43 protein-coding genes, 2 tRNA genes and 1 pseudogene (1 of these 46 running past the window's edge) are annotated in these 57,671 nt (G+C 35.5%); 22 read left to right on the top strand and 24 right to left on the bottom strand.

Features of this window, described 5'->3' with window-relative positions; genetic code table 11:
- Positions 1 to 2,007, top strand: partial view of a T9SS type B sorting domain-containing protein gene (locus EKL97_RS10930; protein ID WP_126568864.1) — the 3' portion only. The gene continues 7,845 nt to the left of window position 1, outside the view; the window shows 2,007 of its 9,852 coding nt (coding positions 7,846–9,852); its start codon lies beyond the left edge, outside the window; its stop codon occupies positions 2,005 to 2,007.
- Between the two features lie 45 nt (positions 2,008 to 2,052).
- Positions 2,053 to 3,012, top strand: coding sequence for a type IX secretion system membrane protein PorP/SprF (locus EKL97_RS10925; RefSeq protein ID WP_126568863.1), 960 nt, complete (start codon positions 2,053 to 2,055; stop codon positions 3,010 to 3,012).
- A gap of 575 nt (positions 3,013 to 3,587) precedes the next feature.
- Here the strand turns inward: EKL97_RS10925 and EKL97_RS10920 are convergent.
- Positions 3,588 to 3,660 (bottom strand) — tRNA-Met (locus EKL97_RS10920).
- A 34-nt stretch (positions 3,661 to 3,694) separates the two neighbouring features.
- Positions 3,695 to 3,767 (bottom strand) — tRNA-Met (locus tag EKL97_RS10915).
- 118 nt (positions 3,768 to 3,885) lie between these two features.
- Here EKL97_RS10915 and era point away from each other — a divergent pair.
- Together era and der are read left to right on the top strand one after the other, a co-directional pair.
- The gene (era, locus tag EKL97_RS10910; protein ID WP_126452863.1) at positions 3,886 to 4,767 is read left to right on the top strand and encodes a GTPase Era; all 882 of its coding nucleotides are present in this window, start codon (positions 3,886 to 3,888) and stop codon (positions 4,765 to 4,767) included.
- A 272-nt stretch (positions 4,768 to 5,039) separates the two neighbouring features.
- Positions 5,040 to 6,350 carry a ribosome biogenesis GTPase Der gene (der, locus tag EKL97_RS10905; protein ID WP_126461959.1) on the top strand — a complete coding sequence of 437 codons (1,311 nt, stop codon included), beginning with the start codon at positions 5,040 to 5,042 and terminating at the stop codon, positions 6,348 to 6,350.
- Positions 6,351 to 6,472: 122 nt separating this feature from the next.
- On the opposite strand, the gene EKL97_RS10900 is transcribed toward der, so the two are convergent.
- Together EKL97_RS10900 and EKL97_RS10895 are read right to left on the bottom strand one after the other, a co-directional pair.
- Positions 6,473 to 6,637 carry a hypothetical protein gene (locus EKL97_RS10900; protein WP_233579294.1) on the bottom strand — a complete coding sequence of 55 codons (165 nt, stop codon included), beginning with the start codon at positions 6,635 to 6,637 and terminating at the stop codon, positions 6,473 to 6,475.
- Between the two features lie 112 nt (positions 6,638 to 6,749).
- Positions 6,750 to 7,502 (bottom strand): DUF2490 domain-containing protein, encoded by a 753-nt coding sequence (locus tag EKL97_RS10895; protein WP_126461962.1) that lies wholly within the window; start codon positions 7,500 to 7,502, stop codon positions 6,750 to 6,752.
- Positions 7,503 to 8,129: 627 nt separating this feature from the next.
- On the opposite strand from EKL97_RS10895, the gene EKL97_RS10890 reads away from it, so the two are divergent.
- Positions 8,130 to 10,952, top strand: coding sequence for a T9SS-dependent M36 family metallopeptidase (locus EKL97_RS10890; RefSeq protein WP_126568862.1), 2,823 nt, complete (start codon positions 8,130 to 8,132; stop codon positions 10,950 to 10,952).
- Between the two features lie 258 nt (positions 10,953 to 11,210).
- Here EKL97_RS10890 and EKL97_RS10885 read toward each other — a convergent pair whose 3' ends face one another.
- The 7 genes from EKL97_RS10885 to EKL97_RS10855 form a co-directional block, all read right to left on the bottom strand.
- Positions 11,211 to 13,754 carry a TonB-dependent receptor gene (locus EKL97_RS10885; RefSeq protein WP_126568861.1) on the bottom strand — a complete coding sequence of 848 codons (2,544 nt, stop codon included), beginning with the start codon at positions 13,752 to 13,754 and terminating at the stop codon, positions 11,211 to 11,213.
- A gap of 242 nt (positions 13,755 to 13,996) precedes the next feature.
- A complete protein-coding gene (locus EKL97_RS10880; RefSeq protein WP_126455363.1) occupies positions 13,997 to 14,410 on the bottom strand; it encodes an RrF2 family transcriptional regulator in 414 nt (137 codons plus the stop codon).
- A 187-nt stretch (positions 14,411 to 14,597) separates the two neighbouring features.
- A complete protein-coding gene (locus EKL97_RS10875) occupies positions 14,598 to 15,392 on the bottom strand; it encodes a TPM domain-containing protein (RefSeq protein ID WP_126556120.1) in 795 nt (264 codons plus the stop codon).
- Positions 15,392 to 15,829: a TPM domain-containing protein gene (locus tag EKL97_RS10870; protein WP_126455359.1), complete on the bottom strand. Its 438-nt coding sequence runs from the start codon at positions 15,827 to 15,829 to the stop codon at positions 15,392 to 15,394. Before EKL97_RS10870 ends, EKL97_RS10875 begins: the two co-directional genes overlap by 1 nt.
- Before the next feature lie 151 nt (positions 15,830 to 15,980).
- Positions 15,981 to 16,568: a LemA family protein gene (locus tag EKL97_RS10865; RefSeq protein ID WP_126568860.1), complete on the bottom strand. Its 588-nt coding sequence runs from the start codon at positions 16,566 to 16,568 to the stop codon at positions 15,981 to 15,983.
- A 69-nt stretch (positions 16,569 to 16,637) separates the two neighbouring features.
- Entirely contained in the window at positions 16,638 to 16,970 is a 333-nt protein-coding gene (locus EKL97_RS10860; RefSeq protein WP_126461977.1) for a MerR family transcriptional regulator, read from the bottom strand.
- A 76-nt stretch (positions 16,971 to 17,046) separates the two neighbouring features.
- Positions 17,047 to 18,024: a M23 family metallopeptidase gene (locus EKL97_RS10855; RefSeq protein ID WP_126461980.1), complete on the bottom strand. Its 978-nt coding sequence runs from the start codon at positions 18,022 to 18,024 to the stop codon at positions 17,047 to 17,049.
- A gap of 338 nt (positions 18,025 to 18,362) precedes the next feature.
- On the opposite strand from EKL97_RS10855, the gene alaS reads away from it, so the two are divergent.
- The 4 genes and pseudogenes from alaS (at position 18,363) to EKL97_RS10835 (ending at position 23,076) form a co-directional block, all read left to right on the top strand.
- A complete protein-coding gene (gene alaS / locus EKL97_RS10850) occupies positions 18,363 to 21,056 on the top strand; it encodes an alanine--tRNA ligase (protein ID WP_126568859.1) in 2,694 nt (897 codons plus the stop codon).
- A gap of 90 nt (positions 21,057 to 21,146) precedes the next feature.
- A pseudogene (locus tag EKL97_RS10845) lies at positions 21,147 to 21,476 on the top strand (GxxExxY protein).
- 26 nt (positions 21,477 to 21,502) lie between these two features.
- On the top strand, positions 21,503 to 22,453 hold the full coding sequence (locus EKL97_RS10840; protein ID WP_126461986.1) for a GSCFA domain-containing protein: 951 nt from the start codon (positions 21,503 to 21,505) through the stop codon (positions 22,451 to 22,453).
- Between the two features lie 2 nt (positions 22,454 to 22,455).
- Entirely contained in the window at positions 22,456 to 23,076 is a 621-nt protein-coding gene (locus EKL97_RS10835; protein WP_126455347.1) for a DUF4230 domain-containing protein, read from the top strand.
- A 104-nt stretch (positions 23,077 to 23,180) separates the two neighbouring features.
- Here the strand turns inward: EKL97_RS10835 and EKL97_RS10830 are convergent, their stop codons facing one another.
- The 7 genes from EKL97_RS10830 to EKL97_RS10800 all read right to left on the bottom strand — a co-directional run bounded on the left by EKL97_RS10830 (position 23,181) and on the right by EKL97_RS10800 (position 30,397).
- Entirely contained in the window at positions 23,181 to 24,938 is a 1,758-nt protein-coding gene (locus tag EKL97_RS10830) for an aromatic amino acid hydroxylase (RefSeq protein WP_126563826.1), read from the bottom strand.
- A 373-nt stretch (positions 24,939 to 25,311) separates the two neighbouring features.
- A complete protein-coding gene (locus EKL97_RS10825; RefSeq protein WP_126563827.1) occupies positions 25,312 to 25,809 on the bottom strand; it encodes a hypothetical protein in 498 nt (165 codons plus the stop codon).
- Between the two features lie 99 nt (positions 25,810 to 25,908).
- Complete coding sequence (locus EKL97_RS10820; RefSeq protein ID WP_233588576.1) at positions 25,909 to 27,069, bottom strand: esterase-like activity of phytase family protein; 1,161 nt, start codon at positions 27,067 to 27,069, stop codon at positions 25,909 to 25,911.
- A 36-nt stretch (positions 27,070 to 27,105) separates the two neighbouring features.
- Complete coding sequence (locus tag EKL97_RS10815) at positions 27,106 to 27,507, bottom strand: group III truncated hemoglobin (RefSeq protein ID WP_126562216.1); 402 nt, start codon at positions 27,505 to 27,507, stop codon at positions 27,106 to 27,108.
- A gap of 60 nt (positions 27,508 to 27,567) precedes the next feature.
- Positions 27,568 to 28,104: a DUF4136 domain-containing protein gene (locus EKL97_RS10810; protein ID WP_126568858.1), complete on the bottom strand. Its 537-nt coding sequence runs from the start codon at positions 28,102 to 28,104 to the stop codon at positions 27,568 to 27,570.
- A gap of 50 nt (positions 28,105 to 28,154) precedes the next feature.
- Positions 28,155 to 30,191 carry a urocanate hydratase gene (locus EKL97_RS10805; RefSeq protein WP_126568857.1) on the bottom strand — a complete coding sequence of 679 codons (2,037 nt, stop codon included), beginning with the start codon at positions 30,189 to 30,191 and terminating at the stop codon, positions 28,155 to 28,157.
- 17 nt (positions 30,192 to 30,208) lie between these two features.
- Positions 30,209 to 30,397: a DUF5522 domain-containing protein gene (locus tag EKL97_RS10800; RefSeq protein ID WP_126462011.1), complete on the bottom strand. Its 189-nt coding sequence runs from the start codon at positions 30,395 to 30,397 to the stop codon at positions 30,209 to 30,211.
- Between the two features lie 125 nt (positions 30,398 to 30,522).
- Between EKL97_RS10800 and EKL97_RS10795 the strand changes: the two genes are divergently transcribed.
- The 4 genes from EKL97_RS10795 to hemL all read left to right on the top strand — a co-directional run bounded on the left by EKL97_RS10795 (position 30,523) and on the right by hemL (position 34,134).
- A complete protein-coding gene (locus EKL97_RS10795; RefSeq protein ID WP_126568856.1) occupies positions 30,523 to 30,801 on the top strand; it encodes a hypothetical protein in 279 nt (92 codons plus the stop codon).
- A 219-nt stretch (positions 30,802 to 31,020) separates the two neighbouring features.
- Positions 31,021 to 31,917: a 1-aminocyclopropane-1-carboxylate deaminase/D-cysteine desulfhydrase gene (locus EKL97_RS10790; RefSeq protein ID WP_126568876.1), complete on the top strand. Its 897-nt coding sequence runs from the start codon at positions 31,021 to 31,023 to the stop codon at positions 31,915 to 31,917.
- Positions 31,910 to 32,815, top strand: coding sequence for a glucosaminidase domain-containing protein (locus EKL97_RS10785; RefSeq protein WP_126462017.1), 906 nt, complete (start codon positions 31,910 to 31,912; stop codon positions 32,813 to 32,815). The genes EKL97_RS10790 and EKL97_RS10785 overlap by 8 nt, the downstream gene beginning before the upstream one ends.
- 32 nt (positions 32,816 to 32,847) lie before the next feature.
- On the top strand, positions 32,848 to 34,134 hold the full coding sequence (gene hemL, locus EKL97_RS10780) for a glutamate-1-semialdehyde 2,1-aminomutase (RefSeq protein WP_126562220.1): 1,287 nt from the start codon (positions 32,848 to 32,850) through the stop codon (positions 34,132 to 34,134).
- Between the two features lie 192 nt (positions 34,135 to 34,326).
- Here the strand turns inward: hemL and EKL97_RS10775 are convergent, their stop codons facing one another.
- A complete protein-coding gene (locus tag EKL97_RS10775) occupies positions 34,327 to 34,791 on the bottom strand; it encodes a hypothetical protein (protein ID WP_126556142.1) in 465 nt (154 codons plus the stop codon).
- A gap of 511 nt (positions 34,792 to 35,302) precedes the next feature.
- Here EKL97_RS10775 and EKL97_RS10770 point away from each other — a divergent pair.
- Together EKL97_RS10770 and EKL97_RS10765 are read left to right on the top strand one after the other, a co-directional pair.
- On the top strand, positions 35,303 to 36,157 hold the full coding sequence (locus EKL97_RS10770) for a helix-turn-helix transcriptional regulator (protein ID WP_126568855.1): 855 nt from the start codon (positions 35,303 to 35,305) through the stop codon (positions 36,155 to 36,157).
- An 88-nt stretch (positions 36,158 to 36,245) separates the two neighbouring features.
- A complete protein-coding gene (locus EKL97_RS10765; RefSeq protein ID WP_126568854.1) occupies positions 36,246 to 36,797 on the top strand; it encodes a carboxymuconolactone decarboxylase family protein in 552 nt (183 codons plus the stop codon).
- Positions 36,798 to 37,286: 489 nt separating this feature from the next.
- On the opposite strand, the gene EKL97_RS10760 is transcribed toward EKL97_RS10765, so the two are convergent.
- Complete coding sequence (locus EKL97_RS10760) at positions 37,287 to 38,729, bottom strand: IS1182 family transposase (RefSeq protein WP_126568853.1); 1,443 nt, start codon at positions 38,727 to 38,729, stop codon at positions 37,287 to 37,289.
- Positions 38,730 to 38,885: 156 nt separating this feature from the next.
- Positions 38,886 to 40,595, bottom strand: a complete 1,710-nt coding sequence (gene lysS / locus EKL97_RS10755) for a lysine--tRNA ligase (protein ID WP_126555192.1) — start codon at positions 40,593 to 40,595, stop codon at positions 38,886 to 38,888.
- A gap of 270 nt (positions 40,596 to 40,865) precedes the next feature.
- Here lysS and EKL97_RS15875 point away from each other — a divergent pair, with 270 nt between their 5' ends.
- Entirely contained in the window at positions 40,866 to 41,249 is a 384-nt protein-coding gene (locus tag EKL97_RS15875) for a hypothetical protein (protein ID WP_233588575.1), read from the top strand.
- A gap of 671 nt (positions 41,250 to 41,920) precedes the next feature.
- Positions 41,921 to 42,652, top strand: coding sequence for a lipoyl(octanoyl) transferase LipB (gene lipB, locus EKL97_RS10745; protein ID WP_126562224.1), 732 nt, complete (start codon positions 41,921 to 41,923; stop codon positions 42,650 to 42,652).
- Positions 42,653 to 42,677: 25 nt separating this feature from the next.
- Here lipB and EKL97_RS10740 read toward each other — a convergent pair whose 3' ends face one another.
- The 3 genes from EKL97_RS10740 to EKL97_RS10730 form a co-directional block, all read right to left on the bottom strand.
- Positions 42,678 to 43,337, bottom strand: coding sequence for a ribonuclease HII (locus EKL97_RS10740; RefSeq protein WP_126568852.1), 660 nt, complete (start codon positions 43,335 to 43,337; stop codon positions 42,678 to 42,680).
- A 457-nt stretch (positions 43,338 to 43,794) separates the two neighbouring features.
- Positions 43,795 to 45,345: a RagB/SusD family nutrient uptake outer membrane protein gene (locus EKL97_RS10735; RefSeq protein WP_126568851.1), complete on the bottom strand. Its 1,551-nt coding sequence runs from the start codon at positions 45,343 to 45,345 to the stop codon at positions 43,795 to 43,797.
- Positions 45,346 to 45,350: 5 nt separating this feature from the next.
- Entirely contained in the window at positions 45,351 to 48,464 is a 3,114-nt protein-coding gene (locus EKL97_RS10730; protein WP_126568850.1) for a SusC/RagA family TonB-linked outer membrane protein, read from the bottom strand.
- A gap of 672 nt (positions 48,465 to 49,136) precedes the next feature.
- Between EKL97_RS10730 and EKL97_RS10725 the strand changes: the two genes are divergently transcribed.
- From EKL97_RS10725 to EKL97_RS10700, 5 genes are all read left to right on the top strand, one after another.
- Entirely contained in the window at positions 49,137 to 49,436 is a 300-nt protein-coding gene (locus EKL97_RS10725; RefSeq protein WP_126568849.1) for a hypothetical protein, read from the top strand.
- Between the two features lie 516 nt (positions 49,437 to 49,952).
- Positions 49,953 to 50,198: a hypothetical protein gene (locus EKL97_RS10715; protein WP_126568847.1), complete on the top strand. Its 246-nt coding sequence runs from the start codon at positions 49,953 to 49,955 to the stop codon at positions 50,196 to 50,198.
- Between the two features lie 446 nt (positions 50,199 to 50,644).
- Entirely contained in the window at positions 50,645 to 53,674 is a 3,030-nt protein-coding gene (locus EKL97_RS10710) for a SusC/RagA family TonB-linked outer membrane protein (RefSeq protein ID WP_126555184.1), read from the top strand.
- Positions 53,675 to 53,685: 11 nt separating this feature from the next.
- On the top strand, positions 53,686 to 55,125 hold the full coding sequence (locus EKL97_RS10705; RefSeq protein WP_126555181.1) for a RagB/SusD family nutrient uptake outer membrane protein: 1,440 nt from the start codon (positions 53,686 to 53,688) through the stop codon (positions 55,123 to 55,125).
- A gap of 112 nt (positions 55,126 to 55,237) precedes the next feature.
- The gene (locus tag EKL97_RS10700; RefSeq protein WP_126555178.1) at positions 55,238 to 57,103 is read left to right on the top strand and encodes a S8 family serine peptidase; all 1,866 of its coding nucleotides are present in this window, start codon (positions 55,238 to 55,240) and stop codon (positions 57,101 to 57,103) included.
- The last annotated feature ends 568 nt before the right edge of the window (positions 57,104 to 57,671 follow it).

The following is a 57,671-nucleotide window of genomic DNA, read 5'->3' as shown; positions in this document are numbered from 1 at the left end:
TCTGTTCCAACGCCTATCACCGTAACAGCAAGTCCAAATGTTGCTACGGTAAGCTGTAATGAAGATACAAGTGCGGTCATTACGGTAAATACAATAACAGGTGGTTCGGGGAATTATTTATATACTCTGGTTCGAACCGCTCCAGATGGTACGGTTACTAAAAATGGTCCACAGATGTCGGATGTATTTAATAATTTAGGAGCAGGAACTTATCAAGTTTTAGTATCTGATGATTGGTCCTGTTCCGGTTTTTCAAATACAATAGTTATTGCCCAGCCAACGAGAGTAACCACCAATTTAGTGGTAGCGGCAACACAAACCTGTTTGACGCAAACCAGACTTACGTTGAGTGCAAACGGAGGAACTCCTCCATACACTTTTAGTGCCGATGGTATCTCATATGGTGCGAAAACATTCGATCCATCAGTAACATTCCCTGTGGGAGTAGGAACATATCATTATTATGTTAAGGATTCAAATAATTGTGTGGGCTATTTATCTAATGATATCACGATTGATCCATTACCACTTCTAGTCATTAATTTAGACAAGACAAATGCGGTCATTAATTGTGCGGGGGATAATACAGGGGTTATTGTTGCAACAGCCCAGGGAGGTCTGGGGAATTACAGTTATACTTTATTGAATGGATCGGGCGCAATCGTGCAGGAGCCAACCGCTTCCGGTAATTTTACAGGTTTGTTTGCAGGGAATTATCAGATAAAAGTGGATAGTGGGGATTGTGCAACAGTATCCTCAATAATCACCATTACACAACCAGTTGCTCCACTGATTGCACCTTATGCAACCAAAGTGGTAACTTGTAACGGAGCCAATAACGGTATGCTAACCGTAAATGCTTCCGGAGGTACGGGTATTATTAAATATGCCATCTCCCCTAATTTGAACCAGTTTTTTGACACCAATATATTCGATAGGCTGGCACCAGGTAATTACGATGTTATTATTCAGGATGTTTTGGGATGTTATGTAAAAATCAATTTTGATATTACAGAGCCGGCACCAATAGTAGCATCTACCATTCCGGGCACCATACTTCCTGAAATTTGTTTCGGGGATAAAGACGGGGCATTTATGATTGATGTTACCGGAGGGGTTTTACCTTATGGCGTAAGTCTGGACAATCCTAACGGAACATATACCACCGGAACTGCGACACAAACGCAATTCGACTTCATCGGATTGACTGGAGGAACCCATACGGTATATATCCGGGATGCGAACGGCTGTGATATAGACTGGACTGTAGCATTGCCAGAATCGATAAAAATAAATCCAATGGCAGTTGTTGATTACAGTTGTGTGAACAATTCCGCTACTAATACGGTTACAGTAACAGTAGATGCAAGTATTAGAAACCCTGCTGATTTGGATTATTCACTTGATGGCACACCTTATCAGCCCAGCAATGTATTTACAAATGTGGCTCCAGGCGTAAATCATTTTATTGATGTGAGACATACCAATGGATGCATTCAAAGAACGATGAATTTCGATATTGCTCAGATTGATCCATTAGCAATAACTTTAAATGATGGAGGATTAAATGAAATTGTTGCGGTAACTACAGGTGGTGCCGGTGGGAATCAATATACACTTAATGGAGAGTCCTATGGAACGAAGAGTAACTTCATAGTTTACAAATCGGGGGATTATACGGTTGAGGTTACTGACACCAATGGTTGTAGCGCAACTGCAAGCCGTTACTTTGAGTTTATTGACATCGAAATACCTAATGTATTTACACCAAATGGAGATGGCAATAATGACGGGTGGGGTCCAAGTAAAACAATTAATTACCCAGATTTGGTTTTTGATATTTATGATCGGTATGGACGTAAAATCGCCACGTACAAGGAAGGACAATATTGGGATGGTAAATACAACAGTTTAGAATTACCATCAGGAGATTACTGGTATGTTTTAAAACTGCAAAATAGTAAAGATGCTCGTGAATTTGTTGGGCATTTCACCTTGTACAGATAATTATAAAAGCGGTGAACTATGTTCTCTCACAATAAAAGATTTTAAATGAAAAAAACAATAGTATTTCTTTTTCTTTTGGCTGTAACTTCGGGTTACGGCCAGGAGTTAAATTTGCCGGTTTATACGCAATATTTGGCTGACAATCATTTTGTAATATCCCCAACATTCGCTGGAATTGGAGATAATCTTAAGATTAGAGCCAATGGGTTGACGCAATGGGTTGGTATAAAGGATGCCCCGGATAATCAATCCGTGTATGCCGATTTTAGAATTGCGGATCGCTCCGGTGTTGGAATTTTATTGTATAATGATAAAAACGGGAATACCAGACAGACAGGGGCTAAAGTCTCGTTTGCCCATCATCTTATTTTAGACTATTATTCTAAGCAGTATTTGTCTTTTGGGATTTCCTACAACATCAATACTTTTAAGATTGATATTAATGAACTGGATCCTCCCTCTTATGATCCAAGCATTACGGACAACAGATTTAATTCAAATAATAACTTTGACGTCGGCGCATTGTATAGAAACAAAGACTTTTATTTAAGTTTTAATGCCAGTAATATTTTACCCAAGAATATTGATAAGTATAGGGATGTAGAGCCAAGTTTACTTTTGAATTATCAGGTTTATTCCGGATATGTTTTTAAAAGCCCTACCAATAGCAGGGTGGAGTATGAACCTTCTGTTTACTATCAACTATTTGCCAGCGATAAACGTTCCAGTACTGACGTGAATATAAAATACAGGCATTTTAATAAATATGATGATTATTATTGGGCTGGAATATCCTATCGCTTTCTTAATGATCAAGTTTTTAAACCATTAAATGTGGGGCCAATGATGGGTTTTAAGAAGTCTAATTTTTATTTTGGATATTCTTATCAAGTTACTCTTAATCAATTAGCGGTATTTAATACGGGAACTCATGTCGTTACAATTGGGCTTGACTTTCTTGCAGGCATTAGTAACTGTCCTTGCACGCAAAGTCCGGTGCACTAGTTCTAATTAATTATTAAAATGGTACAGAGAAAGTTTTGGGTTAGTAATTTTTCAAAACTTTCAATGTCATTTGATTATGGGGGTATTTTTATGGTTCGAAAAAATTAGATGTATTTACACGAAATATTTTAACATTATTAATTACCAGTAATAAATTAGTATTTGATAGATAATTTATTCTAGTCAATTAAAACTGGATCAGATGATCACTTTAAATTAGAATTGGGCTGTCAATATCTAGGAATTTGCTGTTTTGTAATTTGATGCCGAATTAAAGGAGGTTTCAGATAAAATAGAGTCGACCTCAAATAAATTATCTAACCACAAAAAACATGTAGAAAAAGTAGTTGATAAAGCTAAAAACATTAGTGTTTGCTGGGGTATAGGAGATGTCGAGAACAAAATAAGAATCCAAAATTTAGTATTTCCAGAATGATAATCCATTAGGACAGAAAATATGGAATGTCTAACCAAAAAAGTGAACGGAATTTTTGAGTTAATCTCAGTGTTTGTAGGAGTTACGGAAGGTAGTGAAAATAAAAAAACCCATCAAAATGTTGATAGGTTTCTCTTAGTAGCGGGAACTGGACTCGAACCAGTGACCTTCGGGTTATGAGCCCGACGAGCTGCCTACTGCTCTATCCCGCGATGTGCGTTTGTAATCTCAATACGATTAACTTAGTAGCGGGAACAGGACTCGAACCTGTGACCTTCGGGTTATGAGCCCGACGAGCTGCCTACTGCTCTATCCCGCGTTGTTTCGAGTGCAAATGTACAACCAAATTTAATAAATTCAAACATAAATTTTAAAAAATGTTTTATTTCGTCTATTGACTTGATATGTCTACCTTTGCACAATAAATTATATTAGAAATGTCACATAAAGCAGGTTTTGTAAACATCATAGGAAATCCAAATGTTGGGAAATCAACATTAATGAATGCCTTTGTTGGAGAACGATTGTCCATAATTACTTCAAAAGCACAAACAACACGCCATAGAATTCTTGGAATTGTAAACGGGGAAGATTTTCAATTGATCTTGTCAGATACGCCAGGAATTATAAAGCCTGCCTATGAAATGCAGGCATCTATGATGAATTTTGTGAAGTCTGCTTTTGAAGATGCTGATATCTTGATTTATATGGTCGAAATTGGAGAGCAGGATTTGAAAGATGAAGCTTTCTTTAATAAAATTATTCACGCCACAATCCCGGTTCTGCTTTTATTGAATAAAATTGATACTTCAAACCAAGTGCAGCTAGAAGAGCAAGTTGCTTTTTGGGCAGCGAAAGTTCCAAACGCAGAAATTTTCCCAATATCTGCTTTGCAGAATTTTAATGTGCCGGAAGTTTTTGGACGTATCATTGAGTTATTACCGGAATCACCGGCGTATTACCCGAAAGATCAATTGACAGACAAACCAGAACGTTTCTTTGTGAATGAAACCATCCGGGAGAAAATATTATTGAATTATAGTAAAGAAATTCCATACGCTGTAGAAATTGTTACCGAAGAGTTTTTTGAGGATGAAAATATCATCAGAATCCGTTCTTTGATTATGGTGGAGCGCGAAACTCAAAAAGGAATCATCATCGGACATAAAGGAGCTGCTTTGAAGAAAGTAGGAATGGAAGCTCGTGCCGACTTGGAGAAGTTTTTCGGAAAACAAATCCATATTGAATTGTACGTAAAAGTCAACAAAAACTGGCGTAGCAACGTTAATATGTTGAAACGATTTGGGTATAATCAATAAGTTCAGTGTTCAGTTTATTAGCGCTCAGCTCTAAAAACTTTCCGATAAATAATATTAGAATTCGAAATGCCCTAGCCCAGATGGGAACGGCATCCTTTTATGTTTTTCTTTAAAACATAAAAGATAGAGTGGACAGCTGGAAATAGCTCCTAAAAAGGCATTGAAATTTAGTTTGAAGGCGTGCAGTTAGTGTGCTTTTTTGCTGAATACTCAAAACTGGTCACTACAAACTAAAAAAAGCATACCTTTGCAAAATATTTGAAAATAGGATTATGAATAACATTGTTGCGATAGTAGGAAGACCTAATGTAGGGAAATCAACCCTTTTTAATAGGCTGATACAAAGAAGAGAAGCTATTGTAGATTCTGTTTCGGGAGTGACCCGTGACAGAAACTACGGAAAAAGCGAATGGAACGGAAAAGAGTTTTCTGTAATTGATACCGGCGGATACGTGCGTGGTTCTGATGATGTTTTTGAAGGAGAAATCCGTAAACAAGTCGAACTTGCAATAGATGAGGCTGATGTTATCATTTTTGTGGTAGATGTAGAGGAAGGAATTACTCCAATGGATGATGCCGTTGCACGATTGTTGCGTAAGGTGACAAAACCAGTTTTACTGGCTGTAAACAAGGTAGATAATTCCATGCGTGAGAAAGATGCGATTGAGTTTTACAACCTTGGTTTAGGAGAATATTATACGTTTGCCAGTATTTCAGGAAGTGGAACCGGTGATTTATTAGATGCATTAATTGATGCTTTTCCTATAAAACCAGAGCCTACGCAGGAAGAAGTTGTATTGCCTCGTTTTGCAGTGGTTGGACGTCCTAATGCTGGAAAATCAAGCTTTATCAATGCTTTAATTGGTAAAGACAGGTATATTGTTACAGATATTGCGGGAACAACTCGGGATGCAATTGATACAAAATTTGACCGTTTTGGTTTCGAATTTAACTTAGTGGATACTGCGGGTATTCGTCGTAAAGCCAAAGTGAAGGAAGATTTAGAGTTTTACTCAGTAATGCGTTCGGTTCGTGCGATTGAGCATGCGGATATTTGCATTTTGATTATTGATGCCACGCGTGGATTTGAAGGTCAGGATCAAAGTATATTCTGGTTGGCTGAGAAAAACCGTAAAGGAGTTGTAATATTAGTAAACAAATGGGATTTAGTCGAAAAAGAAACGATGTCAACTCGGGATTATGAAGCTAAAATCAGAGAAGAATTGATGCCATTTACGGATGTGCCTATTCTTTTTGTTTCGGCTTTGACCAAACAGCGTTTGTTAAAAGCATTAGAAGCAACCGTCAAAGTATTTGAAAACAGAAAACAGCATATTGCAACTTCAAAATTCAACGAATTTATGTTGAAAGTGATTGAAGCCTACCCGCCACCGGCAACAAAAGGGAAGTATGTAAAAATTAAATACTGCATGCAGTTGCCAACACCAACACCACAATTTGTATTTTTTGCTAATATGCCACAATATGTAAAAGAACCATACAAACGTTATCTGGAGAATAAAATTAGAGAAAACTGGGACTTTTCAGGCGTTCCAATCGATATTTATATTAGAGAGAAATAAAAAAAATCCCGATTTTATCGGGATTTTTTTTGCATAAAATGGATTTGAGCAATTAACGTTTTTCTTCTTCAAAAGTTTCCGTAGGATGGTCACTGTACCAATATTTGAATGTTTTTATAGTTTTAATCGTCAGCTAGAACGGTGTAAACCATAAATAGGATTAATGGTATACTTACGCAATGTCGGATCATTAAAATTGGCAAAGGAATAGTGGTTTGACATAAACCGGCAAATACAAAAACGTAAATGGTGGTAAACCACACGAGTTTAATTGCGAAATTTTTCATGGCTATATTTTTTAATTAAAGACACATCTTAAATTCTAAATATTTAGTTAATATACTTGTAATCAATACTTAAAATGTAATTATTTAGTATTTTTGTAAAAATATATACGTACTAATAGTTCTTTCGGTTCTTTTTTTGGAGTCTTATTTTATGCAATATACTGAATCGGATAATATTTCTATTGAAATAATCAATTCCGTTGGATCGCTGCTGAAAACTGTTTAAATAGCCCAATTCTAAAGCAATATTCGGATTAAAACCATATTGCAGAGCGATGTAAATTCGGTTTTGGTCAAACGTATTTTTGATGATTTTTTTTCCAAAATTAACCATTACTTCATCAGATAATATTGCTTTGACAAAGTGTTTTTCTTTTTTCCAAAAGGTATAATCCCCTTGAAGTCTATATCTGAACCTCCATGAAAACGAGGTTCCCGGCGATAAAGCAGTCTTGCTAGCGTTATGAATAAAACGTTCTTCTAATTGAAAACGTTGATGGAAAGTTACTTTACCTATGATTTTTTTCCATGTAATGTCCTGTTGCCCTCTATATTCCGGGATTTCAAAATCAAAATTAATTTCAGGAACCTGCGTGTCAACAGAGAAATAAGCAAAACCGACTCCAGTTTCCAGATGATCATTAATTTTATAACGTCCTTGAACACGAATAACATATAAATTTTCAGCAATAGGCTTTACAAAAAGACGATTGTCAAATTCAGAATGCAGAGACCACTTCTCGTTTAACGATAATTGGTTGTAATAGCGTGTCCAAAGAATACTTTGATGATCCACTATTTTGCTGCTTTGTCCTTGGCAGCCCAGTGACACAAATAAAAACAAGATAATTCTAATGGTTTTCACTAAATTTTATTTCAATTAAGGCAAATTTAAACAAAGTCTAGTATTTCTATAGGGGATATTTTATTTTATTTTTTGAAATATTTTAAAACTGGTATGCATTCAAAATAAGGTACTAACAATCTGGTTATAATTAAGTGCGTTAATGTTTTTATAAGTAATTCATCAATACTTTTTTACTTCGTTATAGTGCAGGTAAAACTTATGAAAACTTGGGTGTAGAACCTAGTGGTTTTATGTCATTTGTACTCATTGAGGCCAAGTATATAGCTGTTTAACACTGTTGCATTAGATGTGGATAGCATTTTGTAGTCTTCAAAACAGTATAAATCAGTTTGTTTTTAAAAGAAATAAAACGGATAGGTAAGTTTAGCCTTTAGTTTTAATCGCTAGAATTTTTAATCGCCTAAAATTGCCTTTTATAAACGTGTACAAATATGTTTTTGGCATTGCTGAAAAATATTTTTTTCTTTTATTTTAGTGTAATAAATTGCTATTTACCTGATTTTTTACGTTTAAATATAAATTATTAGTTTTTTATTTCAAATTATACGCTAAAATTTATTAAATCAAATTTCATAATTTACATTCGTTTTAGATTTGAATTAAGTAATTAAAAATCTGCTAATTATGAGAAACCTTTACTCTGTTTTTTTGTTTTGTTATTTTTTAACACTGAGCACCATAGGTCATGGTCAAGATAAAAAAGATATTATAAAAAACTATCTGCTTGTGAATTTTGCAAGTTTAAATTTATCTGCTACAGATGCCAATCAATTTACCATAACCAGTTATGGGACGCTTAAAAACTCGGATTATTTAATTGCGTATCTGCAACAAGAGGTAGGAGGGGTTAAAATTGCAAATACAGCAGCCACAGTGCTTTTAAAAAACAATGTGGTTACTAGTTTTAAGCATACTTTTGTGAAAAATATATACGGAAACATCAGTAGTAGCAATGCTAGTTTGACCGCAGCTCAGTCCGCACGAAAGGCGATCAGTGAGTTAGGATTGAGCAATACTGCCGGAGTTAGTGTAGTGAATTATGCTACTAAATCAGATCTTAAGCCTTCGGAGCTAGAGACAAGCAATTTTGAAGCTCCATTAAATTATTTTAAGAATTCTACCGGTACTTTCGTATTGTCCTATGAGATTATTGTTAAAGATCCAGCCTCGCATTGGTGGCAAACAAAGATCAATGCTTCTAATGGGACACTTTTAGAGAAATCCGATTTAATGATCAGTTGTAATTTTGATATACCTGTTGTAACTGATGAGAAACCTGTGAATCAAAGGAGTCACAAGAATCACAGCCATAGCTATGAAAAAGACAATCTTTTTTTTAATTTTAAAAAAGATAGTAAAAATGTTATTGTACTCGATTCGAAATCTAATGTAGCACTTTCTGCTACGGATGGATCTAAATACAATGCTTTTCCTTTGGGTGTTGAGACTCCCAATCATGGCAGCAGGACTATGATTAATAATCCAGCACGTATCGGTACACAAAAAGCAGGAAGTGCTGTCCCTTCACCGGAAGGCTGGCATGAATTTGGTGGAAAAATAGAATCCAAGACGGTTGGTAATAACGTCCAGTCCTATGAAGATGGGGGCAAGATTAACGGGCCAGCGACCGAAGATTCTTTTGCTGCGCCCAGCAGTATAGGTACGCTGAGTTTTGACTACCCTTTAGATTTAGGCAAGGCTCCGATAGCCTATCAAAAAGCTGCAATTGTCAATTTATTTGTTTGGAACAACTACATGCATGATGTTTCCTATGCCTATGGTTTTGACGAAACGAATGGGAATTTCCAGGAGGGTGATTACGATCGTTTTGCTGGACCTACCAGCGCAACCATTAATGATTGGGATGGAGATGAAGTACAGGCTGAAGCTCAGGACGGTAGTGGGCTTAATAATGCTAATTTTGGTACTTTGATTGATGGATTTGAGCCAACAATGCAAATGTTTTTATGGGGCGCATCTCCTTTTGGGGAGTTTCTTGATGTCATTCCTCCAAGTGCAACTGAACTTCGGAAATCATATGCATCCGTGCGCTTTCCATTTGTAGCTATTCCTAGAGAAGGGGATCCTTCTATTGACAGCAGATTAGTTCTTGTAGAAGATGACGGGACTCCATGGGTTTCAACTAACTCCACTCCCCCCGGTACACCAGCACAGAGTCCTGATCCTAGGGATGGATGTACAGCTTATACAGCTGCTGGTGCGGTTGCAGTTAAAGGTAAAATTGCTGTTATCATCCGTGGTAATTGTCCATTTGTTGATAAAATTACAATAGCGCAGGACAATGGTGCTATTGGTGTCATAATCATTAACAACGCTCCAAACGCTGGTCCAGTAAATGGAGGCGGTGTACCATACAAAACGATTACAATCCCCACAGTAGGTTTGTCTTTTGAGGACGGAAAGATATTACTAGACAAAATGGCAACAGAACCTGTTTTCGGTCGGTTAGTTGACAGAGGTCCTCTTGCTAATTTGATCAATAGAGATGGTGATTTGGATCAAGGAATAATTGCTCATGAATATGGGCATGGAATATCAACACGGTTAGTTGGAGGTCGAAATCGTTTTGATTGTTTATTGAGTCAAGCTTATGAAGAGCAAATGGGAGAAGGTTGGTCTGACTTTTTTGGACTTATAATGACCCAAAAAATAAACGATACCCCCGAACAAAAAAGAGGGATTGGAACCTATGTACAGTTTCAGGGTATCGAAGGGCCTGGTATACGTCCTTCTCCATATTCTACTGATATGTCAATCAATGATTATACTTATGCTGATATTGCAAATCCTGCAATAAGCGTACCTCATGGTGTAGGATTTGTTTGGTCAACTATGATTTGGGATATGTATTGGGCTTTTATCGGTAAGTATGGTTTTGATCCGGATATTTATTATGGTACAGGTGGAAATAATATGGCTATCCAATTAGTAATGGATGGTTTAAAATTAATTACATGTGGTAATGTTGGATTTGTAGAGGGAAGAAATTCAATTATACAGGCTGATGCTGTGCTCTATGGTGGTGCAAATGAATGCTTGATACGTGCGGTATTTGCCCGACGAGGGGTTGGGGCTTTAGCGCAACAAGGAACCTCAGAAAGAAGGAATGATCAGGTGGAAGATTTTACTGTTAACGTTCCTTTAATAGGGGTTTGTGGTAATTTAACCCTTTTGGACAACACAGAAATTTTATTCAGCATTTATCCTAATCCAATGAGTTCTGAGCTGTTTATCAGATCAAATAAAAATGCGGGGAAGGCTGTAGTCTCTATATTTGATATGAACGGAAGACAATTAATAGAGTCTAAAATGGACTTAGGTTTCCAATCTAGGGTAGACACGGGTAATCTGGTTCAAGGGGTTTATATTGTCACTATAAAATTAGAAGATGGTACAAGCTACAGTCAGAAGTTAATTAAAAAATAAGAACCTTCAATGGTTTTTTCAATGAGCCTATGTATATTGAACTGCCCTCAAAAAGTTAGTCGCTTTTTTGGGGCAGTTTTTTTGTATAACAAATGCCGCACAAAAAAACAGAGTATATGCTGCTTTAGAGGACAAAATAGTTCAACATTAAAGGTTTAAAAATGTAAAAGAATTAATACGGTTCGTTTTATTTGCATATCTAGCACAATCAAAACTCAGTTTTACTGGTGCTGTTATGCTTGTTTATATTTAGTGCTACTATAACGAATAACGAAGTGTAATACCATACGTTCTTTGATCGCCTAATACCCCTGCATATTGTCCTGAATTTCCACCCGCCGGTAATAGTTGTTCGTAGTACTCTTTGTCTAAAAGGTTACGTCCCCAGAATTGTACCGACAAACCATCTGTTGCCCGGAAACCTACACGAGCATTAAATAAGGCATAACCCTGAACGACTAAATATTTTGAAGCTGATGGACTAGAAGAGAATTCAGAACGGGCATAAGAATCGATTCCAAAGAATATTTTTCCTGTATTTCCAAAAAATTTGGCATTATCTGAAAGTTCACCTCCTAAAGATCCTGCCCATTTTGAAGCACCAGGTAAAGCAGTTCCGGAAACATCTTTAAAGGATACTGCTGCTCCTGTTTGTTCTAACGGAAGGGGTGCATTTATAAATTTGACATATTTACCGTCTGTATAGGTCGCTGCTCCATTGATGGTTAAATGTTTGTTGATTACAAAACTGGCGTCTAATTCTACCCCTTTTACCTCTACTTTATCTGCATTGGCAAGATAGCCACGGTTTATACCTAATTCAGCGGCCTGTACATTGGTTTGAAAATCTTTGATATCGGTATTAAAGAAGGTAAAATTGAATATTGAGTTTTTAAACGGTGCTGTTTTTACTCCAATTTCATAATGATTTACTTCTTCCGGTTTAATTACTGCAAGTTCAAGAATTGGTTGCCCGGCAAGAGTAGGTAATCCAGCTACGTTTACTCCAACGGGTTTGTAGCTTTTTGCAAAAGTCGCATACACATTAATCTTGTCAGTTGCTTTAAAAGAAACGGTTATATTTCCAGAAAAATTAATATTATTAGTATTAGATAAAAAAGACTGATCCGTATAAACTAATTTTTTCAAGGCAATTAAGGCTGGATCATTCGTTTGAAGTCCTCCATATGTTGTACGGTTGTAAGTAGCGTCTTTTTTGTCAAAATTATAACGTAAACCTGGTAATACATGCAAACGTTCTGTTATTACCCAGTCCAACTGACTAAATACTGCCGCACTGGAAGCTCTAATGCGGGCATCGGTTTTGATCCCATATCCTTCAAATAGGCCAGGTGTCTTCCATAAATTACTGGTAGTACTTTGCGCAAATCGCCATTGTGCATTACCGGATTCTTCTGTACCATCTGTTTGTGATGTTTGGTCAATAAAAAATAAACCTACTACACCGCTTAATTTTGAGGTAAGCTGACCTGCATAGCGTACTTCTTGTGTTATTTGTGTCTGTCTGGTTGGGTTTTGCGATTTGGCTAATACTTGTAATCCTGTAAAATCCCTATCGTTTGATGGATCCCAATTCCAAAAACGCCAAGCTGTTGTTGCCGTAAGTGTCCCATTACCAATTTTTGTATCTATGTTAAGAGATATTCCTCCCATATCTTGTCCTGAACGCCATGGCGTATCGTGATCAATTTTACGGTCAAACGCGTTTAAACTTGGCAATTGATAATTCAAATCAGCAATAATAGCATCAAATTGACGGTAAGCCGCTCTTTCTGTTGGTGCGACACCCGCAACTACCTGAGCATATCCATCTGGACGTTGTATTGTGATATCTGCAGCTAATATGATATTTGTTCTTTCAAAAGGAGTATAAAGTAATTGTCCTCTAATTCCTTGATTGTTTAATGTGTTTGTAGGTTTTTCAGTAACAACATTATGGATTAAACCGTCACGTTGCGTTCCTGAAAATGAGATTCGACCGGCGATTTTTGAACTCAAAGCTCCAGTAACCGAAGCTTTAGCTTGCAAAAAGTTGTAATTTCCGTAGGTTACTTCAAAGGTAGCATCTGATATAAAACTTGGTTTACGTGTAGTAATGTTAAAGGCACCCGAAGTGGTGTTTTTACCAAACAAAGATCCTTGTGGACCACGCAATACCTCAATTTGTTCGACATCGATAAAATCTAAAGTGGTTGCAGCTGGACGTGCATAATAAACGCCATCAACGTAGAAACCAACACCCGGATCGATTCCGTCATTTGTAAGTCCAAAAGGAGAACCTAGGCTTCGAATATTAATTCCCGTATTCCTGGGGTTTGATGAATACAATTGAACGGATGGGACAAGTTCTTTTATGCGATTAACGTTAAAAGCTCCAGATTGTTCTGCCTGTTTTCCCGTTATTACGGAGATTGCAATTGGCACATCTTGTACTTTCTCTATCCGGCGTCTTGAAGAAACGACCACCTCGACCAATACATTTTCTTCAGTAAGATTTATTTGTAATGTAGATATCGGTAAGGAAGTAATTTCTATTTCTGAGGTTTTATATCCCACATATTGAACTAAAAGAGTTAAAGGGAATTTTCCTTTCGAGTCAATCGTAAATTTTCCGCTAGAATCTGTAATTGTGTTAGAATCTGTTTCTTTTAGTACAATATTTGCGGCTTCTAATGGTATGTTTAGGTTTGTTGTAATTACACCTTCAATGTTTTGCGCAAATGATATTGAGAACGTTAAAACGGATAGTATTACAAGGGTATTATTTATATAATTTTTCATTTAAAGTAAGTATATGTAATTAGTAGAATTAAATTTAATTTTTTTTACTAACACATACACATCATTTGAGAGCTCTTTTTTGTAATTATAATTAGTTGATTTTTGCGAGATTTTCTATTCAAAAAAGCAAACTTACTTCGGTACGTTTTCATACTTTTAAATTTGTATTGTTAATGATATATTAAATTCGAGGCAAATATATAATTAATTCTATAAAATTAGTAGAGTTTAAATAATATTTTTTATTTTTTTACCAATGAAGCAATAGTGATGCCTTCCATAGCCTTTAAAGTTTCTTCTCTAATACTAATCAATCCGTGTCTTAGTAGGCATTCCGATTCATTAACGCAATCAGAACAACGTTCGTAAAAATTCAATGAGGCACAAGGTAGCAGGGCAATTGCACCATCAAAAAGCCTGTGAATATCGGCTAAAGTAATGTCATTTTTAGATTTTAAAAGATAATAACCGCCAAATTTCCCTTGTTTGCTCCCTACGAAATGGCCACGCTTTAAATCCAATAGAATCTGTTCCAAAAACTTTTTTGGAATAGAGGCTGCCTCGGCAATTTCGATAGTTCGAGAAATATGGGTTTCTTCTTGTTGCGCTAAAAACAGCAGTGCTTTTAGCGCATATTTGGCTTTATGTGAAAGCATGTAATGTCATTGATTGATTAATTTGGCTACTAATTTGGATTATTGCTATTCTGTAAATAGGTTTCAAAAAAATGAGCTAAATTATTGGTATTTAAAAAGAAATCTACTTTTTTGGGTTGGGTATTAATCACGGTTGTATTTGTTTAATAAACAAGGTTTTAATGCGGAAACACATCCCAGCCCTAAGTTACCAACTACCACTTGATCCGCCACCAGAGAATCCCCCGCCGCCAAAACCGCCACCAAAACCACCTCCAGAAGAGCCTCCTCCGCCAAAACCACCACCGCCTCTGCCACCGGCAAGACTGCTTAAAATAATGACATCGAGTAGACTTGGACCTCCGCCACCGGAATTTCCTGAATTTCCACCCCCTTTATTTCGGGATATTAATACCAGTATCACGATCACAATAACTATAATAGGAAGGATCGGGAATTCTTTTTCTTTTGGTGTTTGTTTGCGAACACCTTTGTATTTGCCTTTAAAAACATCAATTAAGGCATCTGTTCCTTTGTCTAATCCACTGTAATAGGTTCCTTTTTTAAATTCTGGAATGATTATATTCCGGATTATTTCTCCACCAGTTCCTGCGGTAAGCCTGTCTTCTAGACCATAACCAGGGTTTATTGCAATTTTTCTTTCGGTTTTAGAGAGTAAAATAATGACACCATTGTCTTCTTTTGCAGTTCCTCCAATTCCCCAAGTTTGTGCCCACCGGGTAGCTAATTGACTTACATCTTCCCCTTTTAGGCTTTCTATAGTGATCACTACAATTTGAGTTGTGGTAGAATCAGAGTATTTAATCAGTTTTTCTTCTAATTGTGCTTTTTCTGTGGCACTTAAAACCTTGGCATAATCGTAAACAGAGGTTTGTAACGTTGGTTTTTCAGGTATGGTAAATTGCGCAAAACTAACTTGTGTAAATAACAGATAAACAAACAACTTTAGGCAAATTAGGGTATTCTTTTTTTGTAATAGCATTATCCTTTAGATATTTCGTTTGATAATTCATTCGTGTCTCCCTCTTGCCAAGGAAAATAACTTTGTAATTGTTCACCGGCTCTGGTGATTCCGTCAATAAGTCCTTGCTTGAAATTCCCGGTTTTAAACTGAACGACCATTAGATCCCGTGTACAATTCCAAAAGTCATCTTGAACAACATCATTGATGCCTTGGTCTCCACAAATTACAAATTGGTGATCATCAACAGCTAAATATATTAAAACACCATTTTTAAGTTCGGTTTCATCCATTTTAAGTTCATGAAAAACGTCTCTGGCTCGTTCATACGCATCCATGGAAGTTGTTTTTTCTATGTGAACTCTAATCTCACCAGAAGTGTTTTTTTCAGCCATGCGAATAGCTTCAACAATCTCCTGTTCGTTTTCCGGGGTTAATAATTCTGCTACTTTTGACATTAAGATATTTTTGAGTTAAGATTAACGATTTTTGATTTCAGCAATGTTAAATCTGAAGTCAAAAATCATTAATTTTTAAAAGGTTGTTTCTTGAATTTAAATTTGATTTATTCTGACCTATAAAAATATATAAGATCTAATAAATCCAATTTTAGAAGTTTACTTCAACAGGTGCATCCGCTCCTTCAACAGCAGTAAAATATGCTTTGTCTTTGAATCCAAACATTCCTGCAAATAAGCTGTTTGGAAACGTTTTAATGTGTGAATTATAAGGTTTAACTGCTTCGTTAAAACGCGTTCTTGACGTTAAAATTTGATTTTCTGTGCTAGCTAATTCATCTTGTAATTTCAAGAAATTCTGGTTGGCTTTCAGCTCAGGATAGCGCTCTACTGATACTAACAATCGAGACAAAGAACTACTTACACCACTTTGTGCTTTGTTGAATTCAGCTAATTTTTCCGGTGTGATGTTCGTTGGGTCAATAGTAGTTGAGGTAGCTTTGGCACGTGCCTCAATAACAGCAGTCAAGGTACTTCTTTCAAAATCAGCAGCACCTTTTACAGTATTTACTAGATTTCCAATCAGGTCATTTCTTCTTTGGTACGCCGTTTGCACATCTCCCCATGATTGTTCTACTGTTTGGTTCATTGTTACCGCAGTATTATTAATCCCTTTAATCCAGCTGTACATACCAATAATAATAACTCCTACGATAATCCAAGGCAAAAATCTTTTCATCTTTGTTTAATTTAATGTTTGTTGTTTAATTTTAATTGTAAATAGTAGGATCCCTGTTTTGTTTTGGGATTACAATTCGTTTTTAATATTTGTTAATTGTGTGCGTATCGTTTCTAATTTCCTGATTATTTCAAACTTGTCCAAAGCCTTCTTTTGTCCTTCCTTCAAATGGGTTTTAGCCCCTTCCAGCGTAAAACCTCTTTCCTTGACTAAATGATAAATCAATTGCAAATTAGTGATATCCTCGGGTGTAAACATGCGATTGCCCTTGGCATTTTTTTTTGGTTTCAAAATATCAAATTCATTGTCCCAAAAACGTATCAGCGAGGCGTTCACGTCAAATGCTTTGGCTACTTCGCCAATGCTGTAATATCTTTTATCTTTAGAAAGTTCAATGTGCATATTTTTTATTTTAATCTTTTCTGAACACTTCTTTTATAAACTGTTACGACTGAATACTGAACACTTTGTTAAAGCATTAATCTAACGATTGATTCTCTTGATTCGCTAATTGTGCTATAGCAACATACTCTACTGCCGAAATGTTTCCATAATAAAAATTAAGCGGATTTACCACTTTGTTGTCTTTATGAACTTCATAATGCAAGTGCGGTGCTTCAGATCTTCCGGTACTTCCCACATATCCTATGACATCTCCGCGTTTTACACGCTGTCCAGCTCGTATTTTATATTTACTCAAATGCGCGTATAATGTTACGTATCCAAATCCATGCCGAATTACAATATGATTTCCATATCCAGAGGCCCTATTGTCGGCGGTTATTACAATTCCGTCTCCAGTGGCATAAATTGGAGTTCCTGTTTTGGCGGTAAAGTCCATTCCCTCATGCATTTTTCTTACTTTTGTAAACGGATCTGTTCGATAACCAAAACCAGATGCCAGTCGTTTTAAATTTTCATTTCGCACTGGCTGAATGGCAGGAATGGCAGACAAAAAATCACTTTTAGCATCTGCCATTTTCAAAATGACATCCAGTGATTTGGATTGAATGGCGAGTTCCTTACTTAATACATCAATTCTTTTGGTGGTATTCAGTACCAACTGGGAATTGTCATATCCCTCTAGTACTTTATACCTGTTTATTCCCGGTAATCCCGCTTTCCGGACAGAGTCAGGAATTGCTGTTTTATTGAAATATACCCGATACAAATTATTATCTCTGTCTTCAAGAGCCTCAACTACGCTATTTACCTGATCCATTTTTTTATTTAAAATCGCATAATTCAATCTTAAATTTTCAATTTCACGAGCCTGCAACCGATCTTTAGGCGTTTCAAAATAAGGGGTGTTCAATAATACAATAAAACTCAAAAAACCAAATAATATCGAGGCCAGCAAAAACAGAATGATAACACCAAATTTTCTTCTTTTTCGAGTTTTTATTTTCCTATACGCTAAATTTTCAGAATCGTAATAATATTTTACTTTCGACATATTTTAAAATACCCTATTTTTGCACACTGTAAAAGGTTAGACGAACAAATTTAAGAAATGTTTCATTTGTTACACCCTTTTTTCAATAATAAATAAAATAATGTGCCTATTCCAGCTATTTGTTGCAAGTTCTCGTTTATAAATTTTTTTTCTAATGAGCTAGCAGGAGCTTCCTTCGGTCGCTCTGCCACCTCAAGAAAAAATAAATGTATAAATCTCGAAGCTTTTCACTACTATCTGGGGCAAAAGAAATTAAAAGATTTAATGATTAAAAGATTGAAAAATTCAATTCTAACTAATCTTTAAATTTTTGAATCTTTAAATATTTAAATAAAAAAATGAAATCACAAGACGTACGCAAACAATTTCTGGATTTTTTCGCATCAAAGGGACACTTAATCGTTCCATCGGCACCCATAGTTCTCAAGGATGATCCAACACTAATGTTCAACAATTCAGGGATGGCCCAGTTCAAAGAATATTTTCTAGGTAACGGAACTCCAAAAAGCAACAGAATTGCTGATACGCAAAAATGCCTTCGTGTTTCAGGAAAACATAATGATCTGGAAGATGTAGGTTTTGATACCTACCATCACACCATGTTTGAAATGCTGGGAAACTGGTCTTTTGGAGATTATTTCAAGAAAGAAGCTATCAACTGGGCATGGGAACTTTTGACAGAAGTCTATAAAATTCCAAAAGAAAACTTATACGTATCCGTTTTTGAAGGTAATCCAAGTGAAAACGTACCATTCGATCAGGAAGCTTGGGATATTTGGGCGGCATTAATTGACGAAGACCGTATCATTCTTGGAAACAAGAAAGACAATTTCTGGGAAATGGGAGACCAAGGACCTTGCGGGCCGTGTTCAGAAATTCACGTTGACATTCGTTCTGCAGCAGAAAAAGCCTTAGTTTCAGGAAAAAGTTTGGTTAACAATGATCATCCCCAAGTAGTGGAAATCTGGAACAATGTATTCATGGAGTTCAACCGTAAAGCCGATGGTTCTCTGGAAAAATTGCCAGCAAAACACGTTGATACCGGAATGGGATTTGAGCGTTTGTGTATGGCATTACAAGGAAAAACATCCAATTATGATACGGATGTGTTTATGCCACTTATCGAAAAAGTAGAGCAAATTACAGGATTAAAATACACATCAAATTCCGTAGGTACAAGTCGAGACTTGTCCGTACCGAATGCAGATGAGGAAAAAATAAATATCGCTATTCGGGTAGTAGTCGATCACGTTCGTGCGGTTGCTTTTGCTATTGCCGATGGACAATTGCCATCAAACACAGGTGCTGGTTACGTAATTCGTAGAATTTTGCGTCGTGCCATTCGGTACGGATTTACGTTTCTTAATATAAAAGAACCGTTCATCAATCAATTAGTTACTGTTTTAGCGAATCAAATGGGAGAGTTTTTTCCGGAAATCAAATCGCAACAACAATTGGTTACGAATGTAATTCGTGAAGAAGAATCTTCTTTCTTGAGAACATTAGACCAAGGATTGCAATTATTAGAAAATGTGGTTGCCGAAACTAAAGGTTCAACAGTTTCTGGAACAAAAGCGTTTGAATTGTATGATACGTTTGGATTTCCAATTGACTTGACCGCATTAATTCTTAGAGAAAAAGGATTCGAACTGGACGAAGCTGGTTTTAACGCCGCCATGCAAGAACAAAAAAAACGTTCCCGTGCCGCATCAGAAGTTTCTACCGAAGACTGGTTGCTATTAGTTCCAGGAAATGTAGAAACATTCGTAGGCTACGACCAATCAGAAAGTGACGTAAAAATCACTCGCATTCGTAAAGTAGACAGTAAAAAAGATGGTGTTTTATACCAAATCGTTTTAGATAATACCCCTTTCTATCCAGAGGGTGGAGGACAGGTGGGTGATAAAGGAACGTTAGTTTGCTCCGCCAGTTCGCTAACGCTCGGGTCTGCAAATGAAACTATCGAAATCATCGATACGAAAAAAGAAAACAACCTGATTTTACATCTTGCAAAAAAATTACCGGAAAATATAAATGCTGGTTTTGTAGCCAAAGTAAATCAAGATTTGAGAAGTTTGTCTTCCAGAAATCACTCGGCGACACACCTAATGCACCAAGCCTTGAGAAGTATTCTTGGAACACACGTAGAACAAAAAGGTTCGTTAGTAAATCCAAACTACTTGCGTTTTGACTTTTCTCATTTTGCTAAAATGACGGAAACCGAATTGCAGCAAGTGGAAGATTTTGTAAATGCAAGAATTCAAGAGCAATTACCACTAATTGAAAGAAGAAATATTCCTTTTGCGCAAGCAGTTCAAGAAGGAGCGATGGCACTTTTTGGAGAGAAATATGGAGATGAGGTTCGTGCGATTAAATTTGGCGAAAGCATGGAATTATGCGGTGGAATCCACGTGAAAAATACAGCTGAAATCTGGCATTTCAAAATCGTTTCAGAAGGAGCGGTTGCTGCAGGAATTCGTCGTGTAGAAGCGATTACAAGTGATGCGGTAAAAGCACATTTTGCTTCGCATGAAAGCACATTGAATGAAGTAAAAATAGCCTTAAAAAATCCTCAGGATATTCTGAAAGCCGTTCATTCTATGCAAGAAGAAAATGTCAAATTGACTAAGCAAATTGAGTTTTTGGTAAAAGATAAAGTCAAAAATCTTAAAGCGAGTTTAATCGCTGAGATACAGGAAATTAATGGCGTTCAATTCTTGGCAAAACAAGTCGATTTGAATCCGGAGGGAGCAAAAGATTTGGCGTATGAATTAGGAAATTTAGGAAATAACTTATTTCTAGTTTTGGCTACAGTGAATCCCGAAGCTTCGGGAGAAAAACCAATGTTGACCTGTTATATTTCTAAAGAATTAGTTGCGGAGAAAAACCTAAATGCAGGACAAGTGGTTCGTGAATTGGGTAAATTTATCCAAGGTGGAGGCGGAGGACAGCCGTTTTTTGCAACAGCAGGAGGGAAGAATGTCGCAGGAATTCAGCAAGCTTTAGAAAAAGCAATTGAGTTTGTAAAGTAATTATATCGTAATTTTTTTAATATATTAGCGAGAAATAAAAAAATGACTGAAAACGAGATTTCAAAAATTGTTATTGATGTTTGTTAGAAGATGCACACTAAGTTTGGTCCAGGGTTATTAGAATCAGTTTATGAAGTTGTTTTGTTTTATGAGTTAACGAAAAGAGGACTACTAGTTGAAAGTCAAAAACCACTTCCCGTTGTCTGGGATTAAGTAAAATTAGATATTGGATTCAGAACTGACTTAATCATAGAAAATAAAGTTATTTTAGAAATAAAATCAGTTGAACAAATTGCTAATGTTCATCCAATACAACTTTAAACGTATCTGAAAATTACAGGAATGAAATTTGGCTTGTTAATTAATTTCAACGAACCACTAATTAAAACAGGAATTACAAGAATTGTAAATAACCTTTAACCTATGCGGCTTTGCGAGAAATAGATATGAATTTCAGAACCCAAGTTCCCATTCCTAAAAGTAAGTTTCCTATTGATTATACTTCTAAAATCATGTCTTTGGGTTCTTGTTTTGCGGTAAATATGGCGCAGAAACTGGACTATTTTAAATTTCAAAATAGTTGTAATCCATTTGGCATTTTGTTTCATCCTATAGCGATTGAAAAACTAGTTGATTTTGCTGTTTCCGGAAAGCAACTTACAGAAAGCGACATTTTTTTTTACAATGAACGCTGGCATTGTTTTGATGTGCATTCGGATTTGAGCAGTTCTAGTAAAGAGGAATTGTTAGCTTCTTTAAATGCAATACTGATAGCTACAAAACTGCAATTGCAGCATGTTTCCCATATTATTATTACTTACGGAACTTCGTGGGTATATCGAAATATAGAAAGCAATTGTGTTGTGGCTAATTGTCATAAAGTACCGCAAAAGCTGTTTCAGAAAGAATTACTTTCTGTTGAAGAAATAGAAGAAAGTATAGTAAAGACACTGAAATTAATTCATGTTGTAAATCCTAGTTGCACCATTATTTTTACCGTTTCTCCAGTGCGTCACATCAAAGATGGTTTTGTCGAAAATCAATGGAGCAAAGCCAATATAATTAGTGCGCTTCATGGGACTTTTGACTTTCGACTTTCGACTATAAATTACTTTCCCAGCTACGAAATCATGATGGATGAACTTCGGGATTACCGTTTTTATACTGAAGATATGTTGCATCCCAATCCAGTGGCAATCGATTATATTTGGAAACGTTTCAAGGAAACTATAATTTCTGAAACTGCTTTTGCTACAATGGATGAAGTTTCAACTATTCAAAAAAGTCTTTCGCACAAGCCTTTTAATCCGAAATCTGAAAGTCATTTAAAATTTGAGTCTAAAGTCAGAGAAAAAATCACTAAATTGGAATCAGAATATTCATTTATGAAATTTTAATTATGTTAAGAAGAATAGGTATTGCAATAGTAGTTATCGGGGGAATATTTTTATTATTCAAATACTGCGATTTTAAGAAAAACGACGATGAAGATATCCAGTACAACACAAATCTCATTCAGCAACAAATTCTAAATGTTGGAAAATTAGTAGTTACTGAAGGTCATTTCTCCGAAGTGATTACCTATAAAAATCAACAAAAATATTTGTTGGATATGCTTTCTTTTGAGAAAAAAGCATTGGTAATAGTCAATGCTGATGTTACAGTTGCTTATGATTTGCGCCAAATGAAATATGAAATAGATGAAAAAAATAAAACCATCACTATTGTTAGTATTCCAAAAGAAGAAATAAAAATAAGTCCGGATATTCAGTTTTATAACGTAGAACAAAGCAAGCTGAATCCGTTTACGGGAGATGATTATAATAAGATCAATAAATCGGTCAAAGCAAATCTCGCCAAGAAAATAGAAAAGTCTTCACTGAAAACCAATGCTCAAAACCGATTAATCAGCGAATTGTCCAAAATATTAATTTTGAGTAATTCAATGGGCTGGAAATTACAATACGAAGGAAAAGTAATCGAAAGCGAAAAAGATTTTGGACAAAAAATAAAATTATAATAGTTTTTTTGTCAGGTTGAGCGCAGTCGAAACCATTTTTATAGCTGTTTAAGCCTATTGAAAAATCTCGACTGCGCTCGATTTGACAAACCTAAATTGGAAAACTAAGCTTTCTCTTTGTCAAAGATTAAATCCAAACCACCAGTAATCAAATGCGCTACTTCAGGTCTTTTTTGTTTTAATTGATCGAGATAAACCAATATTTCCTGTAATAATTTCATTTCATTTCTTTCTTTTAGCAGCTCTGTGATTTCAACAGCTAATAACCAATCCTTTGGGTGATTGGTTTGTAAATTTTCGAATATAGGCTTCAAGGGAGTTTCTGTATCCCTGGTTTCTCTACTATTTCTAACAGTTTGGTACAAAACCTCTAAGTCATCACGTTCTGCGGTATGCGTCACTTTGATGGTTTTGCTCGAGGGAAGGTGCGAAATCAAATCAAAACTATTCACATCAGCAGGGCCTGAAAAAGCCGAAATCACTTTTTTGCCCACAGCCATATCATAAATGCCCCATTTTGGTTGAAACAAAATCGTTTCTCCGTGTGACACAGTACAGTTTTTAAAGCGAATCAAAATAATTTCGCCTTGTAAGTTTCTGGAGCCGGTTATGATTTCACCTTCAACAGTGATGCCACCTTCAAACTCCAGTTTGACCGTTTTAGATTCCAGTATATCGTAGGCATTCAAATCTTTTGGACTCATGTCTTCAATTGCCAGATTGATTCCTTCTAGCTTCCCAATAGGGCTCCCAAAACCCTCAGGATGTGTCAAAGTTCCATGACCAACCAGTTCTTTTTGGCGAGAAGCTAAAGCCGTTTTTCCGGTGGTTTGTATATAAATAGGCTTGCCTTCGTGTGCAATTACGGTACTAAAAACGCCCGAAATTTGCAAGCCTGTACTCAATTCAATTGTTCCCAGAGCATTTGAGTCTATCAGTTTTTCTATTCCGGATAAACCGCCTGTTCGGAGTGCCATTTTATTCGCAAATTCCTCTAAAACTAGGTTTAAATAAGCAAATGTTGGTGTGACATAAAGTTGCGGTTGCAATTTTGTGATGTCAAAACTCTGGTTTGCTGCTGATAGGTCATACGGAATTTTCTTGACCTCGTTTGTCATGCAGTGCGCACTTTCGCCTATTGAAGATAACAAACCGGCACCATAAATTTTAGGATTTTCTACGGTTCCAATGAGTCCGTATTCGACAGTCCACCAATGCAGGTTTCTAATTTGCGCCATTTCTGATAATTCACCCATATTGTTTTGCAAATCTTCTACCGCTTTTTCGGCAGCATCAATAACAGCTTGGGGAGTTCCCTCAGCTTCTTTTACGATCGAAAGCAGTCGGATGGCTTCATACATTTCATAATCCTTATGTGAAGAGAGCGCTTTACAGCCTATTTCGCCAAAACGGCGTAAATATTCCGCATATTCCGGATTAGCAATAATGGGAGCATGACCTGCACCTTCGTGAATAATATCCGGCGCAGGCGTGTATTCAATATGTTCGAGTTGTCGAATGTCAGATGCAATTACAAGCACATTATAGGCCTGAAATTCCATGAAAGCATTGGGCGGAATAAATCCATCCACCGCAACCGCTGCCCAACCTATTTCAGTCAGAATGCGGTTCATTCCATACATGCTCGGAATGTTGTCAATCTCGATTCCTGTTTTTTTCAATCCTTCCAAGTAGGAACTATGCGCCACTTTTGATAAATAAGCTACATTTTTGCGCATCACATAACGCCAAACCGCTTGATTTATGGGCGTATAATCGCTGTAATCCTGAGGTTTAATGAATTGTTTTAAGTGCTTTGGCAATCGGTCTAATAACGGATTGCTTTCTATAGTTGAGTTCATATCGAAAACCTTGTAGTTCAACTGCAAAAGTACAAATTTCAGGAGCTATTTCCCGCTTTTCATTGCAAGTTTTTGCAAACCCGTTTGTTTTTCTAATGTTCCGGCAGGAGAAATAAAAAGGGGGTATTCCTCTTTTCTCCCTTTCCTTTGGAGAGGGTTGGGGAGAGGAGTCGCTTTTTATAAACAAGAAAAATCAAAACGGCTTTCACAAAAAGCTTTTCATTGCAATCGGGGCTAGGGGAGTTGAGGTTTAATTTGAGATTAGATAATTCAACATAATTTAGTTGCGTTCAGTCATTGCGAGGAACGAAGCAATCTCATCAATACATTACACGTACAAAGTCTGCTCAGTTCGTCACACTCTCGCTTAAGCTTATAAAAATTTTAAAGCTGTCAGTACAACAATAGAAATTGCTATGAAAATCCAGTTTTTTATGGTTGGGCTGTATTTCCGTTTGAATTCTATATTATTTAATGCGAATACAATAGCTATAAAAACAAATGTAATTATTCCTATAATAAATATAGAAATTAAATCTAACTCATTAGGATTGCTTTGGTTTAATCGATAGGAGTTAATTATCAATGTTATTGTAAGCATAATCCAAGTTATAACACTCATCACCCAGCCTTTAGATAGGTTTTTGATTAAAAGTATTGCTGATGAAATAGCAATAAGTGATAGAATTACTAAAGTTATATTTTTTCTGACAGCCATTTGAACAATGCTATGATGGTCTATTAATGGATTTTTCCACAAAAAAGTATAATATTGATTGCAAGTTAAATAGACAAAAAACCATATTAAAATACCGAGGCAAATCTGAATTCCAGATAGTATAATTTCAAACATTCTCCAATTATGTTTCATTGACTTCCGCTAAATTAAACATTGTGCATTCTCATTTTTGTTGGTACTGAATATGTTCTTTGGCGAACTGGATAGAGGATTGATAGCTATTTTTTGGATTTACTTCTTCGCCAACTCAAACACCAAAACCTGCGTTTTTTGTTTATCTGAAAAATTATTATCTGAAATGAAAATAATAGATTGATTACCATTTGCCAATTTTGGACCAAAAGTAAGTCCTTCGATATTATCAATAAAAATTCCCAAATCATCCATGTTAAGTACCAGTTTTTTAGAAGCCAATTCGAATTTTTGATTTTGCAAAGAGCTGTAGTTTTTTATATTAGTTGCTTTTTTTAAATCACACATAAATACTTTAACCGAACAGGCTTGTGTCCCGGTAGAATAGGAGCGTTCCACAACCAGCAATTGGTTTTTACCATAATACTGAATTGCCGAAACGCCATTTACACCAAAAGCACCTTTCGGAACAGGTTCATGAGCAATAGGTTCCAGTTTATAGCCGTATTGAGCGGTGTTCTTTTTTGTTTTGGCATCAAATTGATACAGCCGAATCAAACCGCCTTTGCTAGTATTGGCTTGGTCGTCATCTTCAAATAATGGTTCTTCAATATTGGTATAGACATTTTTATAGTTTTTGTCAAAAGTAATTCCTCCTAAAGTGCCGTTGTTTCGCGGACCTTTTTCCAGTTTCTGCATTTTTAAATTTTCCGGTAAGGTGACATTGCCTAGAAAATCACCTTTTAAATTCATGAAATTTAGAGAAGGATCTTGTAAAATTTCTTTATCTTCTGTTAGCACTCGAGCGCCTTCGCTACTCCAAACCAAAGTGTTCGTTTTTGGATTGAATCGGATGTCTTCCGGGTCTGCTGAAGTAGTTGGCATGGTGTTCCAATTGCCAAACGCTTTCCCAGTTGCATTTTTTAAAGTGGTGACACTTTGGAAATCAATACGTTCAACTTTATTTTCGAGCAAATGAATTTTTGCCGTATAAAATCTTGAATTGTTAAACATGGATCTATCGTCACTGATCAAATAATACAAATCATTCTTGGCATCATAATCGATTCCGGACAATCCGCCCACTTTTGTGTTTTGAAACGTTTCCTCAAAAGGAATTTCAATGGAACTGATTAGTTTTAAACTTGGGGTTGACTTGTTGTCAGCTGTTTGCTTTAAATTGGAACAAGAAAGGAGGAAAGCTTGTAAAACGACAAGTAATAATAAATTGCGCATAAAATAATTTGTTGCTGTTTGCAAAAAGGAACATATTTTGGATTAAACCCACTTTAAAAACTATGAATTGTCCGTTTGACTTTTCTCAAGATTACGGAAGTAGTCAATTTTGTAATTAAACATTTCAGCCATATTTTTTGCCCGAAGTTTAGCTTCGTCGGCTAATGGACCAGAAAATAAGTTGTCAGTTGTTTCAGTGAAAATTTGCATCCAGCGGTCAAAATGTTCTTTGGCAACCGGTAATTGTTTGTGTGGTGGAAATGGACTTCCGGAATAGGAATGCACTTCAAGTAAAATAGTTTGCCAAAAGCGATACATTTTTTCTAAATGTTCCGGCCAGCGATTGCCTATTTTTTCGTTGAATATGGGTCCGATAAATTCGTCTTTTTGAACTTTAGAATAAAAAGTATTCACTAGTAATTTAATATCTTCGAATGTGGAAATGTCGTTAAATTGTGCCATAATTAGGTATAAAAAAAGCCTACGCAAAGGTAGGCTTTTATGTTGAAATGTGATGGTAAACTATTTTACTTTGGGCGGAAATTGTTCAAGAATTTTTGCCACAAATTCATTAATTTGTTTTTCTTTTTCACTTCGGGTTTCGGTCAAATAACCAACTCCTTCGCCTTGCCAAACCAATTCTTTTTTCTTGGCATCAATTAAATCAATATACAATGTCCCTTCCGTTGATGAGGAAACAAAACTGCTGCGGCCTCCCCAAAAGTAAGGATTCCATCCCCAACCCCATCCGTAACCCCAGCCTGCGTTGAACTGATTTACGTCAATGCGTTCTCTTTCTTTAGTTAATATATTAATCAGCAAATCTGGATTTTCACTTTTGGTCATTCCTTTTTTACTTAATTCTCGATCTATGGCATTGAGTATTCTTTTTTTGTCCAATTCTGATATTTCAACTCGATCGATGCCTTTTTTATGAAAAGCGTATGTTTTGTATTGACTAAAGTCCACATTATTATCATAATCAGAATATACTTTTACGGAAGCGCAAGAGGCAAATACTAAAAGTAGAAATGCGAGAAGGAGTTTAATTGCTTTCATGACCTGTTTTTTTTGATTACTAAATGTTTATTAAAGATACGTTCAAATTTTTAAAAATCCAACAAATTGTCAGCGACTATATTAGGGATGGTTACTTTCAATAAAGGTTCCGTTTGCATCGCTCTTTTTATTGCAAATACTGCTCCTTCATTTCTAGCCCAGCTTCTTCTGGAAATTCCGTTGTTGACATCCCAGAAAAGCATTGATGCTAAACGTCTTGACGCTTCCTTTGAACCATCAAGAACCATACCAAATCCACCGTTTATTACCTCTCCCCAGCCCACGCCACCGCCATTGTGAATGGATACCCAAGTGGCGCCACGAAAGCTGTCTCCAATGACGTTTTGTATCGCCATATCGGCGGTAAATCTTGAGCCATCATAAACGTTAGAAGTCTCTCTGTATGGAGAATCGGTGCCGGAAACATCATGGTGATCGCGACCTAAAATTACGGTTTCTATTTCGCCATTGGCAATAGCCTGATTGAAAGCTTCGGCAATATTTACGCGTCCTTCAGCATCTGCATAAAGGATTCGTGCTTGTGAGCCTACAACCAATTTGTTTTCTTGTGCGCCTTTTATCCAATGAATATTGTCTTGTATTTGTTGCTGAATTTCTTCGGGAGCTGTTTTGGACATTTCTTCCAAAACCTGGCAAGCAATTACATCTGTTTTGGCTAAATCTTCTGGTTTTCCCGAAGCACAAACCCATCGGAAAGGGCCAAAACCGTAATCAAAACACATGGGTCCCATGATATCCTGTACATAACTCGGATATCTGAAATCGATGTGATTCTCTGCCATGACATCTGCACCGGCACGGGAAGCTTCCAGTAAGAAAGCATTTCCATAATCAAAGAAATACGTTCCTTTGGCAGTGTGTTTATTGATTGCTGTCGTATGACGTCGTAATGTTTCTTGTACTTTTGTTTTAAATAAATCAGGAGTTGATGCCATCATTTCATTGGCTTCTTCAAAGGAAATGTCAGCAGGATAATAGCCACCTGCCCAAGGATTGTGTAGCGAAGTTTGATCTGATCCTAAATCAATATGGATGTTTTCCTGGTCAAATTTTTCCCAAACCTCAACCACATTTCCAAGATATCCGATGGACACAATTTCATTATTGGCTTGCGCCAAAGCGACTCTTTTTACCAGCACATCAATATTTTCAATCACTTCATTAATCCATCCTTGACTGTGGCGAATATGTGTAATTTTAGGGTTTACTTCGGCACAAACGGTGATACAACCGGCAATATTTCCGGCTTTAGATTGTGCGCCAGACATTCCGCCCAAACCAGAAGTAACAAATAATCCGCCTTTTGGACTGCGTTTTATTTTACGAAAACCATTCAAAACTGTGATAGTTGTTCCGTGTACAATTCCTTGCGGGCCAATATACATGTAACTTCCGGCGGTCATTTGGCCGTATTGAGAAACGCCTAAAGCATTCATTTTTTCCCAATCATCCGGTTTAGAATAATTAGGGATTACCATGCCGTTTGTTACTACAACTCGTGGCGCTTCTTTATGCGAGGGAAATAATCCCATTGGATGCCCGGAATACATCGTCAATGTTTGCTCATCGGTCATTTCTGATAAGTATTGCATCGTCAATAAATACTGTGCCCAGTTTTGGAATACAGCTCCATTGCCGCCATAGGTTATCAATTCGTGCGGATGTTGTGCCACGGCGTAATCCAGATTGTTTTGAATCATCAGCATAATTGCTTTGGCCTGTTCGCTTTTTCCAGGATATTCATTTATTGGACGCGCACGCATTTCATAATCGGGACGAAAGCGATACATATAAATACGGCCGTATATTTCTAATTCTTGTCGAAATTCTTTTATTAGCTCATTATGATGTTTTGGTTCAAAATAACGCAAAGCATTACGAAGGGCTAATTTTTTTTCTTCATTCGAAAGGATTTCTTTACGCTTTGGTGCGTGATTGATGTCTATATCGTATGGTTTTGGTTTTGGTAAAACCGATGGAATTCCTTGTTGTATTTGTTCTTGAAAAAGGGTCCTGGTTTCTGAAATCGGAATTGTGGTAGGAGTTATGTGAGGTGAATTAGTCATAGTAATGTAAGCTTTTATTATTCATAATCTCTTCTTTTCCCCCCTTTGGGGGTTAGCGGGCTTTTATACGGACAATGACGACAGCCACTTTTACAGCAATAACCCCGTTTTAAATGGTGTTTTTCAGTAAAACATTTATAGCCTTCGGGTGTGTAATAGAAATCTTCCCCTTCTATTAATTTATTTTCAGTACTTTGGTCCATCATATTTGGTATTGTGCGATTGCAGGCGTCATTCGATTTCGTTCAATTGCTAAATTGGGATTCAAATGATTGCGCTTTTTCATTAAAAAGCACCATTTTAGTAGTACAAATTTATAATTTTATAGCGAATGTTTCTGATTGTTTCTAAATATTTAATTCCAAAAGGATATCATGGATTAGAGATGAAAAACGATTTCCATGAGTTGTCACTTCCAGCTGGTGTCAATAATACCCAGTTTGAAATTACCTTTAAAAACAATTCCCGTTTAGGAGTTGAAGAGGCAGTGCGTAAAAATTTTGTAACTTATCAAAACAATTCTGCAAAAGATCTAAAAATCAGTAATCTCTTGTTATTGGATCTTGTTGCTTGTGGTTTATATGATGTAGCCGGAAAATTGATTTTTTAAGAAAGAAAATTCGGGAGTTAATACCAGCTATGCGTTTTCTACTGCGGGTCTTCGCGATGGTATTTACATTGTAAAATTAGCTACAAAAGACAAAATAGAGGTGGTCAGAAAATTATAATTAAAAATTAAATCCACTTGAAAAGAATTAATACAAAATGCAATCTATAAAGGTTGTATTTTTTTATATATAAATTTACCTTTGTGTCAAAAGATATTCGTTTGAATCAAAAGATAATTACAGCATTTCCGAACTCTATTTCAGTAACCATCAAACGAGAAGATTTGATTCATCCTTTTGTTTCCGGAAATAAGTTTAGAAAACTGAAATACAATTTGCTTGAAGCCAAAAAAAACGAGCAGACCACATTGCTTACTTTTGGAGGTGCTTTTTCCAATCATATAGCAGCTGTGGCTTATGCGGGAAAAGAAAAAGGATTTAAAACCATCGGGATTATCCGTGGTGAGGAATTAGAAAGTAAAATCTCAGAGAATCCAACATTAATTTTCGCTCAAAATTGTGGAATGCAACTGGAATTTATTTCAAGAGACGCGTATCGGTTAAAAAGTGATGACTCATTTTTGGAGAAATTAAAACAACAATTCGGTCGTTTTTATCTCCTGCCGGAAGGCGGGACTAATGATCTTGCTATCAAGGGATGTGAGGAAATTCTAACTCAGGAAGATGCTCAATTTGATTATATTTGTTGTGCGATAGGAACTGGCGGTACCATTTCCGGCATCATAAACAGTGCTTTGCCGCATCAAAAAGTTTTAGGGTTTCCGGCCTTAAAAGGCGACTTTTTGAAAGAAGAAATTCGTAGTTTTGTACAAAATGAAAACTGGGAGTTCATTACAGACTATCATTTTGGGGGCTACGGAAAAGTTAATGAAGCATTAATCGGGTTTATCAATTCATTTTATAAGCAAAATAAGATTCCTTTAGATCCAATTTACACGGGAAAGATGGTTTTTGGTGTTATAGATCTAATTCAAAAAAACTATTTTCCTGCCCAATCAAAAATTTTACTAATTCATACGGGCGGAATTCAGGGAATTCAGGGAATGAATATGAAACTTCGGAACAAACAATTACCAATAATTGAGATCAATGATTAAGAAAATCCTACTGCTATTTATACTAATAACTTTGGTGAGTTGTAATGCCACTAAACCAATTATTGTTACTACCAAAAAAGCGCCTTCAAAATCAAAAATTGCTACGACGGCTAAAAAGGGATATGAAAAGAAAACCAAAACAGTACGTGCCACCGCAGGAAAATCATCAAGTAAAGAACTGAATAATAGTGAAACGGAAGAGATTGTTTCAACTTCAAAAACAATAGTTACAAATGATGTGATTGTAACCTACGTTTCCATATTCAAAGATATTGCAATGGGCAATATGAGGAATTATGGTATTCCTGCAAGTATTATTTTAGCGCAGGCCATTTTAGAGTCTGGTGCCGGGAAGGGTAATTTGGCTTTAAATGCGAACAATCATTTTGGAATAAAATGCCATGTAGGCTGGACAGGTGAAAGTATCAGGCATGATGACGATGCTGCACAGGAATGTTTTAGAAAATATGACAATCCATCAGAATCATTTAAAGATCACGCTTTATTTTTAACAGGAAGAAGCCGCTATGCTGGATTATTTGAATTCTCAAAAGGCGATTATAAAGCTTGGGCCAAAGGCTTAAAAGCCGCCGGATATGCCACAGATCCTAAATATCCGGATAAATTGATTTCGTATATTGAACGCTACAATTTGCATGAATATGACAATCAGGTTCTGGATATTAATTATGTGTCCAATGAAAAACAAATGATAACAGAATTAACGGTTGAATCCAGAAATACAATCCCTAAGGGGCTGGATTCCTATGTGGTTCAAAAAGGCGATACGCTATATTCTATTTCGAAAAAATTCGAATTAAAGATTGAGGATTTAAAACAAAAAAACAACCTCTCGGACAATGCCCTTTCTATTGGACAAAAACTGGTAGTAAAATAATTTTAAAATAACGATAATTCATAATTTCATACATGTTATATAAAAGAAGTAGTCAGCTTTTTGCTGAAGCAGAAAAAGTAATTCCTGGTGGCGTAAATTCACCTGTAAGAGCGTTTAAAGCAGTGGGAGGAACTCCTATTTTTGTCAAAAGTGCCAAAGGTGCTTATTTGTACGATGAAGACGGCAACCGTTTGATTGATTATATCAATTCATGGGGACCAATGATTTTAGGACACGCTTACGAACCGGTTGTGAACGCCGTGATAGAGAAAGCGAAGTTGGGAACCTCGTTTGGGATGCCCACAGAATTAGAAACACAAATTGCTGCTTTAGCCGTTGCTATGGTTCCAAATATCGATAAAATTAGATTTGTAAACTCTGGTACCGAAGCCTGTATGAGCGCTGTACGGCTGGCTCGTGGTTTTACAAAAAAAGATAAAATAATCAAATTTGCAGGTTGTTACCACGGACATTCGGATTCGTTTTTGATACAAGCCGGAAGTGGAGCCATTACTTTTGGTTCGCCAAACAGTCCTGGTGTTACAGCAGGGACGGCCAAAGATACTTTGCTGGCACGATACAATGATTTAGAAAACGTAGCCACTTTAATAGATGCGAATAAAAATGAAATTGCTGCTATAATCGTGGAACCTGTTGCGGGGAATATGGGTTGTATTCCGCCTAATAAAGGCTTTCTGGAAGGCTTACGCCAATTGTGTACCGACAACGGAATTCTCTTGATTTTTGATGAGGTAATGACCGGATTCAGACTCGCCGCTGGTGGTGTTCAGGAATTATTGCATGTAACGGCTGATATCGTTTGTTTTGGGAAAGTAATCGGTGGAGGATTGCCTGTTGGTGCATTTGCCGCCCGAGCAGAAATCATGAATTATCTTGCTCCGTTAGGTCCTGTGTATCAGGCAGGAACATTGTCTGGAAATCCATTGGCAATGGCCGCAGGATTAGCCATGTTACAAGCTTTAGACAGTGATCGTACTATTTTTAAAAGACTAGAAGAGAAAACAGCGTATTTGGCGGCAGGAATTGATAAAGTGCTGAAAGCAAATGATGTTACATTTACAATCAACACTATTGGCTCAATGATTTCGGTTCACTTTGATGCGGCTCCGGTTGTAGACTTTCAAACGGCTGCAAACGGCGACAACGAAACGTTCAAGAAATTCTTTCACGGATTATTGCAGGAAGGAATTTATATTGCGCCATCCGCTTACGAAACGTGGTTTATTACGGATGCATTAACGTATGCAGATTTAGATTTCACCATTCAAGCGATAGCTAAAGTTTCGAAAACATTTTAAATCAAAAAAGCCCCAAATTTTGGGGCTTTTTTATGAAGTAAGATGAAATAAGTAAGTCGAAAGTTTAAAAGGCGTAAAGTCAAAAGAATTAACTTTAAGTAAAATAGTTTTAAATCAGATTGTTATATAATTTTATCCTGATTTTAAAATACGACATTATACCATGGTTATTACTTAGTTTAAGTGAAAGGATTATTTTTTATTACCCGTTTCTACTGGTTTTTTGTTTTTATGATGCATCATTCTTTTTTTCATTCCGTGATGTTTGTTCCCTTTCATTTCATCCCATTTTTTATATTGGTCTGCTGAAAGAATTTTTTTTATTCGTTTTTTCATCACAATTTGCTCATCTAACATTTGGCTTTTCTTAGCAAAAAGTTCGTCAGAAGTCGGTTGTTTTTTAGCTGAATCTTTAGTTGCTTTTCGTTCGGCCATTTTAGCTTCTCTTTTAGTACTTTGTTCCGCGATGATTGTACTCATTTCTTTTTGTTGTGAAGCATTCAAATCTAATTCCAGAGTCATCTTTTTTAACTGCAGTTGATTTCTTTGATCAGGAGTTAATTGCTCCATTTGAGCTCTTTCCGGTCTTGCTTCTTTTTCTTGTGCAAAGCTTGTCATTCCGACAACTAATAATGCAACGATAAATAATTTTTTCATTTGTTTTGTTTTAAGTTTTATGTATATAAGATAACAATAGACCTAAAAAGTTTAATCCTTAACAAAAAATTATCGTTTGATTTTAGGGTAGTAAAGGTTTAAATCATATTTAAAATCCTGATTTGGGATAGCTTTACTTATAATTAATGCGATAACTCAATCGTTAATTTGTTGTGAAATTCTAAAAAACTATCACTATGGTTTATTATTTGTTTTTTTGCACCCCTAAAACAGTAGTAATTTAACTCTAGACTCGATGGTAAAGACTATCAAAAAAAAGCTAAATATCGTAGTAAAAGAGTTAGATATGGTTTTGAAATCTAAATTTTATAGTACTTTAGCTAATTATAAAGCGACAAACAAAAACGAATAGCCATTGACGGAAATCGCTAAAAAAAGTGGAAGCTGGAATTTATAAAGGGATTAATTCCATTTGACTCTAAAACTAGGTTTTTGTTTTTCGTCTCGGAAAAAATAAACGAGATGTTGGTTTGCTCTTAACACTATTCAAATGATTACAGAAAGAAAACAATACCAATTATTCGGAAATATAATTTTTGAAAAAGTGACAATAGAAGCACCATTCAAAATCCCAAATCCAGTGCCTAATGAAGCTTGTTTTCTATACATGCTCGAAGGGCAAGTAGACTACAAAATGCAGCATCAAAGTATATCAGTACCCGTAAACGAAGCGGTTTTGCTCAAATGTGGTACTTACTTCAGTCAAATGAAAGGCAATACTCTTTCTAAAAAAAGTCAGATCGTATTTGTCCATTTTCATCCTGAAATACTCAAGAAAATTTATGAGACCGATCTGCCTAAGATTTTTCAGCAACCAAAATTAGTCGATCAAACTATTGATATAACCCAAATCAATAACGATTTTCTAATCCAAAAATACATAGAAGGCTTGCTTTTTTATTTTGACAATCCCACACTTATTAACGAAGATTTGTTAGTCATTAAATTAAAAGAAATAATTCTGCTTTTATGTCAAACCAAAAATGCGCCTGTTATTCAACAAATTTTATCTCAACTTTTTTCTCCTACTAGTTATACTTTTAAGCAAATTATAGAAAATAGTTTATACAATCCTATAAGTTCGGAAGAGTTGGCTCAAATGACCAACCTAAGTCTTTCATCATTCAAGAGAGAATTCAAAAAAAATTATGACGATAGTCCAGCCAATTATATTAGAAATAAAAAATTAGAAAAAGCAGCTGAACTTTTATTAATATCTGATGAACGCATTACAAACATTGCTTTCGATTGTGGTTTCAATGATTTAGCCAATTTTTCGACACTTTTTCACGAAAAATACAGTCAAACGCCATCGAATTTCCGTTTGAACCAATTACCCAAATAGTTGAACGAATTACAAAAGTCTAAGCTTCTTATTTGTTGCACCTTTGTAATGTTGAATAACAAATACTAATTAATATAAAACAAAAATTATGGCACATTTAAAATTAGAAAATAATCCAGTTTCTCCAATATCTCAAGCAATTTTTGACAACACTCAAAAAACATTAGGATTTGTACCTAATATGTACAAAGGCATGGGGCAAAATCCAGCGTTGTTAGATATCTATATTTATGGATACAACAGCTTTAGAGCCAATTCAGGTTTTAATTCTGTAGAACAAGAAGTTGTTTTTCTTTCGGTAGCTTATGAAAATAATTGTGAATATTGTACGTCTGCTCACAGTTTTATTGCCGATAAAATGTCAAAAGTACCCACTGAAGTAACCAATGCCATTCGCGATGGAAAAGAAGTGCCAGATCTAAAACTAGCCGCTTTATCAAAACTAACGCGTTCGCTTACTGCAAACCGCGGGAATGTTGCACAAGAAGAAGTTGATGCCTTTTTAGCCGCAGGATATACAGAAACGCATGTTTTAGGTATTATTGCCGGAATTGCGGTAAAAACAATTAGTAACTATTCTAATCACAATACAAATCCTGAATTAGATGATGCTTTTGCCGGAAGAGCTTGGAAAAAATAATCAGACATCTTTTTTAATTGTCAATGCAGTTACTCACTGTGTTGGCTTTTACCACAAGTCGTAAATGGATGGATTCCTTGGGTAGTAACCATTGAAGTCCTATTTAAACTATATGACTATACGTTACTTGTATCAATGGCAAAAAAGTATATATTTGGGTCTGAATCAAAAAAGTAACTGCTATGAAATCCGCGATATCGGGTTAGATTGATGATTACTGCTTTAGAAACAACTTGGTATCAGTTACGGACAGTCATAAAAAATAATATTCTTTATAAAAAAGGAGCTTCAATTTGGAGGGCACTGAAAAACTTCACTTATTTTGATTAGCATCCTTTTTTAGACAATAAAAAAACGCTTATAACAGGATTTTAAAGATCCTTTATGAGCGTTTTAATTTTTACAACTGTTTTTTATTATAGGTTATATGAGTCGATTTTTGACTTTTATAGGCTCATTGAGTGTACTGCGCATGTAGCTTTGATTTTCCTACATTAATTTGAGTATTCTTTTTAAGTTGACTGTGAATATTGCTATTGCACCTTGCATATTAGTAATACCGTATGATATTGCTCTATCATAACCGTGTACATTTTTTAACTCGCTATTTTTGGCTTCTATCTTGTATCGATGTTTTGCTTTTTCTTTGTAATATTCTGTTTCTTGAAAAGCCATTTGGTCTTGATGCAATTCTGATTTTATGGATACCGAATACGTTTTTGTTTTGGCTCCATCTTTGTAACAACCTTCTTTTAAAGGGCAAGACTTGCATTTTTCGACATCAAAATAGTAAGTATCTACTTGATTTGTTCCGACATTTTTGGCTCCTTGACGTGCTTTTCGTATTGCCAAATGTCCTGCTGGACAAACAAACCTATCGGCATCTTTATTGTAATCAAATTTATCTTCATCTTTTCTAAATCCTTGTGTTATCGATGGATTTAGTCTCGCTACTACTTTAATGTTTTGTTCACTTGTGATTTTAAGGTTTTCTTTTCCAGAATAAGCCGCATCGCCAATAATAGCCTCTACATCAATTCCGTTTTCTTGACTAATCTCTAAAAGTTTAGGTAATTCTGGGCCATCGCCTTTTTCTCCAGATGTAACTACAGCTGCAGTAATGATGCGCTCTTCGGTCATAGCCAAATGAGTCTTATAGCCAAAGAAGGAACTCTCGGCAGATTTATGACCTATTTTTGCATCGGTATCTTTTGATAGGATTAAATTTTCTTGAGTATCTTCTACAGTTTCTTTTAACAGGTTTAATTTTTCTTTCACAGCAGGTATTGAACTTATAGATGGCTCATTTTCTATACGTTTTTCTAACTCTTTGCAATAAGCCAGTTCCTTCTCTAAATCATTGTCGGTATTTTTTTGAGGCATACGTTCTTTGAATTGGTCGTCAAAGGTGTATACTGTTTTTCGAAGCAGTTTTGAACGCTCTCTCAATACTTCGATTGCTGAAAATGGATTGGATCTTGATAAAGTATGTGTGGCATCAACAATAATAGACTTAGAACGGATGATACCTTTTTCAATAGCAATGATTACCGTTTTGTTTATCAACAGATTTAATAAATCGGTGTCTTTCAAACGTAGTTTTCTAAATTTTGTCAACGAACTAGAATTGATAACATCGTCTTCTGGATTCATATCCAAAAAATATTTAAAGGACATATCGTAACGCGAACGTTCCACTACATCAACATCGGAAACGGTGTAAATTGTTTTAAGAAGCAAATACTTGAACATACGAACGGGACTTTCTGCCATACGTCCATTATTGGGGCAGTATTTATTTAACAATTCATTGTAAATAAAGGAAAAATCTATTAAATCATTGATTTTTCTCAAAATATTATCCTTTGGAATAATTAAATCATATAACGAAGAATGTTCACTGAACTGTATTAATTGCTGTTGTGCTAACATCTAAAAACTCTTATAATTACAGCTAAATATACCAAAAAAGGAGTAGAAATCCTAAGCTTTCTACTCCTTTTATTTATCAATTTATTCGAAAAAAGACTTTTTCAGTGCCCTCTCAATTTGAAGCTCCTTTTTTATAAATATAGCTCTATAATACACTTAGGCTTTCAATCGACACGCTTTGCTGTCGCCATTTACCACAACTTCGGTCAATCCTAAAGAAGATAAATTTTTCATGGCTTTATCCCATTTTTTACCGCTCAGTTCCGATTTGATTTTTAGTAAACCAAAATCCATTTGGTTTTCATTGACTTTCAAAAGGTCAATAATCAATTTCTCATCGTCTTCCAATTCAATTTTAACTTGAGTTTTTTCTGGGCGCATTTGTGGGAACAACAACACTTCCTGGATAGAAGCATTATTTGTCAAATACATAATCAATCGATCCATTCCAATTCCCATTCCGGATGTTGGAGGCATTCCGTATTCTAATGCTCTCAAGAAATCTTCGTCAATTATTCCTGTGGCTTCATCATCTCCTTTTTCAGCCAATCTCATTTGGTCTTCAAAACGGGCTCTTTGGTCAATTGGGTCATTCAACTCAGAATAAGCGTTTGCCACTTCTTTTCCGCAAACCATCAATTCAAAACGTTCTGTCAATTCTGGATTGTCACGGTGTTGCTTGCAAAGCGGAGACATTTCCTTTGGGTAATCCGTGATGTAAGTAGGCTGAATGTAATTTCCTTCGCATTTCGCGCCAAAAATCTCATCAATCAGTTTCCCTTTCCCCATGGTTGCATCTACATCAATTCCCATTCCTCTGGCAGCATCAAATAACGCTGTTTCACTTTTTCCTGAAATATCAAATCCAGTAAAATGTTTGATAGAGTCCGTCATTGTCACTCTGGCGTAAGGCGCTTTAAAATTGATGGTATGTTCTCCAAAAGTAACTTCTGAGCTTCCATTTACGGCAATCGCGCAATGTTCTAAAAGGTCTTCGGCAAATTTCATCATCCAGTTGTAGTCTTTGTAGGCTACATATATTTCCATGGCAGTAAATTCTGGGTTGTGGGTACGGTCCATTCCTTCGTTACGAAAATTTTTCGAAAACTCATAAACCCCTTCAAAACCACCAACAATCAATCTTTTTAAGTATAATTCGTTCGCAATACGCATGTACAAAGGCATATCAAGCGAGTTGTGATGCGTGATAAAAGGACGCGCTGCAGCACCACCGGGAATTGGTTGCAAAACAGGCGTTTCTACTTCAAGATATCCTTTGTCATTAAAAAAAGAACGCATTGCATTGAACAATTTTGTTCTTTTGATAAACGTTTCTTTTACATGATCATTCACGGTCAAATCCACGTACCGACGACGGTATCTTTGTTCCGGATCAGCAAAAGCATCGTGTGTTTTTCCATCAGCATCCGTTTTTACAACAGGAAGTGGTTTCAAGGCTTTGGCCAAAACCGTCAATCCATAAACATGAACCGAGATTTCTCCCACTTGCGTTTTGAAAACCGTTCCGCGAATCCCAATAAAATCGCCAATATCCAACAGTTTTTTGAAAACGACATTATACATGGTTTTCTCCTCATCTGTCGAAATATCATCTCTCGAAACATAGATTTGAATACGCCCTTCAGCATCTTTCAATTCGGCAAATGACGCCTTTCCCATGATACGCTTCCCCATCAAACGACCTGCTAAAACCACTTCCTTACCTTCGTATTTTGCAAAATCAGCTAGGATTTCGCTAGAATATGCGGTTGTAATAAATTCGGCTGCAGGATAAGGCTCAATACCTAAATTGCGTAATTCTGTAAGTGCTTCTCTACGTAATATTTCTTGTTCGGATAATGCCATTTTATGCTGATTTTAAGAGCGCAAAGATACTATATAAGTTTTAAAATTTAAAGTTTAAAATGTACCGTTTTTTGGAGCAGAATATTTTGTTTCTTCAAGACGATCCGTCCCGCTATTCGTTCTATCTTTTTTTCTTGTTCAAAAAAAAAACAAGAAAAAAAGGATGCCACTGCTATCGGGGCTATGCTACGACTTTTATTTTTTTTAAATCAACATGAAAAATAGTACAAATAACATATATAGAAACCAATAAGTATTTTAAATTACCAAATGGAAAAACACGATTTACTGCTTTTAGTATTATTTTTGATCAGTTGCCAAGTAACAGAAACCATTTGTCTAAACCAAGACGGAACCGGAGAAATTGAAACAGAATTACTCCGCGATGAACATCGTTGTATGCAATTTATAGCTGAAAATCACTCCAAAGAAGACGTTTTTCTTGATACAACTTATGTTTTTAAAGATCTGATAACCAAAAATTCCGAGACGTTTTCCAAATTACCAGCATCCGAAAAAGCCATTTTTAAAAAAATTACTACGGTAAAAGTTCATAGTAAGAAAAGTTCCTTCGAGAAAGAATTTTGCACAACAATCTGTCAAAAATTCAATACAATAGCCGAAGTTGCTGATTTATACAAAACCGAAGAATAGGCAGATGATATAGAAAATAATTACGCACTGGTTGCCGAAGAACATTATTATAGTGTTAGCTTTACTTTTGATGGAAGTACTTTTAAAAGAATTGTCAAAATTACAGACGCAGTAGAATTAAAAAAGCAACAAGAAGAAATTGAAAGATTAAAAATACGCTTCCATAAATTTAAAGCCGTTCAAAATTTTATTTTGAAATATCATTTTCCTCGAAAAATAAAATCGGGTTCAAATATAAATTCAAAAATAAGCGATGACAAAAAAGCACTGGAAATGCAATTTCTAATCACAGATTGTTTAAAAACCCGGAGAGTATAAATCTTGAAGTTGTTTTGGAATAATAATATTGAACTTAAATAATCGCCTTATGGTCAAGTCGAGCGCAGTCGAGACTCATTTGGTTAGTCTCGACTGCGCTCAACTTGACAGAAATATGAGTTAATCCTTCAATGGTTTTTTCAAATCTTGTAGGTAACTTTTTTGGCGCAATGATAAAACATCGAAATTAGTTCAAGTCCGAGACTAATTATTTTTGATTCATAATTTTATATCATACCTGCAAGGTTTGAAAAAAAACCTTATAGGAAAAAACAGTAAACTCAAAACGTTGTACCTTTGTCATTCAAAAATAAGTGAACGAAATAGGATTGCTTCGTTCCTCGCAATGACACATGAATAAAAACATCCAACTTCAAGATTTAGGAACTAAAGGTTACAAAGAAACTTGGGAATACCAAGAAGAATTGTTCAAAGAAATAGTTGACTTAAAAATTAAAAATAGGAGAGAAGAAACGAGTTTACAAACACCCAATTATTTCCTTTTTGTAGCACATCCGCATGTATATACATTAGGCAAAAGTGGTGATTTAAGTAATTTACTTTTGTCTGAAAAACAATTGGAAGCTAAAGGAGCTACTTTTTATAAAATCAATCGTGGTGGCGATATTACCTATCACGGACCTGGACAAATCGTAGGGTACCCTATTATAGACTTAGAAAATTTCTTTACGGATATTCATAAATACCTACGGTTTCTGGAGGAAGCTATTATTCTTACCCTTGAAGAATATGGAATTGTTTGTGGCAGAAGCGAAGGCGAAACCGGCGTTTGGTTAGGCGCAGGAACACCATTTGCCAGAAAAATTTGTGCAATGGGCGTTCGCGCTTCCCGTTGGGTCACTATGCACGGATTTGCTTTAAACGTAAATGCTGATTTGGGTTATTTTGACAATATTATTCCCTGTGGGATTCGCGGTAAAGCCGTAACTTCTTTGAACGTAGAACTAGGCGTAGCCAAAGTGAATGAACAAGAAGTCAAAGAAAAAATCCTGAAACATTTTGCCATTCTTTTTGATGCCACTTTTGAGAAACCTGCACTCAAAAATCGTTACACGAGCCTGTAAGGCGAACTGGCGAAGCAATCTAAATTCAAAAATCAAAACAATACTGTTCCGGCAACAAACGAAATGTCATTCGGTGGTGTTTTGTAACCCCATATTTCCGAATGGCTTCACGGTGTTCTTTGGTAGGATATCCTTTATTTTGTTTCCAATTGTACATTGGGAATTCCTCATGAATCCGATTCATATATTCATCCCGATACGTTTTTGCTAATACGGAAGCGGCGGCAATACTCATAAATTTTGAATCTCCTTTTATGATACTGGCATTCGGAATCGAATGTAGGATTTCAATTTCAGCATCGGTAAAAACCTTTCCTCCTCGATTTTTAATCCCACCCTTAGGAATCAATGGAGTATTTCCGTCTACAATAATGGATTCAGGTCTTGGATTTAGTTTTAAAATACTTTCCTGCATTGCTTTTATGGAGGCGTTCAAAATATTTATTTGGTCAATAATCAACGGTTCCAGATGGGTTACGGCAAATGAAACACATTCTTGTTCTATAATAGGTTTTAATTTTTCTCTTATTTTCTCAGACAATTGTTTGCTGTCATTTAATAACTCATTTTGGAAATGCGCAGGTAGTATTACGGCTGCTGCAGTCACGGGGCCCGCCAGACAACCCCGACCGGCCTCATCAGTTCCGGTTTCTAAATATGGCGTTAAAAAAAAAGAACTTAACATTAAATTGATTTTGACAAAAATAGGTTTAAAAGCCCTGTTTCAGGGCGTTTTAAGACTCTTTGTGCTTTAAGAATATTTTTAAAGAAATTTTTTAAAAAGATGATTTTTAAAAAATGAATCAAGGAAAGGAACGGCATGTTGTCATGTTTTAAAAAATTAATGCATAGAATATTTTAGGTTTGTTTTAAAAGCAATTAAGACAAAACTTCAATTACATTATTTAGGACGGATTTATTTTAGTATCAAAGGTATAGTTTCATAATTGCTAATATTTTTTCATAGGCCATATTAGTGCTGTAACATAAACCAATTATCAAAAGTAGTCAATATTATATTTTGTTTGGTATTTAATTGTAAATCTTCGTTTGATACTTATAAGCCACAAAAATGCCTGTTCAATGGAATGAACAGGCATCTAAGATTTGTATTTAGTTTTTTTAAATAGTCCTAAACTGTATTATTCCCAACCCGGATTTTGTTGGGCTTTTAGAGTAGGGTTGTTGTTTGTTTCTAAAAGTGGTATTGGCCACAAGAATCTAAAATCTGAACCTGGAATAGCGGCTTCTGATCTTGGTCCGGAATATGGTGTCCCGTCGAGTACAAAGCCTGATGCAACTAATGATCCATTTCCTACTTTTGCAGGTATGCCATCTATAGGAACTAAATTATCTCCTTGTAAACGGTGAATATCAGACCAACGGCGCCCTTCCATTAAAAATTCAATTCGTCTTTCTTTAATAATTGCAGCCACTAAAGCGGTTTGCGAAAGGAATTGTGAAAGTAAATATTGCTGAGTAGTAGGATTAGCCAAAGCTCTGTTTCTTACTTTGTTTAATTCAGTTACAGAGAGACTTGCATCTGCTGAAGACCTGCGGGCATAGGCTTCAGCCATATTTAATAGTACTTCTGCATATCGAATTACAGGGGCAGCATCGGTGTAATTAACTCCATCTTTATATTTGTTGGTGTACTTTACGCCAGCAACAGTTTCAATTAGAACGCCTTCCTCTCTTCGTTTATCATCAGATAACCAGCTAGGGTCTTTCCATATAATTGGGCTAACACTTACTAATTTTCTAGTCTTATATTGTGAGGCCAAAGCTGCATTTACTCCAGGATTTAGTGTAGAGGCCATCAAAATTGAAAATATAGATTCAGTATTTACATAACTATTTGCAAATGGCCCATTTGGAGTGCCTGTCAAAGCGTACGCTCCATTTAATTTTTGACCTTCTGTAATTACATTGTTCCAATCTCTTTTATGCAAATACACTCTAGTTTTAAAAGCAATAGCAGCATTTTTAGATGCTTTTGTCAAAGTCACATTAGTGGTCAGAGATTCAGCAGCAGTTAAATCAGCAATTACTTTGTCATAGCATTCGGCTACTGTGTTACGAGGTTTTAAAAGTTCAGATGCAATTTCTGCTTGTGTGTCTACCCCCACTTCTCTGTATGGGATCCCTAAATGAGATGCTCCAGCGCTAAAATTGTAAGGTCTTGCAAAATAAGTCAGCAATTCAAAATGCGTTATTGCTCTCAGGAATTTCGCCTGACCAATATAATTGTTCGCAACAGCTTGTGTAATTATGCCGTTAGATACTGCGGTTGTAACTCCCTCTATGGCCAAATTGCAGCGGTTAATTAAGCGATAAGCATCTACCCAATAGTATGTATTGTTGGCAGAACCTGCATCATGAGTGGATGTATAGGTAATTTGATAAAAAGCCTGAATATTTACTACGTCTTCCCCTCGATTGTCTCCTTGTTGTACAAATGCAGCTCCCCATACAAAACCTCTACCACCGTTTGGGTTTGTTGAATTGTATTGTCCAATAGCTGCCGCATTGTACATTCCGTTTATGGAACTTTCAATTAGGGACGGTGTTGAAAAAGCTTCTTCTATTGAAATGTTATTTATCGGTGTTAAATTGAGAAGCTTCTCTTCGCTACAAGCACTCGTTCCTAGTACCAGAACGGATATTGCTATGAATTTTAAATATTTTTTCATGTTTTTTATAAGTTTACGTTAATACCTATTGAAACGACTTTTGATCGTGGTGTACCATTTAAATCTACTCCAAGGGTTTCCATTTCAGGATTTAGTCCTTTATATTTGGTAATAATTAGTAGGTTTTGTGCTTGGACGAAAAAGCGAATTACATCTACATTGATTTTGTCGGTAAGCACTTTTGGTAACTTGTACCCCAACGATAAATTATCTAAACTAATAAAAGATCCATCTTCAACAAATCGTGTAGTTGCATTACTGGCCTGATTTAAAAAAGTATTTTGGCTGGCATAAAGTCTAGGAGTCCATCCGTCTCCTGGATTTTCAGCACTTTGCCATCTTCCTAATATCTCTGTGCTGTTGTTGTTTAAGTTTTGATTCATCAAGTCTCTTCTCGTGGAATTAAACATTTTATTTCCTCCACTGAATCGGAAAAGAAAGCTAAAGTCAAAATCTTTGTAGCTTATTTTAGAGTTTAATCCACCAAAATAAGTTGGCAGTGTATTTCCTAAAATCTTTTTGTCAGATTGACCTAATGCTGCTGCTCGTGTACTAATGTCAGAGGGATTGTTTATGTCAAAAGTAGAATATGTTCCCGCTTCAACATTTCCTTGAACCAGAGATCCGTCTGCTTTGTAATAAACAGGATTTCCGTTAGCAGGATTTGAGCCCCAATATCGATATCCGAAAAGTGAATTTACAGATTCTCCTTCTCTAATAATAACGTTTGCTGCAATGAGAGGATCTGTTGATGAACCACCTACGATATCCAAACCACCAGGGAGTGAGGTTACTTTGTTAGTTTGAAAGGTAATGTTAGCACCTACATCCCATCTTAAATCTTCGGTATTTACTAGGTTGATATCTGTAGAGAACTCATATCCTCTGTTGTATAATTGTCCAATATTTTGAGAAATTCTATTACTTGGAACACCTAAGGAAGGAGCGGTTGGAACCTGTAAAACAATTCCGTCAATGTCATTATTGAAATAATCAAAAGTCAATTTCACTTTGTTTTGAAATAATGCCAGATCGACACCAAAATCTGTTTTTTTACTCGTTTCCCATTGTAATAAATCATTACCGAATTGGGTAAAAGCAATTCCGTTTAAAGCACCATATTGAGAGGCAGATGTAAGTCCTAAATATGGATAAGTTCCAATTTCTGTATTTCCTACTTCAGAATAAGAAGCTCTTAGTTTGAATTCATTTACAACATTCGATAATGGTTTCATGAATTCTTCATTGGCGATATTCCAACCTACTGAGTAGCCTGAAAAGTTATTCCAACGTGTATCGGCACTTAATTTTGAAATACCATCTCTTCTGATAGATGCTTGTACAAAATATCGTTGTTTGTAGTTGTAGCTTAATCTTCCAATATAGGACATGATTCCTATTTCGGTTACAGAACCTCCTGATTGTTGAACTCCATAGGCACCAGTAACTAAATTTTGATTATAAAATTCATTTAATAAATCGGTTCCTATACCAACAAAATATTGATTTTTTTCTTTCTGATACTCTGCTACTGCTGTGGCAGAGACGTTATGATTTTCAGCAAATGTTTTGTTGTAAGAAAGAGCATTTTGGATGTTCCACCTTAACAAATCAGTATTATCATTTTGAAGTCTACCATTTGAACCACGGCCATCACCGTGAGTGGGATTATAATATAAAAATCCACCTGTTATTGGATTGTCAACACTAGCTTGAAATCTGTAATTAATATCCTTTGTAATGTTAGCTGATGCAAAAGTATTGATAAGTGTTCTATTAATTTTAGATTGAAACCTATTATTAGCTAAAACGTAAGCAATGTTGGAAATGTTGTCACCAATAGGGCTTAAGTTGGTTCCTTGTCCAACAGTTCCTGTGGTTAAATTCAAATTATAACCCGTAGGGTTAGTTGCATCAAATATTGGAGTGTTAGGCGCTTGACGAATGGCATTAAAAATGTTTCCAGAAAGTGAATTTCCTCCTGTATTCAAACCATTGTATTCTGTTCGTGTTAGTGCTGCATTTCCACCGATAGTTAGCCAATTGTTAACTTCGTGTTCAATATTTGTTCTAAAAGTATAACGAGTCATTTCATTTGATTGCGCTACTCCTTCTTGTTCGGTATAGCCCATTGACATGTAGTATCTGGTTTTATCAGATCCTCCACTTAAGGAAAGGTTGTGGTCCATTTGAAAAGCTCCTTTTCTTAGAACTGCACCTTGCCAATCTGTATTAAATTCATTACCCACAGCCCAGGCAGGTTGAACAGGTGTTCTGTTACTTCTTTTTTCATTTGAAATAGTCAGGAAGTCTGCTGTTTCTAATAAGTCAAAAGTTTTAATTGGAGAGGCAAAACCAGTTACTACATTGTAGCTAACTTTCATTGTCCCTTTTTTTCCTTTTTTAGTTGTAATAATGATTACCCCATTAGCAGCACGGGAACCGTAAATAGCTGTTGCGGCACCATCTTTTAATACTTCAAATGATTCGATATCGGCGGGATTGATATCTCCTAAGGCATTTGAGCTGGCAAATCCACCATTACTCCCGGAGTACACAGGCATCCCATCAACAATGTATAAAGGATTTGTTCCAGAAGAAATAGAAGCAGTACCTCTAATTCTTACTTTCGGAGCTTCACCAATGATGCCTGTGGCAGAGGTAATCTGTACACCTGATGCTCTTCCTGCTAATTGACTTTCAAAACTTGGAGTAACCAAGCCCTGAATTGATTCTCCTTTGATAGAAGCAATTGAACTGGTAAGGTCTCTCTTTTTTTGAACTCCATAACCAATAACAACTACTTCATCCATCATTTGTGCATCTGGTTGAAGCGCAACATTGTAGGTGTTGCTTTGAGTAATTTTAATTGTTTGTGATCTGTAGCCAACAAAAGAAATTACGATATTGTCTCCTACTGAGATTGAACTTATTGAAAAGTTACCCTCAAAATCAGTTTGAATTCCTGTTGTAGTACCACCTATTAGCACATTTGCACCTGGTATTGATAATCCGGTTTCATCGGAAACTTTACCATTTACAGTTTTTTTCTGTGCAAAGGAACTTTGCGTTATCAGTACTGACAATAGTACTAAAAAAAAAATAAATTTCAATTTCATATTAATTTGTATTTGTTAGTAATATCAAAAATGTTACTTAAATTTTGGAGCAACTATTTTTTAACACTTTATTAACCTAGTTTTAACATTTTATGTTGTATTCAAACGATTAATATTTTTGATTAAATACTAGTAAAGTGTTAAATACATACTGTTAGTGTTTAATATTATCTTAAAAAAAATATTTTATTAGAATATTAACAAAATATTTTTATTTATATATATATTTACTTTTAGTCAGTTGCAACGGACTTATTTAGGTCACTTTAATGCAACGGGAATGCGGGGTTCAGTTTTTGGATTGGGCCTGTAATTTGCAGTGACATAAAAATAGTAGAGTTTTTTCTTGCTTAAATGCCTTTTGACTGTTAACCTGTTGTAGGGGTGATAATCATACAACTGCTATAAACATATGCTATATGTGCATATAATAAAGGACTGATTAATATAATGTAGATTATAGTCAAAGGGTTAAAAAAAACTGTTTCAAGCGGAATATTTTCCTAAAATTTAGGAAGTGACTATATTGTATAGGCTAAATTTTTTAGAGTGAGTGGACATAAAGGACTGTTGATTTATTGTGTTAGATCTTTTTAAGATTAAAACGCAGATAATCCAGTTGTTAGTCACAGAGAAAATACCTATAATACTACTATAAAGACTAAATTAGATTTGGCTCAGAGTAGAAATGCCGTAGCAGAAAGTTGTACTAAAGTTCTTAAAAATTTAAATGACGTTAAGATCTTGCTTTCTTCGAAAAGCGCAAGAACTGGTGCTGCCGCCATATCAAGAATTATTAATGAAGCCGCCATAGCATACAAAACAAGAGTTTACTTGGATTTGTGGGATTGGAATAACGTAATCACAGAAGGTGTTAAACGGGATGTTGTATACGCTATGACAGATAGGCCCAAAACTACTTTTTCTAGTAATATTTCAAAAACAGAATCTATTTTTCTATTGATAACGTAGCTACAAACAACCTAGTATTCAATGGTGTATTAGTGACCATGTGTCATCCGTCAATTCCGGCTGCACCTAATGGTCGTAGTTCGGTAGCTGTTAGTACAATTATATGTAGAGACCCAAGTTGGTTAATGCAATTATAAAAGAAGAGGTGAAGGCACAAAGGTGATTATAGGTGTAGGAACCTATTGTCACAATTCTAAATTTACTAAAAAAGACTAAGAAGGTGTGAATAAAAAGTATGTAGCTCCAATCATCAGATATGCTGAAGTCGCGTTAAACATGGCGGAGGTTTATGCAAGACTTGGAGATGTTGCTTATGGTTAAGGCAGATTAAATTTTGTTAGAAATAGATCCTTTGTTAATCACACAACACAAGCATTTACAGGAGCTAGCTTTTTTTAAAATATTAACTTGTTGGGTGAGATTTTGAAAGAAAGAATAATTGATTTTCTTTTGGAAGGTAGTCATTAGGCTGATATTCAAAGGTTGTAAAATGACACTTATTTTTTAATAGATGGTGTGCCTGCTAAAGGGGCTAATGGAGAATGTTCTATTGCGTCTTCTGCTTTAGATGTATATGCTTTACAAACTTTATATTCTGGTCCTTTTGGTGTGAATGCGATTCCTTATGGTGATTTTAAATTTTTATGGACAATGCAGCAATTAGAATTGAATACTAACCCAACGCTAAGAGTCCAGCAAAATCCTTGGTGTTTAATACTGGCTTGGTTCGTTTTAAAAAATGATGTCAGTAGCTTAGTTTAATTATGGTTATATTGTAAACAGTTGCAAGAAGTTTTTCTTGAAACTGTTGTTTTTGCATTCGCTTTTGGTGTAAAATCTACAGATGTTTTAAATACTGCACAGAGGTAATTTTATAAAATATTTTTTTAATAGTAATTATTTTGGAGTTTTTTTCTGATAAAATAATTCTCAAGTCATAGAATTATTGATGGTTTCATCCGTTCTGATTTCATAATAGGGTGTTAAAAAGAAGAGGGCTTAACATTAAATTAACTTTGATAAAAAGATAATTTTTTGTACTGCTATCAGCACATAATATTTAATAAATATGTAAATGTATGAGGTTATCTAATTTTTTGACTAGAAACTTTAATAAATGTTAATTTCGTTATTTATAAAATAAATTTGTTTTATTAAGAATTTATTAAGATTTTTGTAAAATAACTAATTCAAAAAACAAATTTAATATGAGATCAAAATTCAAATGGATTTTTTCGTTGCTGTTGGCGTTGTCAATGCAATTTGTGTTCGCACAAGAGAAAACTGTTACAGGTGTAGTGTCTGATGCCACAGGACCTTTGCCAGGTGTAAATGTTTTGGTGAGGGGTTCCAAAGTAGGAGTTCAAACTAATTTGGATGGAAAGTACTCCATCAAAGCGAAAACAGGAGATGTATTGCTGTTTTCTTTTGTGGGAATGACAGATGCTTCCAAAACGGTTGGGCCTTCAAATACAGTGAATGTTTCCCTACAAGATGGAGTAAGTTTGAATGAGGTTGTTGTTCAAACTAATTTGGGATACTTTTCAAAAGATTCAAGAAAGTTGTCTTCCTCAGTGTCTACAATTTCTGCAGATGAAATTGCAAAGCAATCTCCTGCTTTAACTATTCAGAATGCATTACAAGGACAGGCAGCAGGGGTACAAGTTACTGCTCAAAACGGTAAACCGGGAGCGGCTGCTTATGTTACAGTTCGTGGAGCTGTAAGTATTACAGGAGGTACAGCTGAAGCTATTTATGTAGTGGATGGTGCATTCGTGAGCGGAAGTGAAGCATCTGCTTTAAGTTCAAATGATATCGAGTCTGTTTCTGTACTTAAAGATGGAGCGTCTGCTGCAATTTATGGAGTACGTGGTGGAAATGGAGTTGTAGTTATTACCACGAAAAAAGGTAAAAATGCAAAAGGTAAGTTCCAGTTTAATAATTCGCTTGGATTTACTCAAAAAATTGATGACCCGTTTGATATGATGAATGCTGATCAGAAAATTCGTTATGAAGCCTTGATTGGTGCTGGTTCAACTGTTGGTAAAACAGCGGCTCAGTTGGCTTTGTTGCGTTCTTACGATCACAACTGGCAAGATGACTTACTGAAAAAGGGATTCGTTCAAAATAATAATTTTTCGTACTCAGGGGGTAATGATCAATTTACTAATTTTATGTCTATTGGTTATACTGAAGATAGTGGAATTATCGACAAGCTTAAAGGGTTCAATAGAATTACTGGAAGGTATAACAGTGAATACAAACCGAATGAAAGAGTTAAGTTTGGCTTCAATATAGGGGGGTCATACGAGAAATTTAATGATTCAAGAGATCGTAACAATGCCCAAAGTCCAATTAGAGCAATGTACGATTACAATCCTTATGAGCCATTTTTTGCAAGAGATGCTAATGGTAACGTAGTTAATGATGTACTTGGTAAACCAGTTTTTAATACAAGTTTGCTTGCAGGTTTCCCTATTCAAGAGGCGATTGTTAATAATACTGAACAACGTCGTTTCTTTAGATTATATGGACGTCCATATGTTGAGTTAGGGATAGTTAAAGATTTGACCTTCAAAACCCAAATGAATATAAACTACGAAAGATATCAAAGGGAGTCTTTCGTAAAGCCATCTTCATTTTTGGATTTAATTGTTGGAGATCCTTCTGCTAGAGGTATAAAAACAGATAATGGATCGGATGGATTAGAGTATCAATTAACGAACAGTTTGAATTACAAATATAGTATCAATGGCAAGCACAATTTTGAGTCAACTGTATTATATGAATATTTTAAATCGAACTTTAGATCATATTCTTTAACTAGAAAAGGGTACGTAAATGGTGATTTGCCAACTGCAGGAACAGCAGTTGTTGGAGTTCCTTTTACTGGAAGAAATGAAAATGCTACTGTTTCTATTTTTGGTAACATCGATTACGATTTTGATGGCAAGTATTTAGTGTCATTATATGGAAGACGTGATGGTTCATCCGTTCTAGGAACAAACAATAAATACGCATTCGCTAAGGGAATCTCTTTAGGATGGAATGTTACCAGAGAATCTTTTATGAGTGATGTAAAATGGTTGAATAATTTAAAGTTGAGAGCATCATACGGAGAATTAAATTCAACTAATGGTATTGGTAGTTATACTGCTCAAAGTCTTTTTAGCACTTCACAATATGGAGGAGGTATTGGAACAATCTTGACAGGAAGCACAGTTGGTAACAATAATTTGAAGTTTGAAAAAGCGGAGAAATACGAAGTTGGTATCGAGGCTGCAGTATTGAACAATTGGTTGACTTTATCAAGTTCGATATTTCAAGATAAAAGAAATGATTTTATTTATAGTGATAATACTACTGTTGGTACTTCGTTTTCTGCGCTTATTAATGCAGGTGACTGGACTTCTAAAGGAGCTGAAATTGAGTTAAAAGCTTTTGCAATAAAAAATGAAAATACTACTTTGTCTTTTTATGTCAATGCCGCTGCTTTTGATAGAGAAATTAATGAGTTAAACCGTCCTGGAGATCCAAATAATCAGCTTTCAAGAGGATTGACATGGAATAAAGTAGGTCGTTCACCTGATGATTTCTTCCTTGTGCCTTATGCAGGAGTTAATCCTACTAACGGTCGTGCAATGTATACTAAGTTAGATGGGACAACTACAGATGTTTACAATGCTGGAGATAGAGTTTTTACTGGAAAAACTCCATATGCTAAGTACGAAGGTGGTTTTGGTATGCAATTTGCTTACAAAGGATTTGATATCTCTACTGATTTTGTATTCAAACAAGGCAATTATACTTACAATTACATGTGGCAAAATATGACTGCAGATGGTAATGCGCCAAATAGAAACCAAGCTGTCGCTGCCTTTGACTATTGGACTACAACTAACACTACTGCCTCTTTGCCTGCACCAAGACAATTATCAGGCATCAACTCTAACCTTGAGTCAGATCGTTTCTTAGAAGATGCAAGCTACATTAGATTTAGAAATCTTAATATTGGATATAAATTTACGAAGAAAGCATTCTCTAACTTACCGGTAGACGATATTAGAATATATACTCAAATGCAAAACTTATTTACATGGACTAAGTTCAATGGTGATCCAGAGGTAGGAATAGGTAGTGCTGAGAGTCAAACAGGGTTATTAGTTCCTGGACAATTTGCATTGTATTCTTATCCTACTGTTCAAACATTCCTTTTTGGAGTATCAATTAATTTATAATTAAAAAAATTATGAAAAAAATAATATATCTTGTTGCTTTATCTTTCGCATTAAATTCTTGCGATGATGAAGATATCACATTCGCACCTTACAATGCGATCAGTGAGTCCATTGTTTTACGTAATTCGACCGATTTTGAGAATATGTTAACTGGAGCGTACTCCTACATGATTAAAAATGGAGGTGACGGTGGTTATGGTACTGAGTTTGTTATTGACTCTGAAGTAATGACAGATAATCTAATTCTTAAAATAGAAGGGCGTCAGTCTAATGCTAATGGTTTTAGATTGCTTTCAGTGCCTAATAGTTCTCATTTTAACTATTATATCAGTGCATACAGAGCCGCAGAAACTGCTACTAGGATTATAGAAAATATTGAAATTATACCTCAAAATGCTGCTAGAGATAACATCGAAGGGCAAGCTCGTTTTATTAGAGCAATAAATAATTTTGATATGGTAAGAATTTATTCTAAAATCCCTACTCAAGCAGCTGACGCTAACGCCTCTTTAGGTATGTATTATCTAGATGTTGTTGCCCCTTTTTCTAAACCAACAAGGCCGACTGTTCAAGATACTTACAAGAAAGTAGTAGATGATTTGCTTATTGCTGCTGACAAAATTGGCACAACTAATACCGTTGCCTCAGGAAAGGCGTCAAAGGCTGCTGTTTATGCTTTATTATCTCGTGTGTATCTTTATTTAGGAGATTTCTCAAAGGTTATTCAATATGGAAATCTTGCTATTGCAGGTAATGCAGTTTGTCCTAGAACGGATTTTGTTAATCTATGGAAGGATACAGATATAAAAGCCCCTGGTGTTTTATTTAAACTTAGGATAGATCAAGTTGATGGTGTTACGCCTGGAGTTGTATACAATCAAACAGTAGCAAGTGGTATTCGTTCTGAATATGTTGTACCTAAGAGCTTTTCAGATTTATTTCAAACGACTGATATTAGAAAATCAGCATACATTGTTACTAGTCCGTTCAATAGTATTCCTTATAATCATGTTATTAAGTACCTTAGTCGTTTGACAGGTAACCCGGCTATAGTTGATATAAAAGTATTACGTGTAGAAGAAGTGTATTTGAACATGGCTGAGGCTCAGTATAGAATCAATGGTGGAGGTTTAGCATTTCTTGATGCAGTAAGATCTCAGAGATATTCTTCTTTTGTTTCAGGTAATGAGACTGGAGCTACCTTACTAAATGCTATTTTACTTGAACGAAGATTAGAGCTTGCTTTCGAAATGGACCGTTTCTTTACATTAAAAAGACTAGGTTTGGGAATGGTTAGAAATTCTGTTGAAGGAGATTATGCTAGCGGTGCTGGTACAAAAGTAGAAACTTCTGCATTAACTATTCCTGCAGGTAATTTTAAATGGCAACTTCCTATTCCGCAATCTCAAATAGATTTGAATAGTAATTTACAGCAAAATCCTGGTTACTAATTATTAAACATTAACATTTTAAAAAACCTCCCTATTTAACCATTTGGGAGGTTTTTTGTTTAAAGTGTTTTTATATAGTAGTTTATTGAAATTAATTCTTAATTTTTTATAAATGAAAAAAATTTTATTTTATATACTAATTTTTCAATTTTCTATTGCGCAGACCGTACAAGAACGAAAGATAATGATGCAGACCTATGACAATGAAAAAATTAATAGTTTTGTTCTTAAATTAGCAGAAGCCCAAAAGGAGCAAAAAAGTAAAATTCAAAGTTATAAGCTTCTATACAGATTGTTAGATTCTGAAACGAATTCACTTCAGCGTATTTATGATGGATTACCTTTTTTTTACACAATAGAAAATGATGCTTCTGTTGTTACCATTCGTGCAAATTCATTGCACCCAAATGGTGTTTTAGGTCTTAATTTGACTGGTATCGGAATAACTGCTGGTGTTTGGGATGGAGGTAAAGTCCGTGAAACTCATCAGGAGTTGGCTGGTTCAAAGATATCTTTTGGTGATGGAGCAATATCTCCTAGTGCCCATTCTACCCACGTTACTGGAACCATAGTGGGAATAGGAGTGGTGCCTAAAGCGAGAGGGTTCGCATATCAAGCGAAAGCAAAAACGTATTATTGGGATAGTGATGTTGAGGAAATGGCGAGTTTCGCAGGCGAAGGGTATTTAGTATCAAACCATTCATACGGGTATGGTATTTCTAATTCTTTTCCTAACGCGAGATTTGGTTATTATGATCAGACCTCATCCGACTTTGATAAAATTTCAGAGGTGTTTCCGTATTATCAAATAGTTGTAGCTGCGGGTAACTCAAGAAATAGCACTCATTCACAAATAAATGCTAAAGGTGGTTTTGATATGCTTACAGGAAGTGCAGTATCTAAAAATGCGATTGTAGTTGCGGCGGTTAATTCGGTTTCTAATTATACAGGCCCAGGAAGCATAACAATGAGTTCGTTTAGTAATTATGGACCTGCCGATGACGGAAGAATTAAACCAGATATCAGTGCAAAAGGTGTAGGGGTATATTCTTGTAATGGACCTAATGATAATACCTATGAGACGTTAAGTGGTACTTCAATGGCAGCTCCAGCAATCACAGGCTTAATTGTTTTACTGCAGCAGCATTATAACAATTTGAATGCTTCATTTATGAAAGCTGCAACAGCTCGTGGCTTGCTTTGCCATACTGCAGATGAAGCAGGTTTGTCAATAGGCCCAGATTATGAGTACGGGTGGGGCTTAGCTAATGGAGAAGAAGCTGCTAAATTAATTAGTTCAAAAGGGAAGACCTCACTAGTTTTAGAAAATACTTTAACGGATCAAGTAGTTTTTACAAGACAGATTTCTATTTCATCCCCTAGAGCTTTAAATGTTTCTATTGCATGGACTGATCCAGTTAAATTTGGTTCCGTCGTCACTCCTGTAGTTGAGGATAATAGAAATACGAATCTGGTGAATAATCTTGATCTTAAGATTATTGATGAGTCCGGCAGGGTATACTATCCATGGAAATTGATTCCTACTTCGATGAATAGCGCGGCAACTCAAGATTCTGACAATAATGTTGATAATATTGAAAAAGTATCAATTCTTAACGCTGCTGCTGGTAAATATACTATTCAGGTTACTAACAAAGGGAATTTATTAGCTGGTGTTCAAGATTATACATTGATTGCAAGCGGTTTGGATGATTTGACCTTGGCTACTAAGGATTACGGTAGAAATAGTATGATTAGAGTCTATCCTAATCCAGTGCAAGAAAATTTATCCTTCGATTTACCAGATTTCTTCTCTCCATTAGAAGTTGTTATTTATGACATCTCAGGTAGATTAATTCGAAGTATTAATTACGAAGAAGAAAATAATGTAAAGGTAGGAAACCTGAAACCAGGGGTCTATATCGTCAAGTTTATTAGTCAAGATAAGAGCCTACAAGTTAAGTTTATAAAAAAATAGATACTTAGGCACAAACTCAACCTTTAAAAAACATCCACTTACACTGGATGTTTTTTTACAGTTAATTAGGTAATATTTAATACCAAAATAATGGTGCCTATATCTAATTTGGACACTATTTTTGAAATAAGATATTATTAGCTCAATTAGCTCCAATTTTACTAAGTAAATAAGAGAAGCTGTTTTATTGTAGAATAGTATATATTTTAGTTTTTTATTTAGTGAGGCTGTTATCGAAAATTTTTGCTATCATTACCCTTTAACAAATGATGGATGCTAAACAATACCTTACAAGGCAGTATGTTAATTATACTATATTCGGTAGCTAAAAGTATTTTTTGAAGTCCCTTACTCGGGTTTATTTGTTAAATAAAATCAATTCAATTAGTATAATCAGAAAAATATTATGTAATAACTCAAAAAAAGCATTCTTTTTTTATTCTTATAAAAGCCTTCTAATCAACCATTAAATTGGTAGTTAAAAAATTTTATTGAGGTGTTCATTTATTTACTTATTATAATATCTTGATATAAAACCTTTTGAGTTTTCATCATTCTATTTATCAGT

Source organism: Flavobacterium sp. LS1P28, from assembly GCF_003970335.1.
GTDB lineage: Bacteria > Bacteroidota > Bacteroidia > Flavobacteriales > Flavobacteriaceae > Flavobacterium.
This window is presented reverse-complemented; position numbering and strand designations above follow the sequence as displayed.

Bases quoted from the DNA above. Each gene is read 5' to 3' on its own strand.
- EKL97_RS10925 (WP_126568863.1), top strand. From the start codon at position 2,053: ATGAAAAAAACAATAGTATTTCTTTTTCTTTTGGCTGTAACTTCGGGT.
- era (WP_126452863.1), top strand. From the start codon at position 3,886: ATGTCACATAAAGCAGGTTTTGTAAACATCATAGGAAATCCAAATGTT.
- der (WP_126461959.1), top strand. From the start codon at position 5,040: ATGAATAACATTGTTGCGATAGTAGGAAGACCTAATGTAGGGAAATCA.
- EKL97_RS10900 (WP_233579294.1), bottom strand. From the start codon at position 6,637: ATGAAAAATTTCGCAATTAAACTCGTGTGGTTTACCACCATTTACGTT.
- EKL97_RS10890 (WP_126568862.1), top strand. From the start codon at position 8,130: ATGAGAAACCTTTACTCTGTTTTTTTGTTTTGTTATTTTTTAACACTG.
- EKL97_RS10885 (WP_126568861.1), bottom strand. From the start codon at position 13,754: ATGAAAAATTATATAAATAATACCCTTGTAATACTATCCGTTTTAACG.
- EKL97_RS10880 (WP_126455363.1), bottom strand. From the start codon at position 14,410: ATGCTTTCACATAAAGCCAAATATGCGCTAAAAGCACTGCTGTTTTTA.
- EKL97_RS10875 (WP_126556120.1), bottom strand. From the start codon at position 15,392: ATGCTATTACAAAAAAAGAATACCCTAATTTGCCTAAAGTTGTTTGTT.
- EKL97_RS10870 (WP_126455359.1), bottom strand. From the start codon at position 15,829: ATGTCAAAAGTAGCAGAATTATTAACCCCGGAAAACGAACAGGAGATT.
- EKL97_RS10865 (WP_126568860.1), bottom strand. From the start codon at position 16,568: ATGAAAAGATTTTTGCCTTGGATTATCGTAGGAGTTATTATTATTGGT.
- EKL97_RS10860 (WP_126461977.1), bottom strand. From the start codon at position 16,970: ATGCACATTGAACTTTCTAAAGATAAAAGATATTACAGCATTGGCGAA.
- EKL97_RS10855 (WP_126461980.1), bottom strand. From the start codon at position 18,024: ATGTCGAAAGTAAAATATTATTACGATTCTGAAAATTTAGCGTATAGG.
- alaS (WP_126568859.1), top strand. From the start codon at position 18,363: ATGAAATCACAAGACGTACGCAAACAATTTCTGGATTTTTTCGCATCA.
- EKL97_RS10840 (WP_126461986.1), top strand. From the start codon at position 21,503: ATGAATTTCAGAACCCAAGTTCCCATTCCTAAAAGTAAGTTTCCTATT.
- EKL97_RS10835 (WP_126455347.1), top strand. From the start codon at position 22,456: ATGTTAAGAAGAATAGGTATTGCAATAGTAGTTATCGGGGGAATATTT.
- EKL97_RS10830 (WP_126563826.1), bottom strand. From the start codon at position 24,938: ATGAACTCAACTATAGAAAGCAATCCGTTATTAGACCGATTGCCAAAG.
- EKL97_RS10825 (WP_126563827.1), bottom strand. From the start codon at position 25,809: ATGAAACATAATTGGAGAATGTTTGAAATTATACTATCTGGAATTCAG.
- EKL97_RS10815 (WP_126562216.1), bottom strand. From the start codon at position 27,507: ATGGCACAATTTAACGACATTTCCACATTCGAAGATATTAAATTACTA.
- EKL97_RS10810 (WP_126568858.1), bottom strand. From the start codon at position 28,104: ATGAAAGCAATTAAACTCCTTCTCGCATTTCTACTTTTAGTATTTGCC.
- EKL97_RS10805 (WP_126568857.1), bottom strand. From the start codon at position 30,191: ATGACTAATTCACCTCACATAACTCCTACCACAATTCCGATTTCAGAA.
- EKL97_RS10800 (WP_126462011.1), bottom strand. From the start codon at position 30,397: ATGATGGACCAAAGTACTGAAAATAAATTAATAGAAGGGGAAGATTTC.
- EKL97_RS10795 (WP_126568856.1), top strand. From the start codon at position 30,523: ATGTTTCTGATTGTTTCTAAATATTTAATTCCAAAAGGATATCATGGA.
- EKL97_RS10785 (WP_126462017.1), top strand. From the start codon at position 31,910: ATGATTAAGAAAATCCTACTGCTATTTATACTAATAACTTTGGTGAGT.
- hemL (WP_126562220.1), top strand. From the start codon at position 32,848: ATGTTATATAAAAGAAGTAGTCAGCTTTTTGCTGAAGCAGAAAAAGTA.
- EKL97_RS10775 (WP_126556142.1), bottom strand. From the start codon at position 34,791: ATGAAAAAATTATTTATCGTTGCATTATTAGTTGTCGGAATGACAAGC.
- EKL97_RS10770 (WP_126568855.1), top strand. From the start codon at position 35,303: ATGATTACAGAAAGAAAACAATACCAATTATTCGGAAATATAATTTTT.
- EKL97_RS10765 (WP_126568854.1), top strand. From the start codon at position 36,246: ATGGCACATTTAAAATTAGAAAATAATCCAGTTTCTCCAATATCTCAA.
- EKL97_RS10760 (WP_126568853.1), bottom strand. From the start codon at position 38,729: ATGTTAGCACAACAGCAATTAATACAGTTCAGTGAACATTCTTCGTTA.
- lysS (WP_126555192.1), bottom strand. From the start codon at position 40,595: ATGGCATTATCCGAACAAGAAATATTACGTAGAGAAGCACTTACAGAA.
- EKL97_RS15875 (WP_233588575.1), top strand. From the start codon at position 40,866: ATGGAAAAACACGATTTACTGCTTTTAGTATTATTTTTGATCAGTTGC.
- lipB (WP_126562224.1), top strand. From the start codon at position 41,921: ATGAATAAAAACATCCAACTTCAAGATTTAGGAACTAAAGGTTACAAA.
- EKL97_RS10740 (WP_126568852.1), bottom strand. From the start codon at position 43,337: ATGTTAAGTTCTTTTTTTTTAACGCCATATTTAGAAACCGGAACTGAT.
- EKL97_RS10735 (WP_126568851.1), bottom strand. From the start codon at position 45,345: ATGAAAAAATATTTAAAATTCATAGCAATATCCGTTCTGGTACTAGGA.
- EKL97_RS10730 (WP_126568850.1), bottom strand. From the start codon at position 48,464: ATGAAATTGAAATTTATTTTTTTTTTAGTACTATTGTCAGTACTGATA.
- EKL97_RS10710 (WP_126555184.1), top strand. From the start codon at position 50,645: ATGAGATCAAAATTCAAATGGATTTTTTCGTTGCTGTTGGCGTTGTCA.
- EKL97_RS10705 (WP_126555181.1), top strand. From the start codon at position 53,686: ATGAAAAAAATAATATATCTTGTTGCTTTATCTTTCGCATTAAATTCT.
- EKL97_RS10700 (WP_126555178.1), top strand. From the start codon at position 55,238: ATGAAAAAAATTTTATTTTATATACTAATTTTTCAATTTTCTATTGCG.